This window comes from Bradyrhizobium ivorense (assembly GCF_900696085.1).
Lineage (GTDB): Bacteria > Pseudomonadota > Alphaproteobacteria > Rhizobiales > Xanthobacteraceae > Bradyrhizobium > Bradyrhizobium ivorense.
Map to the genome: position 1 here is coordinate 1 of NZ_CAADFC020000027.1, position 55,945 is coordinate 55,945.

The following is a 55,945-nucleotide window of genomic DNA, read 5'->3' on the forward strand; positions in this document are numbered from 1 at the left end:
CGGCTTGCGGGCCTTTATGGTCACGCGAAGCGTTACCTTGTCGACGGCGGGTTCAACAAGCACGAAGACATCGAATGGGCTGCTAGCCAGGGGATCAAGGTCTATGGCCCGCCGGCCAACAGCAAGCATGGGAGCGATCCCTATGCACCACGCCCCGAGGACGGCCCCGGCATGGCCGCCTGGCGCAGACGGATGAAAAGCCTGCACGGCAAGAGCGTCTACAAACGCCGGGCGCCGGGCGAATGCATCAACGCCCGCTTCCGCAACTGGGGCCTGCGCCAGTTCACGGTTCGGGGTCGCGAAAAAGTGCTCACCGTGCTGCGCTGGTTCGCCCTCGCCAACAACGTCCTCGCCGGACACAGGCTCCTGGCCCAAGCAGCATAACCAAACACCAGCGACCTTGAGGGTTGCGCCCTGATCGCCATCGCTCTACTGGGCCAAATGGCGCGGTCACCCCTGTTAGGGTCACAAGCTCTCAGGATGACGGAACAAGCAACGGTGCAACACAGCGTCGTCCCAGCGAACACCCGCCGCGGAGTATGGGTCCCGGCTCCCGTGCGCAATTGCGCACTAGGCCGGGACGACGAGTTGATGGAGTCTTTGCTAAATCGGCTTGCCCGTATACGGCATCGACGCCGTCAGGCCGCCGTCGACCGGGATCGCCTGGCCGTTGACGTAGGACGCCTCGTCGCTGGCCAAAAACAATCCCATCGCGGCGAGCTCGTGCGGCTGGCCGGCGCGCTTCAGCGGGTTGAGCTGGCCGATCTTGTCCGCCGTGCCGCGCTCCTTGGCGCGGTCGAACACCGGCTTGGTCATGCCGGTCTCGATCAGGCCGGGGCAGATTGCGTTGATGCGCACGCCGGTGCCGGAGAGCGAGTAGGCGGTGGTCTGCACCAGGCTGATGACGCCGGCCTTGCTGGCGCCGTAGGGATGGCCGCTGGCGCCGGACTTCAGGCCGGCGACGGAGGCGGTGCAGACGATCGAGCCAAAGCCCTGCTTGGTCATGTGCGGGATCGAATGCTTGATGGCGAGGAACGGACCGATCAGATTGACGCGCAGCACCTCCTGCCAGTGCTCGACGGTCTGGTCGGCGAGCGGCACCAGTCCGCCGCTGACGCCGGCATTGGCCCAGATCGCATCGAGCTTGCCGTATGTTGCAACCGCCTTGGCGATGAAGGCTTTCACGTCGCTCTCCGAGCCTGCATCCGCTACAACGGCTTCCACCGTGCCGCCGGCATCGCGCACGAGTTTTGCGGTTTCGTTGACGCCGTCGCTGCGATCGACTGCGATCAGCTTGGCGCCTTCCTTGGTGAACAACAGCGAGGCGGCGCGGCCGATGCCGCTTCCTGCGCCGGTGATGATGACGGATTTGCCTTCGAGGCGGCCCATGCGTTTCTCCCTGGTCACGAGCTCCGCTACGCCTGCCGCGCGACGGAATTCAAACAAAATTTCAAACGTCTGAAGGACTTGAGGCCATCAGCGCTCTGACGTACAGCGACTGACGACAGTATGGAAGGGCCCTTGCGATGTCCAACCCAGACCAACCCAAGGTGATCGTGACGCGCTGGTGGTGGGTGCGCCACGCACCGGTGCGCAGCGACGGCGGCAACATCTACGGGCAGGCCGATATCGAGTGCGACACCGGCGATACCGAAGTGTTCGAGGCGGTCGCCAAGATGCTGCCGCGCCGCGCCGTGTGGTACTCGAGCCATCTGAAACGCACGCATCAGACCGCGGCCGCGATCTGGGCCGCCGGATTCCCAAAGCCCGACGGCATGACGCAGGAACCAGCGTTCGCCGAGCAGCATCTCGGCGCGTGGCAGGGCATGAACCGCGCCACGTTTCTCGCCAGCCGTCCGGCCGGCAGCACCTGGTTCGCCGATGTCAACGAGCCGGCGCCGGGCGGCGAGAGCTATATGGACATGTACACCCGCGTCTGCCGTGCGATCGTGCGGATCAACACGGCGGAGGCGGGCAGGGATGTGATCGCGGTCGGCCATGGCGGCGTGATCAAATGTGCGGTGGGGCTCGCGCTCGGCGGCCAGCCGGATCGCGGCCTGGCCTTCGACATCGACAATGTCTCGGTGACGCGGCTCGATCATGTCGCGGGACCCGGCCTGTCGACCTGGCGCCTGCCGATGGTGAACCAGCAGCCCTGGATCGCCGATCCGCGACACGCCGCAATGCATCAGCAGGCCGGGCCCGAGGTGCGGCCGGCGACCAAGCTCGCGTAGAACGCTGCCAAGCTCAACGAGAATTCAAAGGGAGAGAACCATGACTTTGTTCGACATGAAGGGAAAAGTCGCCGTCATCACCGGCTCGACGCGCGGCATCGGGCTTGCCATCGCCGAGCGCATGGCCGAGCACGGCGCCAAGGTCGTGATCTCCTCGCGCAAGGCCGATGTTTGCGACCAGGTCGCCGCGGACATCAACGAGAAGTTCGGCAAGGGCACCGCGGTTGCGATCGCCGCCAACATCTCGTCGAAGGAAAATTTGCAGAACCTGGTCGACGAGAGCAACCGCGCCTTCGGCCGGATCGACGTCTTGGTCTGCAACGCCGCCTCAAATCCCTATTACGGTCCGCTCGCCGGCATCTCCGACGATCAGTTCAGAAAGATCCTCGACAACAACATCGTCGCCAACAACTGGCTGATCTCGATGGTGGTGCCGCAGATGATCGAGCGCAAGGACGGCTCGATCATCATCGTGTCCTCGATCGGCGGCTTGAAGGGCTCGACCATCCTCGGCGCCTACGCGATCTCGAAGGCCGCCGACATGCAGCTCGCGCGCAACCTCGCCTGCGAATACGGCAAGCACAATATCCGCGTGAACTGCATCGCGCCCGGCCTGATCAAGACCGATTTTGCCAAGGCGCTGTGGGACAATCCGGAAAATCTGAAGGCCTCGACCTCGCGCTCGCCGCTGCTGCGGATCGGCGTGCCCGACGAGATCGCGGGCGCCGCCGTGTTCCTCGGTTCGCGCGCCGGCGACTTCATGACCGGCCAGACCATGGTGATCGACGGCGGCGCGACGATCAGCTGACGCGAAGCGTCATCCCGGGGCGCGCGCAAGCGCGAACCCCCGATGCGCAATCGCGCATCGGGGATCTCGAGCCGCAAGGGCGCTACTCCACCGCCGCATACACCCCGTTGCGCACCAGCGAGCGGAAGTATTCGCGCTGGCCGGGGCCCTGCATCATGAAGACCGCGATCAGTTCTTCGCTCGGATCGATCCAGAAGAAGGTGCCGGCCATGCCGCTCCAGAAGAACTGGCCGACCGAGCCCGAGAACGACGCCATGCCCTGCTGGGTGCGCACCGCGAAGCCGAGGCCGAAGCTGTGGCCGGGCGGCACCAGGGTGCCCTGGATCTTGACGTCCGCGCCGAGGTGATCGGAGGCCATCAGCTGCAGCGTCTTGCGGCCGATGATCCTGACGCCATCGAGCGTGCCGCCGCCCAGCAGCATCTGCGCGAACCGCGCATAGTCCATCGTGGTCGAGACCAGCCCGCCGCCGCCGGACTCCATCGCCGGCTTCTCCAGCATGTTGAACAGCTGCACCTTCTCGCCCGTCCAGGGATCGTTGGCAAAGGCCTCGGCAAGCCGGCCGGCATTCTGCTCGCCGGTGTGGAAGGCGGTCTCGGTCATCTGCAGCGGCGCGAGGATGCGCTCGGTCAGGAATGTGCCGAGGGTCTGGCCGCTGACCACCTCGATGATGCGGCCGAGGATATCGGTGGAGCGGCTGTAGTTCCACTCGGCGCCGGGCTGGCAGATCAGCGGCATGCCGGCGAGTAGGGTGGCGTGCTCGGCATTGGTGATCTTGCGGCTGCGCAGCCGCGACTGCTGGTAGAGCTGCTGCACCAGGCCGTTGCCGGTGTGGTCGTAGGTCAGCCCCGAGGTGTGGCGGAGCAGGTCCTGGATCGTCATCGGACGCTTGGCGGGGACCAGCTCGAGCTTGCCGTTGTGCTCGACGCCGACCTTGGTCTCGGCGAACTCGGGAATGAACTTTGCAACGGGATCGTTGAGCAGGAAGTGGCCGTCCTCCAGCAGCATCATGATGCCGATCGAGACGATCGGCTTGGTCATCGAGAAGATGCGGAAGATCGTGTCATGGGCCATCGGCGCGCTGGCGGTCGGGCTCTGCCGGCCGATCGCGTCGAACCAGCCGATCTGGCCGCGCCGCGCCACCAGCACGGTCGCGCCGGGCAGGCTGCCCTTGTCGACCTCGCGCTTGAAGGTGTCGCTCATCGCCTGCAGCCGCCTGCTCGACAGCCCGATCGATTCGGGCTTGGCGAGGGGGAGGGACGGGGTGCCTTGGCCGGCAGCGTGTTTGGTGGCGGTTTGAGGGTTCATGGTCTCTCCCTGTGTTCTTGGTGTTGGCCCTTGCGGCGAGTGTGGCGCAGAGGCCGTGCCATGAACAGCCGTTCCGGCGCAATGCAGCTCCGGCGTCGCCGTGGATGCGGCGTCGTACCCGCCCGGTGCGTGGTGAAGAACTCGACAACTCTGACAAGCAGAGCCCGGCCGACAAGGTGATCGCGCGCTACCGCGAAACCTACCGGCTCTGGCTGCTCAACAACAAAGTCTAGCCGAGCGGGCGCCGCGTTCGCTTCGCCCTTGCATTCGGGGCATGGCTTATGCTTGAAACGGCGCGAACCGGCGGCGACGCCGGTTCCCTGCAGGAGTGTAGCTCAATTGGTAGAGCACCGGTCTCCAAAACCGGGGGTCGCAGGTTCGAGCCCTGCCACTCCTGCCAGCTAAATCAAATACTTAGCTGACGTTCCGGCTCCTCCGCAGCCATCCGCGTGAAGTCTATTTCTTTGCCTGGGCCTCGCGGGCCAACCGTTCGGCCCGCAGCCGCTTCATGTTGTCGTAGATGGCTTCCTGGGCAAGCTCGTGCTCGCGCATCGCGCGCACAGCATCCTGCCGACGCTCTGCGTCCCTGGCTTTACGTTGATCCCGGGTGAGTTTCTCGCGCTCGGCGACGGTTTCATTTGACATCCCATTCATAACGCGGAGCACCCGCGTAAGTTCCCGGGAAAGGGAATAACGGGAGCATCTCACATCCTGGACAGCGCCAGCGCGAAGCAGGAAATCAGCGTCGCGGTGCTGAGGATGATGACCACAAGCGCTTGCTCGGTGCGGGCCTGCAGGGTTTTCCGGCTCATCGCGACACCGCCCGCTGATCTTGATCAGCCAGAACGACGACGATCTCACCGCACTGTTCGCAGCGCGCCGTCAGGAAGCGCGTCGCGGTCTGGGTATCGACATAGGATCTCAGGTTTGCGATCTCGCGCCCACACTTGCAGCGGGCGATGGTTTCCTCTCTTTGGGGCATGGCATGATCTCCCGCGCGAAAATCATGCTGGTCCAACCAACGTATGATAAGTCCGTTCCCCGTTCGGCAAGGAACTCAATGTGTTCCGAACGCGGGAACCTCACCCGCCAACGCGGCAGCTTGCAGACGCTGCATGCCGAAGCGTCTCACGCCACGACCGGAGGCTCGCAGGCGCAAGCCCCGGCCTTGATCATGTCGCGCTACTTGAGCAGCGGGCAGCCGCCGTCCTTCAGCGGCCGGAACGCCTGCTCGCCGGGGACTTCGGCGAGCACCTTGTAGTAATCCCACGGCGCCTTCGATTCCTCGGGCTTCTTGACCTCGAACAGGAACATCGAGTGCACCATGCGGCCGTCCTCGCGGACAAAACCGTTGTCGGTGAAGGCGTCGCGGACCGGGGTCTCGCGCATCTTCGCCAGCACCGGCTTGGTCTCCTTGGTGCCCGCGGCCTTCACCGCGTTGAGGTAGTGCAGGGTGGCGCTGTACGTCGCGGCCTGGTTCATGGTCGGCATCCGCTTCATGCGCTCGAAGAAGCGCTTGCCGAAGGCGCGGGTGCGGTCGTTGAGATCCCAGTAATAGGCCTCGGTGATGATCAGGCCCTGCGCCAGGTTCAGCCCGAGGCTGTGGATGTCGGAGATGAACATCACGACGCCGGCGAGGTTCTGGCCGCCCGCGACGATGCCGAACTCGGCGGCCTGCTTGATGGTGTTGATGGTGTCGCCGCCGCCATTGGCCATGCCGATGATCTTGGCCTTCGAGGCCTGGGCCTGCAGCAGGAACGAGGAAAAATCCGGCGTGTTGAGCGGATGCCGCGCGCTGCCGACCACCTTGCCGCCGGCGGCACGGACCACGTCACCGGTGTCGCGCTCGATCGAATGGCCGAACAGATAGTCGGCGGTGATGAAGAACCAGGTGTCGCCGCCGTTCTTCACGATCGCGCTGCCGACGGTGTGGGCGTTGGCGTAGGTGTCGTAGGTCCAGTGCAGCGTGTAGGGCGAGCACGACTTTCCGGTGATGTCCGAGCTCGCCGCATCGGTCACGATCATGATCTTCTCGAACTGCTTCGACATCTCCATGCCGGCCAGCGCGGTTGCCGAGGTCGGCATGTCGATGATCATGTCGACGCCTTCGGCCTCGTACCATTTGCGGGTGATGGTGGCGGCGACGTCGGCCTTGCTCATCGGGTCGGCGGTGACAACCTCGATCGGCTTGCCGAACATGCTGCCGCCGAATTCCTCGATCGCCATCTTGGTGGCTTCGACATTCCCGGCGCCGCCGATGTCGGAATAGACCGACTGGAAATCGGTCAGCACGCCGATCTTGAGCGGCGTCTGCTGCGCGAGCGCGGGCCCTGCCAGCACTGCTGCGAGCAGCGCGGCGGCGGACAGAATGGTGACGGTGGACCTCATGACGTGCCTCCCCAGGGTCTTCTTATGAGTTTGTCCGACAAAGCTAGATTTGGCCGTTTGGGGAGTCAATTCGGCAGGGCCAGGCGCGGCATTTCGCCCTGGAATGGCTCGTTTGACGCTCTCCACGGTCTTGTTATACTTTGTCGGACAATCAACAATCGGGAGCCCGAGGTGGCCGCCACGCCGCTATTCCGCCGTATCGACGTCGCGCCGGCCTACCAGAAGGTCGCCGACGCGATCGAACGCGAAATCATCAACGGCCGGATCAAGCCGGGCGAGCCGATCGGCACCGAGCAGCAGCTCGTCGAGCAGTTCGGCGTCAACCGATCGACGGTGCGCGAAGGCATTCGCGTGCTCGAGGAAGGCGGGCTGATCCGCCGCGATTCCAGCCGCCGGCTGCAGGCCTGCCTGCCGCGCTACAACAAGCTCGCCACCCGGCTGTCGCGCGCGTTGATCCTGCACGAGGTGACGTTCCGCGAACTGTTCGAGGCGTCGATGACGCTGGAGGTCGCGAGCGTCGAGGGCGCGGTGGAGCGGGCGACCGACGAGAACATCAGGGAGCTTGCCGACAATCTGGCGCGCAGCGCCGAGGTGGTCGGCAATCCGGCTGTTCTCGCCGAGCTCGACGCGGAGTTTCACGTGCTGATGGCCAAGGCGTCGCAGAACCGTGTGCTCCAGCTCGCCCGCGAGCCGGCCGCGCAGCTGTTCTTTCCGACCACCGAGATGATCGTCGGCGGCGTGCCGGAAGGCGGCGCGCGCCTCGTCGAGGCGCATCGCCATCTGCTGGAGGCGATCAAGCGGCGCGACAAGGCGGCCGGCGTGTTGTGGACCCGTCGCCACCTGCAGGATTGGCGGCGCGGATTCGAAAAGATTGCCTCGCTCGATCGCTCGGTCGAGCACACCTACATGGAGCACGCCTACGCCGCCCGGCAATAGGCGGCGCGACGGCAGGCAAGACAACGACAACAAGCACATTCGGGAGGGACAGATGAGCGGAGATATCGCAGTCACCATTCAACGCGCGCGCGAGCACAGCATTGGCGATTTGTTGCGCCGGTCGGCGCGGCGCTATCCGAACAAGACCGCGCTGATCTGCGGCGAGGTGAGCTGGACCTTTGCGGAGATGGATGCGATCTGCAACCGCCTCGCGCGCGGCCTGCTCGGACTCGGCATCGCGAAGGGCGATCGCGTCGCAGTGCTGTCGCGCAATTCGCATGCCTTCGCAGCGCTCCGCTTCGCGGTGGCGCGGATCGGCGCGATCCTGGTGCCGATCAATTTCATGCTGAACCCGGACGAGATCAATTTCATCCTCGCCAACTCCGGCGCAAGGCTGCTCGCGGTCGGGCCCGATTTCGTGGAGACGGCGCGCGCTGCGGCGGCCAAGGGCTCGGCGGTCGAAACGCTGGTCTGGCTGCCGGGCGAAGATCCGGCAGCAGCGCCCGCGGGCATCAAGACGTTCGACGGTCTGCTGCACGGCGACGCGTCGGCGCCCGACGCGTCCGTCGACAGCAGCGATCCCGCGCAGATCATCTACACCAGCGGCACCGAGTCGCTGCCCAAGGGCGCGATCCTCACCCATGAGGCGGTGATGTGGCAGTATGTTAGCTGCATCATCGACGGCGGCATGGCGACCGACGACACGGTGCTGCACGCGCTGCCGCTCTATCATTGCGCGCAGCTCGACGTCTTTCTGGGACCCGCGATCTATCTCGGCGCCACCAGCCTGATCACCGGCAAGCCGGTCGCCGACAACATCCTGGCGCTGATCGCGGCCCACAAGATCAACGCGTTCTTCGCGCCGCCGACGATCTGGATCGCGATGCTGCGCGCGCCGGCGTTCGATCGCACCGACTTGTCGACGCTGCACAAGGGTTATTACGGCGCATCGATCATGCCGGTCGAGGTGTTGCTCGAGCTGCAGCGCCGGCTGCCGGACGTCAAATTCTGGAATTTCTACGGCCAGACCGAGATCGCGCCGCTCGCGACCGTGCTGGCGCCGGAGGACCAGCTGCCGAAGGCCGGCTCGGCCGGCAAGCCTGCGATCAACGTCGAGACGCGGGTGGTCAATCCCGATATGACCGACGTCAGGGGCGGCGAGGTCGGCGAGATCGTGCACCGCTCGCCGCATTTGTTGTCCGGCTACTACAATGATCCGGTGAAGACCGCTGCGGCCTTCGCGGGCGGCTGGTTTCACTCCGGCGATCTCGCGACCGTCGACGCCGACGGCTACATCACCGTGGTCGACCGCGTGAAGGACATGATCAAGAGCGGCGGGGAGAATGTCGCCAGCCGCGAGGTCGAGGAGATGATCTACCGGCTGCCGGCGGTGTCGGAGGTGGCGGTGGTCGGGCTGCCCGATCCGCGCTGGATCGAGGCGGTGACGGCGATCGTCGTGGTCAAGGCCGGGCAAAGCCTCGACGCCGACGCGGTGATCAAGCATTGCGCGGCATCGATGGCGCACTTCAAGGTGCCGAAGCAGGTCATCTTCGTCGACAGCCTGCCGAAGAACCCGAGCGGCAAGCTGCTCAAGCGCGAGCTGCGCCAGCGCTATGTCGGCGGCGCCACGCTCGACCAGGCGGTACAGAAGAGCTTTGCCGGATAGGCTACTGGCCCGTAGCCGACTTTTGCTTAAAGTGTCGCAATGTCCGCTGCCGGGAGGGAAGCCGACCAGGGGTAGGCAACGCGCCGTGGTCGGCTTGTGATCCAGACCGGTCATTTCTCTGGACAGAGTGCCTCTCCGGGAGAAAGATGGGGCCAGGCAAACTGGGGCGCCATAAATGGACCTCGGCGATTGGCTGCAGAGGCTTGGCCTGGGACAATATGCGGCGGCATTTCGTGATCACCAGATCGATGACGCCGTCCTACCTACCTTAACCTCTGAGGATTTGAGGGACCTTGGTGTCGGGCTGGTTGGGCATCGCCGAAAGCTGCTCGACGCCATCGCCGCTTTGCGCGTTAAAGCCGACATTTCTGACCCCTTATCCGACGCTCCCGAAGTGGCCGTCGAAGCCGCCGTCAACGCTGAACGTCGTCAGGTCACCGTGATGTTCTCGGACTTGGTCGGCTCAACGGCGCTTTCCGTGCGGATGGATCCAGAGGACTTGCGGGAGATCATTGCAGCGTACCAGCAGTGCGTAGCCAATACTGTCCGCCGCTTCGCTGGCTTCGTCGCAAAATACATGGGCGACGGGGTCCTGATTTATTTCGGCTACCCGACCGCACATGAGGATGACGCCGAGCGCGCGGTTCGCGCCGGCCTCGCACTGATCAATGCGGTTTCTACGCTCCCCACGCCTGAGACCTTACAAGTGCGAATTGGGGTCGCCACCGGTCTGGTGGTGGTCGGAGATCTCGTTGGGACCGGCGAAGCGCAGGAGCGCAGTATTGTCGGAGAGACGCCGAACCTTGCCGCACGCCTTCAGGCCATTGCCGAGCCAAACACGGTCGTTATTGCCGACGCCACCCGCAAGCTCCTCGGTAATCTCTACGAGCTTCGAGACATTGGAGCAAAAGAGCTCAAGGGGATCTCCGGTCCGGTGCGAGCCTTCGTGGCGCTGAGGGCCAGTTCTGTAGCGAGCCGCTTCGAGGCGATGCATCCCAGCGGCCTGACAGCACTAATCGGGCGAGAAGAAGAACTAGAACTACTGTTGCGCCGTTGGGCGAGAGCAAAGAGCGGCGATGGGCAGGTGGCGCTGGTGTCTGGCGAAGCCGGCATCGGCAAATCCAGGCTCACCGCAGGGTTGATGGAGGCGATTGCAGCCGAATCACATGTGCGCTTGCGCTATTTTTGCTCTCCACAGCACACGGACAGCGCGTTTTATCCAATTATTGGACAGTTTGAACGTGCCGCCGGATTTGCAGTGGGCGACACAGCGGCAGCAAGGCTAGAAAAGCTTGATAGGCTCCTTGCACGCACTCGGACGTCCCAGCAAGACGCAGCGCTCATTGCCGAGATGCTATCGCTTCGAAACGACGGCCGCTTCCCCGTTCTGGAACTTGGTCCCGAACAGCGGCGGCAGAAGACGTTGGAAGCGCTTGGCACTCAGTTGCAGACGTTAGCACGCTCAAACCCCTTGCTGATGATCGTTGAGGATGCGCATTGGGCTGATCCCACCAGCCTGGAAGCGTTCGGTCGCACGGTCGACTTGGTCCCAAGCGTTCCCATTCTCATGATCGTGACGTATCGGCCTGAGTTCGAGGCACCCTGGATCGGGCAGCCGCACGTTACGGTCCTCGCGCTCAATCGGCTGGGTCATCGCGAGGTCGGCAGCATGATCGACTGCGTCGTTGGCGACAAGGCGTTACCCGTAGACGTCAGAAAAGCCATCATCGAACGGACTGACGGCATCCCATTGTTTGTCGAAGAGATGACAAAAGCCGTGCTTGAGACCGGTGGCGAGCTGGAAGCAATGCAGATTGCGGCTGCAGTCCCCTCTCCAGCGCTCGCAGTGCCTCCGAGTTTGCATGCTTCTTTGATGGCGCGGCTCGATCGGCTCGGCCCCGCCAAGGAGCTTGCACAGATCGGCGCAGCAATAGGTCGAGTCTTTTCACACGCGCTGTTGAGTGCGGTAACCAGCAAGACCGATGCGGAGTTGGATTTGGCATTGGATCGTCTCATTGCGGCTGGCTTGCTATTCCGGCAGGGAATGTCACCAAATGTGAATTACCTGTTCAAGCATGCACTGGTCCAGGATGCCGCGTATGGCACGCTGTTACGAGGGCCGAGACGCGTTCTTCATGCCCGCATAGCCGACACTCTCGAGACCAAATTTGTGGAGGTGATAGCAACTCAACCGCAGTTACTGGCCCATCACTGCACCGAAGCGGGGCTGATCCAGAAGGCCGCGCGCCTCTGGGGCGATGCCGGACAACAGTCGCTTGCTCGGTCAGCTCTGATCGAAGCGGCGGCTCAGCTCACAAGGGCTCTCAACCAGATTACTGGCTTGCCGACGACGACCGCGCTGCGCCGTGAGCAAATCAAGTTCCAAGTGGCACTCGCCAACGTAATGATGCACACAAAAGGCTACGCCGCTCCTGAGACCAAAGCTGCTGTAGATCAAGCGCGCGTTTATATCGACCGAGCGGAGGCTCTTGGAGAACCTCCCGAAGATCCATTGCTACTGTTCTCCGTCCTCTACGGCTCTTGGGTTGCGAGTTTCGTGTCATTCAAAGGCGACATTTGCAGCCGTCTCGCCAGAGATTTCCTGTCGCTTGCAGAGAACAAGGATGAGAAAGCGATGCGCATGATTGGGCATCGCCTAACGGGTAGCGCTCTGCTGCTTACGGGGGAAATTGCGAAAGCTAGGATGCACTACGATCAGGCTATTGCGGTATATGATCCTGACGAGCACCGTACGCTAGCGATGCGGTTCGGCCAGGACACCGAAGTAGCGTGCTTGTCATTTCGATCCGTGGCTCAATGGTTGCTGGGTTATCCAGAGGCTGCTCTCGCAGACACAGAGCGTGCGCTCAGGACTGCTCGCTCGATTGGCCAGGCCACGACGCTGATGTTTGCGTTGAGGCACGTGTCCGTAACTTGCATTCAGTGTGGTGCCTACGAGGCGGCAAGCGCGCAAATCGATGAGCTTGTCGCTTTGGCCGATGAAAAAGGAGCCTCTCTCTGGAGGGCTCTGGCCACTGTCGATAAGGGCTATGTGTTCACCCTAACCGGCAGACCGCGGGACGCCGTACAAATGATCACTTCCGGCATCGGGGTTGCAAGATCGACGGGCTCAACAGTGTTTATGCAAGTAGATTTATCATATTTGGCGCTCGCATACGCTGCACTTGATCAGTTTGAAGAATCTTGGGACTGCCTTGACAAGGCGTTCACAGCGTCCGCGACGACAAAGGCGCACTGGTGGGAAGCAGAAACCAGTCGAATTGCTGGTGAAGTTGGACTTATGTCGCCGGTGCCGGATATAGCTAAGTCAGAGGCCTACTTCGATCGGGCGCTCGCCATCTCGCGTGCGCAACAGGCGAAATCCTGGGAGTTGCGTGCTGCGATGAGTATGGCGCGGCTGTGGCACGAGCAAGGGAAGCGGGATGAGGCTCGACAGCTCCTCGCTCCAGTCTACGGCTGGTTCACCGAGGGTTTCGACACCCCGGACCTGAAGCAGGCGAAAACCCTGCTCGAAGAGCTGGGCTAGGGTCATTTGCCGACCAGGGACGTCAGCGCCGTTGGCCCGAAGAAGACCGTGGAGCAGGGCGCCCCATAGGGTCGGCTATTGGCCGGTCGCCGCGGGCGCCTTGTCCGACCATTCCGGCGGCAGGCCGAGCTTGCCGGCGGCCATGCCGATCAGGCCGGGATTGCGCCCGAACGCCTCGCAGGCCGCATATTTCGGCTTGCCGCCGAGCGAGGCGCCGATCTTGTCGAACGACGGCAGCTCCGGCGCCTTGCCGAACGGCGTCGCGCCAGTGACGACGAGCTTGCTGAAGTCGTCGCTGAACGAGGAGGCGAGATCGTAGGCGTCAGCGGCGCTCGAGACCGTCGGCGAGTTGGTGAAGGAGTTGGCGCCGCGGGCCCAGACCATCGCCGCCTGCTGGCGGCTGGCGGGATCGCGCACCTCGGCTTCGACCGTCAGGCTGCCGAGCCCGACCGGCAGTCGCGGCACCGGTATCGGCACGCCGGCACCGAGCGCGGTCGGCAGGAAGCCGACCACCTTGGAGGCACCGGCAGCAACCTCGTCGGTCGGCGCCGCCTGGGTGACGAGCGCATGCGCGGTCAGGTCCGCGGGCTGATCGCGACCGACGACTTCAAGCCGCTCGCTCAGGCCCATGCACAGCGACCGATCGATCGCGTTGGCGACCAGATGTCGCTGCTCTTGCGACAGCGTCGGCGATGCGGCCTGGGAGAAGGTGGTCGGTACGATCCGTACCGTCTTCGCCGCAAGCACGTCGTCCTTGTTGACGCGCACCAGCGATTTCGCCAGCAGTCCGTCGGACTGCGTCAGGTTGTCGTAGGAAGCCAGCGATCCGCCCCTGGTCAACGGTGCGCTGGCGCAACCCGACAACAACGCCATCGCGACCGCAGCTCCGGCAAGCGACGCTGACCGGTTGTACTGGCCATCACGCCACGCCGGTCCCGTGCTCTGCGCATCCGCCGCAGCGCCCGGTCGAAATTCCAATTTCATGTCACCCCTCGACGACCGCTCACCCCACGAACGATCGCACGCCACGATAGAGCAGGGCCGCCGGGGCCGGGATTAAGAGATGTTAAGTCAGATATAGACCGCTGATACGCGCGACCTATTTGAGCCACATTTGGACGCGCAGGCTTAACAAAACGCTATATTTGCGCGCTGCGCATTGGCGGCCGACGCCTCTAAAATGCCGTGATGCAAATCCTGGAATACGACCTCGTGACTTTCCCCGTCACCAACGCGCGCATTCTCTGCGTCGAGGACGATGCCGACATCGCGCGGATGCTGGCCGAAGTGCTGCAGGACAGTGGCTTCAGGCCGGTGCTGGTCGGCTCGGCGGTGCAGATGGATGCACTGCTCAAGCGCGAGAGTTTCGATCTCATCGTGCTCGACGTGATGCTGCCGGGCGAGGATGGACTGAGCATCTGCCGGCGGCTGCGCGCCTCGTCGTCGATACCGATCATCATGGTGACGGCGCGCGGCGAGGACATCGACCGCATTCTCGGCCTCGAGCTCGGTGCCGACGACTATGTGACAAAACCGTTCAATTCGCGCGAGCTGGTGGCCCGCATCCGCGCGCTGCTGCGCCGGGTCGAGAGCGGCGCCGCCGCGCGGTCCCGGCCGCGTCCTCTGACCTTCGCCGGATGGCGCATCAACCCCACCACGCGCGAGCTGCATGACCCCGCCGGTGTCCGGATCACGCTGACCGGCGCCGAGTTCGACCTGCTGCTGGCGTTCTGCCGCAATCCGGGACAGGTGCTGTCACGCGAGCAGCTGATCGAGCAGGCGTTCGGCGGCCTGATCGCATCGGTCGAGCGCAGCATCGACGTCCATATCAGCCGCATCAGGCAGAAGATCGAGCCGGATCCGAAAGATCGCTCGATGATCAAGACGGTGCGGCTCGGCGGCTACGTGTTCACGCCTGCAGTCGAGCAGCTCTGATGCGATGGGCGCGGCGGCTGATCCCGCGCAGCATTGCCGCGCAGATCATGAGCCTCGTCGCGCTGTCCGAGCTGATCGGCATTGTGCTGGCGGCGGCGACGGTGATTTTTCTGTTCGATTCTCCCTCGATCAACGACACGCAGAAGTTTCTTGCGGGGAGGGTGACGGAGCTTGCGCAACTGCTGCGTTCGACGGCAACGCCGGCCGAAGCTGACGGGTTGCTGGCTGCGGCCAGGCGCGGCGGTCTCGACGTCAAGCGAGTCGCCTTGAGCGAACTGGTGCCGCGAACGGCCGGAGAGATGCGGCCGTTTTCCCTGCGATCGGTGTTTCGGCAGCTCACGGCCGAGCCGCGCATCGAGTTGCTGGAAGGGCTGCGCCATCCGGCGGGCTCATCGTCGCAGGTGGTCGTGAAGCTCGACGACGGTCACGCGCTGACGGCCGACGTCGCGACCGACGGCGGTTTCTGGTCCTTTCTGCTGCGTCCAGCCGCTGCGATGGTGATCGTCGTGCTGATCTCCATGCTGTTGCTCTCGATCTATGCGGTGCGGTGGGTGATCGCGCCGCTCGCCGAAGTCGCGAGCGCGGCGACCTCGTTCGGCCGCTCGCCGCGGGCGCCCGAGACGCTGCGCCGGCGCGGGCCGCTCGAAATCGCTCAAGTTGCCGATGCGCTGAACGACATGCGCACCCGGATCCGGGCGCTGCTCGATGACCGCACCCGCATGCTGGCTGCCATCAGCCACGACCTGCGGACGCCGCTGACCCGGCTCAGGCTGCGCTCCGAGCGGGTCCGCGAGGACACCCTGCGCACGGCGATGCTCGGCGACATCGCCAAGATGACCCGGATGATCAACGAGACGCTGGACTATTTGCGCGAGGATGCCCGCTCGGAGGCGCTCTCGTGCATCGACCTGCCGAGCTTTCTGCAGACCATCTGCTCGGACTTCGCCGACACCGGCCATGCGGTATCCTATGCCGGCCCGGCCCGGCTGCCCTATGTCTGCCGGCCCCGCGCGCTGTCGCGCGCCGTCACCAACATCGTGGAGAATGCGGTCAAGCACGGCAGCACGGTCACGGTCGCGCTGCGGCCCACGGCCACCGACCATATCGAGATCGAAGTGGCCGATGACGGCCCCGGCATCCCGCCGGCGCTGCGCGAAAAAGTGTTCGAGCCGTTCTTCAAGGCCGACAGCGCCCGGCAGGACAGCGGCGGCTTCGGGCTCGGGCTGTCGATCGCCCAGGACATCGCCAAGCGTCACGGCGGCAGCATCGCATTGAAGCCGCGGGAGCCGAGCGGCTTGCTTGTGTCGATGCTCCTGCCGCCGGAGCCCGTCCTGGCCTAGGAGGGGCGCTGGCCGGGCGGCGAGATAGCCTCAGGGGCCTGGACGCCCCCGGGAGCGGCGGCCGCCGGCTACTTTGCATGGGGTTGTTTTTCGGCATTTTTGGCAGGCCGGGACAAACCCGACCGTGACGACGTGGACTTGTCAGTTGCAGGAGGTCCGCAAGTGCCATATCCGGTAGCTCTGCCCTAGGACGTCCCGGATACTCCTCCGGCTAAGCCCTTGATTTGAGGTGGCCAATGCCCGCCCGCCCCGAGCCCGGCCGGAGCAGGGGCGGCCCCGGCGATCTTGACCTTTTGCCGTTCACGCAGTAGATACGCCGCACTCGCTGCCGGCCCGCTTAAATGACGGATATCCGGCGCGGCCGAAATCCCGAACAATCGAGCTCGTTTATTGGCTCAACCTTCACATGAGGGCTGGGCCCGCAAGATCGGCTGTTCGGATTCCTTAACTTTGCAACTAGTCCGGTGACGGACGCGGACCCAACGATGGCTTTCAGCCCGTTTAAATTCCTGCAGGAAGTGCGTTCGGAGACCGCGAAGGTCACCTGGCCGACGCGCCGCGAGACGATGATCACAACCATCATGGTGTTCGTGATGGTGGCGCTGGCCTCGGTCTTCTTTTTCGCTGCGGATCAGATCATCCGCTATCTGGTTACCCTGATCCTGGGCATCCACTGATGAGCACCGGAACTCTAGTGATGGACAAGCGCTGGTACATCGTCCACGCCTACTCGAACTTCGAGAAGAAGGTCGCGGAATCGATCCGCGAGCAGGCGAAGCAGCGCGGGCTGGAAGAGCTGTTCGAGCAGGTGCTGGTCCCGACCGAAAAGGTCACGGAGGTCCGCCGCGGCCGCAAGATCGACGCCGAGCGCAAGTTCTTCCCGGGCTATGTGCTGGTGAAGATGAAGCTGACCGACGAGGCGTTCCATCTGATCAAGAACACCCCGAAGGTGACCGGCTTCCTCGGCGCGGAAAACAAGCCGATGCCGATCTCGGAGGCCGAGGCGATGCGCATCCTGCACCAGGTGCAGGAGGGCGTGGAGCGGCCGAAGGCATCGGTGTCGTTCGAGATCGGCGAGAACGTCCGTGTGGCGGACGGTCCGTTCGCCTCGTTCTCGGGCGTGGTGGAAGAAATCGACGAGGCGCGCTCGCGCGTGAAGGTCGCGGTGTCGATCTTCGGCCGCGCCACCCCGGTCGAACTGGAATTCGGTCAGGTCGAAAAGGTGGTCTGACCGGGCGGCGTGAGGTATACGGCCTCACGTCAATAAGGCCGTGGGAGGGAGGAGGCGGTTTGCCAGCCCCTTCGACCGAACCACGGAACCTGAACCGCCGGCATCGTCCGGCATAACAGGAGTACAGAATGGCAAAGAAAGTGACCGGATACCTGAAGCTTCAGGTCCCGGCCGGTGCGGCGAATCCTTCGCCCCCGATCGGTCCCGCGCTTGGTCAGCGCGGTCTCAACATCATGGAATTCTGCAAGGCGTTCAACGCCCAGACCCAGAAGGAAGAGAAGAACACCCCGATTCCGGTGGTGATCACGATCTACGCCGATCGTTCGTTCACCTTCGAGATGAAGACCCCCCCGATGTCCTTCTTCCTCAAGCAGGCTGCCAAGATCCAGTCCGGCTCCAAGGCGCCGGGCCGCGACAAGGCCGGCAAGGTGACCAAGGCGCAGGTGCGCGAGATCGCCGAGAAGAAGATGAAGGATCTCAACTGCGATTCCATCGAGTCGGCCATGAAGATGGTCGAGGGCTCTGCCCGTTCGATGGGTCTGGAAGTTGCGGGGTAACGGGTCATGGCAATCGGAAAGCGTTTGAAGAAGGCCCGTGAGGGCGTCGACCGCGAACACCTCTATCCGCTCGCGGACGCCATCAAGATGGTCAAGGAGCGCGCCAAGTCGAAGTTCGACGAGACGATCGAGATCGCGATCAATCTCGGCGTCGACCCGCGCCACGCCGACCAGATGGTCCGCGGCGTCGTGATCCTGCCGAACGGCACCGGCCGCACGCTGCGCGTCGGCGTGTTCGCGCGCGGCGCCAAGGCCGAGGAAGCCAAGGCCGCCGGTGCCGACGTGGTCGGCGCTGAGGACCTGGTCGAGAAGGTGCAGGGCGGCACGATCGATTTCGACCGCTGCATCGCCACCCCCGACATGATGCCGCTGGTCGGCCGTCTCGGTAAGGTGCTCGGTCCGCGCGGCATGATGCCGAACCCGAAGATCGGCACCGTGACCATGGACGTCACCTCGGCCGTGAAGGGCGCCAAGGGCGGTTCGGTCGAGTTCCGCGTCGAGAAGGCCGGCATCGTGCAGGCCGGCATCGGCAAGGCCTCGTTCACCGAGGAGAAGCTGGTCGAGAACGTCAAGGCGCTCGCGGACGCGGTCGCCAAGGCGAAGCCGGCCGGTTCCAAGGGCACCTACATCCAGCGCGTGGCGGTTTCCTCCACCATGGGCCCGGGCGTGAAGGTCGAGCCGGGTACGATCCTCGGCTGAGGGCTTTTGCCGGAATGAGATAAAGAGGGGCGGGATCGGATTGCCGGTTCCGCCCCTTTGTTTTGGCGCGTGAAGGCTTTCGCAGGAAACAAGAACAATGCCCGACAAGGTCCTGGTCTATTCGCGCTTTCCCAAAGCTCAGCTGGTGCGCTTTGGCGAGCGCTACGAGATTCTCAACGCCGCCGGCCAGCGGCCGGACCAGGCGTTTGCGGCCAGCGAGATCGCCGACATCCGCGCGATGATCGCATCCGGCGGTGCGCCGCTTGGCGGCGATGTCATGGACACGCTGCCGAAGCTCGGTGCGATCGTCTGCTACGGCACCGGCTATGACGGCATCGATCTTGCGGCTGCGGCCCAGCGCGGAATCGTGGTCGGCCACAGCCCGGGCGCCAATGCGGCCTCGGTCGCCGACATCGCGGTGACCTTGATGCTGGCAGCGGTGCGGCGTCTGCCGGTGGCCGACAGTTATGTCCGCAGCGGCGACTGGGCCGGCCGCAAACCGTCGCCGATGATGCGGCCGCAGGCCGGGATGCGCGGCCGCAAGGTCGGCGTCTACGGCATGGGCGAGATCGGCCGCAAGATCGCGGCGCGGGTCGCCGCCTTCGAGACCGAAATCGGCTATTTCAGCCGCACCCGATACGACCTGCCGTATCAGTATTTGCCAAGCCTGGAGGCGCTCGCCGACTGGTGCAGCGTTTTGATGATCGCGGTCCGCGCCGGCGCCGACAACGTCAATGCGGTCGACGCCGATATTCTGCGCCGGCTCGGCAGCGACGGTTTTGTGGTCAACATCGCGCGCGGGTCGGTGATCGACCAGCCGGCGCTGGTCGCGGCGCTGACCGATGGAACCATCGCCGGCGCCGGCCTCGACGTCTTCGCCAGCGAGCCGCACGCGCCCGATGCGCTGACCGCGCTGCCGAACGTCGTGTTGTCGCCGCATCTCGGTGGCCACACTCTCGAATCCCATGTCGCGATGCAGGACTGCGTGCTGGCCAATCTCGACGCGTTCTTCGCCGGAAAGCCGTTGCCGTATGAGGTGCGGGGCGCCTGATCGAAACCGGTTCCGGCGCCGCGGCCGGCTTCCACAGGCTAAATGAAACTGGTCTGAATTTTGCTCTTGGCAAGTCCGGCGATACCGGCTAGATAACGCCTTCCGGGCGTGCTGGCACTTGCTGGCATGTCCGTGCTCGCATTCCGAAAACCTGAGATGATAGGAGATCATTCCTTTCCGCATGCCCGCAAGGATGCTCGAAAGGAAGGAGACCCGTCGGCTCAAGTGGAATGAGAGCAGGGTGTTCGGCTTCGGCCGATAGCCCGATCCTGTCCGAGACTGCAGGCGCCCGCGGGAACTTCGTGTTTTCAACGGCTTAATCGCATGGCCTGCATAGACGGGTGAAGACCGGATTTCGCACTCCAAGTCGCGCTTCGCGGCTGGAGGCTGATTTGGTTCGAACCTCGACAGCCCGGGGCCGCAAGGTCTTGGGAGGGCAGGCTTCTAGATGTCGTCTTGCCCGGCATGTCCGAAGGGCCCTGGCCCCGAGGAATCAGGTTTTGGGCAGGACGATGGGTGCAACCCGGCGGTCCTGCCTCGCGGAAAGGCCGCCAACCGGAGAGAGCTTGCTGTGGAACGAGCGGCAAAAAAAGAGGCGGTCGAACAGCTCAACGAGGTCTTCAAGACCACGGGCGTCGCGATCGTTGCTCACTATTCCGGCCTCACCGTGGCCCAGATGCAGAAGCTGCGTTCGCAGATGAAGCAGGCGGGCGCGTCGGTGAAGGTCTCGAAGAACCGTCTCGCCAAAATTGCTCTTGAAGGCACTGACGTCGCTGCCATCGGCTCCCTGCTGAAGGGGCCGACTGTGATCGCTACTTCGAACGATCCGGTCGCGGCGCCAAAGGTTGCCATCGAATTCGCCAAGGCGAACGAGAAGTTCGTCATCCTCGGCGGCTCGATGGGTAAAACCGTCCTGAATGTCGACAGCGTGAAGGCGCTTGCCTCACTGCCGTCGCTCGACGAACTGCGCGGCAAGATCGTGGGCCTCATCGTGGCGCCGGCGACCAAGCTCGCTCAGCTGTCCAACGCGCCCGCGGCCAAGCTCGCACGCGTCATTCAGGCTCATGCCTCAAAGGGCGAAGCGGCCTGACCCCTTCGCTAATCTCAAACCTGGTTCGAACCAAACGTTTAAGGAACTGATCAATGGCTGACTTGCAGAAAATCGTCGACGACCTCTCGAGCCTCACCGTGCTCGAAGCCGCCGAACTCGCGAAGCTCCTCGAAGAAAAGTGGGGCGTTTCCGCCGCTGCCGCCGTCGCGGTGGCCGGCCCGGCTGCTGGTGGCGGTGGCGCCGCTGCTCCGGCTGAAGAGAAGACCGACTTCACCGTCGTGCTGGCTGCCGCCGGCGACAAGAAGATCGAGGTCATCAAGGAAGTCCGCGCCATCACCGGCCTCGGTCTCAAGGAAGCCAAGGACCTCGTCGAAGGCGCTCCGAAGCCGGTCAAGGAAGGCGTCAACAAGGACGAAGCCGACAAGATCAAGGCCCAGCTCGAGAAGGCTGGCGCCAAGGTCGAGCTCAAGTAATGCGCGATCCGGGAGCGCCACACGGCGCTCCCGGGCCATGCAAACGGCGTGCGGCAGGTGGTCGCGTCGGGCGCCGGAACACAAGAAAGTGTGGGGATGCGTGGACTTAACCCTCGAATCTCCATTATTGCCTCCCCATATCGGGTTGGCAGCGGAAAAACACGGTCGGCGGCGGGAACGGCAGGGTTCCCGGCGTAAGCCGTTGGGAGACAGTCAGATTTCGGGCTTTTTCAGTCCGTGAAGCGGAACGATTTGACGAGCGGGTGCAGCAATGCGCCTCGCGCGTCGTTTTGCGTTTTGGAGACCGCGGGACCGGGTTGGGGATTTAATTCCTGAACTTTGGCTTCGTTCCTTCGAAACGATGCGAAATTCAACCCGGGGGCCGATGGCAGTCGTGTCCCGGAAGGTTCGCCCCTCAAAGGCGACGAAAATGAGAGGCCACGATGGCGCAGCAGACATTCACCGGTCGCAAACGCGTACGCAAGTTTTTCGGTCACATCAAGGAAGTCGCCGAGATGCCGAACCTCATCGAGGTTCAGAAGGCATCCTACGACCAGTTCCTGATGGTCGACGAGCCGACCGGCGGTCGGCCGGACGAGGGCCTGCAGGCGGTGTTCCGCTCGGTGTTCCCGATCTCGGACTTCTCCGGCACCTCGATGCTCGAATTCGTCCGCTACGAATTCGAGCCGCCGAAATATGACGTCGACGAGTGCCGCCAGCGCGGCATGACCTTCGCTGCGCCGCTCAAGGTGACGCTGCGCCTGATCGTGTTCGATATCGACGAGGAAACCGGGGCCAAGTCCGTCAAGGACATCAAGGAGCAGGACGTCTACATGGGCGACATCCCGCTCATGACGATGAACGGCACCTTCGTCGTCAACGGCACCGAGCGCGTCATCGTCTCGCAGATGCACCGTTCGCCCGGCGTGTTCTTCGACCACGACAAGGGCAAGACCCATTCGTCCGGCAAGCTCTTGTTTGCCGCGCGCGTGATTCCGTATCGCGGTTCCTGGCTCGACATCGAGTTCGACGCCAAGGACATCGTGTTCGCGCGCATCGACCGCCGCCGCAAGATCCCCGTGACCTCGCTGATGTATGCGCTCGGTCTCGACGGCGAGCAGATCCTGTCGACCTTCTACAAGAAGATCACCTACAAGCGGACCAAGGAAGGTTGGCGCGTGCCGTTCGACGCCAACCGCTTCCGCGGCTATTCGACCGTCAACGACCTGATCGACGCCGACACCGGCAAGGTGGTGCTCGAGGCCGGCAAGAAGCTGACGGTGCGCCAGGCCCGCCTGCTGCAGGAGAAGGGCCTCAAGGCGCTGCGCATGTCGGACGAGGAGTTGGTCGGCAACTACCTCGCCGAGGATCTCGTCAACCCGAAGACCGGCGAGATCTACGCCGAGGCCGGCGAGGAGATCACCGACAAGTCGATGAAGCTGCTCAACGAGCAGGGCTACAAGGAGCTGCCGCTGCTCGACATCGACCACGTCAATGTCGGCGCCTACATCCGCAACACGCTCTCGGCCGACAAGAACATGACGCGTGAGGACGCGCTGTTCGACATCTACCGCGTGATGCGTCCGGGCGAGCCGCCGACGCTCGACTCGGCGCAGGCCATGTTCCAGTCGCTGTTCTTCGACGCCGAGCGCTACGACCTGTCCGCGGTCGGCCGCGTCAAGATGAACATGCGCCTCGAGCTCGATGCGCCCGACACCCATCGCACGCTGCGCAAGGAAGACATCCTAGCGGTCATCAAGACGCTGGTCGACCTGCGCGACGGCAAGGGCGAGATCGACGACATCGACCACCTCGGCAACCGCCGGGTGCGCTCGGTCGGCGAGCTCATGGAGAACCAGTACCGGATCGGCCTGCTGCGCATGGAGCGCGCCATCAAGGAGCGCATGTCGAGCGTCGACATCGACACCGTGATGCCGCAGGACCTGATCAACGCCAAGCCCGCCGCGGCTGCGGTGCGTGAGTTCTTCGGCTCCTCGCAGCTGTCGCAGTTCATGGACCAGACCAACCCGCTGTCGGAGATCACCCACAAGCGGCGCCTGTCGGCGCTCGGTCCGGGCGGTCTGACCCGCGAGCGCGCCGGCTTCGAAGTTCGCGACGTGCATCCGACGCATTACGGCCGCATCTGCCCGATCGAGACGCCGGAAGGCCCGAACATCGGTCTGATCAACTCGCTGGCGACGTTCGCGCGCGTCAACAAGTACGGCTTCGTCGAGACGCCCTATCGCAAGATCAAGGACGGCCGCGTCACCGACGAGGTGGTCTACCTCTCGGCGATGGAGGAGGGGCGCTACCGCGTCGCGCAGGCCAACGTGCCGCTCGACCCGAAGGGCCGCTTCACCGAGGATCTCGTGGTCTGCCGTCACGCCGGCGAAGTGCTGCCGGTGACGCCGGACAAGGTCGACTACATGGACGTATCGCCGAAGCAGCTGGTTTCGGTCGCCGCGGCCCTGATCCCGTTCCTCGAGAACGACGACGCCAACCGCGCGCTGATGGGCTCGAACATGCAGCGCCAGGCGGTGCCGCTGGTTCGCGCCGAGGCGCCGTTCGTCGGCACCGGCATGGAAGGCGTGGTGGCCCGTGACTCCGGTGCCGCGATCGCGGCGCGCCGTTCCGGCGTGATCGACCAGATCGACGCCACCCGCGTCGTGATCCGCGCCACCGAGGATCTCGATCCGACCAAGTCGGGCGTCGATATCTACCGGCTGATGAAGTACCAGCGCTCCAACCAGTCGACCTGCATCAACCAGCGTCCGCTGGTGAAGGTCGGCGACATCGTCAAGAAGGGCGACATCATCGCCGACGGCCCGTCGACCGATCTCGGCGAGCTCGCGCTCGGCCGCAACGTGCTGGTCGCGTTCATGCCGTGGAACGGCTACAACTTCGAAGACTCGATCCTGCTCTCCGAGCGGATCGTGAAGGACGACGTCTTCACCTCGATCCACATCGAGGAGTTCGAAGTGATGGCCCGCGACACCAAGCTGGGCCCCGAGGAAATCACCCGCGACATTCCGAACGTCTCGGAAGAAGCGCTGAAGAACCTCGACGAAGCCGGCATCGTCTACATCGGTGCGGAAGTCCGCGCCGGCGACATTCTCGTCGGCAAGATCACGCCGAAGGGCGAGAGCCCGATGACGCCGGAAGAGAAGCTGCTGCGCGCCATCTTCGGCGAGAAGGCCTCCGACGTCCGCGATACCTCGCTGCGCGTGCCTCCGGGCGTGCAGGGCACCATCGTGGAAGTCCGCGTGTTCAACCGCCACGGCGTCGACAAGGACGAGCGTGCGCTGGCGATCGAGCGCGAGGAGATCGAGCGTCTGGCCAAGGACCGCGACGACGAGCAGGCGATCCTGGACCGCAACGTCTACAACCGCCTCGCCGAGCTCCTGGAGAACCGCCAGGGCATCGCCGGTCCGAAGGGCTTCAAGAAGGATACCAAGATCACCCGCGCGGTGCTCGACGAGTATCCGAAGTCGCAGTGGTGGCTGTTCGCCTCGCCGAACGACAAGCTGATGGCCGAGATCGAGGCCATGCGGAAGCAGTACGACGAGTCGAAGAAGGGCCTCGAGCAGCGCTTCCTCGACAAGGTCGAGAAGCTGCAGCGTGGTGACGAGCTGCCGCCCGGCGTGATGAAGATGGTCAAGGTCTTCGTCGCGGTGAAGCGCAAGATCCAGCCCGGCGACAAGATGGCCGGCCGTCACGGCAACAAGGGCGTGGTGTCGAAGATCGTGCCGATCGAGGACATGCCGTTCCTCGAGGACGGTACCCATGCCGACATCGTGCTCAACCCGCTCGGCGTGCCCTCGCGCATGAACGTCGGCCAAATTCTGGAGACGCATCTGGGCTGGGCCTGCGCCGGCCTCGGCAAGCGCATCGGCCAGACCATCGACGCCTACTATCAGAAGCAGGATCTCAAGCCGCTGCGCGAGACCCTGAAGAAGATCTACGGCGAGGATGAAACTATCCGCTCGCTGAACGACAACGAGCTGGTCGAGCTCGGCCGCAATCTGAGCCACGGCGTGCCGATCGCCACCCCGGTGTTCGACGGCGCCAAGGAGGCCGACATCGAGGAGATGCTGAAGCTCGCGGGCTTCGACGCCTCCGGTCAGTCGACCGTCTATGACGGCCGCACCGGCGATCCGTTCGATCGCAAGGTGACGATGGGCTACATCTACATGCTCAAGCTGCACCACCTGGTGGACGACAAGATCCACGCGCGTTCGATCGGTCCGTACTCGCTCGTCACCCAGCAGCCGCTGGGCGGCAAGGCGCAGTTCGGCGGCCAGCGCTTCGGCGAAATGGAGGTCTGGGCGCTGGAAGCCTACGGCGCCGCCTACACGCTGCAGGAGATGCTGACGGTGAAGTCGGACGACGTCGCCGGCCGTACGAAGGTGTACGAGGCGATCGTGCGCGGCGACGACACCTTCGAGGCCGGTATTCCGGAATCGTTCAACGTGCTGGTCAAGGAAATGCGCTCGCTCGGCCTCAACGTCGACCTGCACAATTCCAAGGTGGGACCGGCGCCGACGTCGGAAGCGGCCGAGTAACGCGTCACTTTCTGCCCGGCCGTTCCGCCGGGCCTACGCGCTCCGCTCGGACGTTGAGCGGGGCGCGGGCGAGACAAAATTTCGAATTTGCTGCCGGTGACGATCGGCACGCGAGGAGAAGACCATGAACCAAGAGATTATGAATCTTTTCAATCCGACGACGCCGGCCCAGGTCTTTGACCAGATCCGGATCTCGATCGCGTCTCCGGAGAAGATTCTGTCGTGGTCCTACGGCGAGATCAAGAAGCCGGAGACCATCAACTACCGCACCTTCAAGCCGGAGCGTGACGGCCTGTTCTGCGCGCGCATCTTCGGGCCGATCAAGGACTACGAGTGCCTGTGCGGCAAGTACAAGCGGATGAAGTACAAGGGCATCATCTGCGAAAAGTGCTCGGTCGAGGTGACGCTGTCGCGCGTCCGGCGCGAGCGCATGGGCCATATCGAGCTGGCCGCGCCGGTTGCCCACATCTGGTTCCTGAAGTCGCTGCCGTCGCGCATCGGCCTGTTGCTCGACATGACGCTGAAGGATCTCGAGCGGATCCTCTACTTTGAATACTACGTCGTGCTGGAGCCGGGCCTCACCGCGCTGAAGGACCGTCAGCTCTTGTCGGAAGACGAGTACCTGAAGGCGCAGGACGAGTACGGCCAGGATTCCTTCACCGCCATGATCGGTGCGGAGGCGATCCGCGAGCTGCTCAAGGGTCTCGAGCTCGAGAAGCTCGAGGCGCAGCTGCGCGCCGAGATGGCGGAGACCGACTCCGACATCAAGCACAAGAAGCTCGCCAAGCGGCTCAAGATCGTCGAGGCGTTCCGCGTCTCCGGCAACAAGCCGGAATGGATGATCATGACGGTCGTGCCGGTGATTCCGCCGGACCTGCGTCCGCTGGTGCCGCTCGACGGCGGCCGCTTTGCGACCTCCGACCTCAACGATCTCTACCGCCGCGTCATCAACCGCAACAACCGCTTGAAGCGGCTGATGGAGCTGCGCGCGCCTGACATCATCATCCGCAACGAAAAGCGCATGCTGCAGGAGGCCGTCGACGCGCTGTTCGACAACGGCCGCCGCGGCCGCGTCATCACCGGCGCCAACAAGCGTCCGCTGAAGTCGCTCGCCGACATGCTGAAGGGCAAGCAGGGTCGGTTCCGCCAGAACCTGCTCGGCAAGCGCGTCGACTATTCCGGCCGTTCGGTGATCGTGGTCGGTCCCGAGCTGCGCCTGCATCAGTGCGGCCTGCCGAAGAAGATGGCGCTCGAGCTGTTCAAGCCGTTCATCTATTCGCGGCTCGACGCCAAGGGCCTCTCCACCACGGTGAAGCAGGCCAAGAAGCTGGTCGAGAAGGAGCGTCCGGAGGTCTGGGATATCCTCGACGAGGTGATCCGCGAGCATCCGGTGCTGCTCAACCGCGCGCCGACGCTGCATCGCCTGGGCATCCAGGCGTTCGAGCCGGTGCTGATCGAGGGCAAGGCGATCCAGCTGCATCCGCTGGTCTGCGCCGCCTTCAACGCCGACTTCGACGGCGACCAGATGGCCGTGCACGTTCCGCTGTCGCTCGAAGCGCAGCTGGAAGCGCGCGTCCTGATGATGTCGACCAACAACATCCTGCACCCGGCGAACGGCCAGCCGATCATCGTGCCGTCGCAGGACATCGTGCTCGGCCTCTACTACGTCTCGATCATGCGCGAAGGGCTGCCCGGCGAGGGCAAGATCTTCGGCGACATGGCCGAGCTCGAGCACGCGCTGCACTCGAAGGTCATTCACCTCCACACCAAGATCAAGTACCGGTGGGAGGGCGCCGACGAGGACGGCAACAAGTCCAAGCGCTGGATCGAAACCACCGCGGGCCGCGTCATGCTCGGCAATCTGCTGCCGAAGAGCACCAAGATCTCGTACGACATCATCAACAAGCTGATGACCAAGCGCGAGATCTCCGGCGTCATCGACCAGGTCTACCGCCACTGCGGCCAGAAGGAGACCGTGATCTTCTGCGACCGCATCATGGCGCTCGGCTTCTACAACGCCTTCAAGGCCGGCATCTCGTTCGGCAAGGACGACATGGTCGTGCCGGCGTCGAAGTGGAAGATCGTCGATCAGACCCGTACGCTGGCGAAGGATTTCGAGCAGCAGTACAATGACGGCCTGATCACCCATGGCGAGAAGTACAACAAGGTCGTCGACGCCTGGTCGAAGGCCGGTGAAGAAGTCGCCAAGGCGATGATGAAGGAGATCTCGGCCACCAAGAAGACGGCGGCCGGGGCCGATGCCGACATCAACTCGATCTACATGATGGCGCACTCCGGTGCGCGTGGTTCGCCGGCGCAGATGCGCCAGCTCGCCGGCATGCGCGGCCTGATGGCCAAGCCGTCGGGCGAGATCATCGAGACGCCGATCATCTCCAACTTCAAGGAGGGTCTGTCGGTGCTCGAATACTTCAACTCGACCCACGGCGCCCGCAAGGGCCTCGCGGACACCGCGTTGAAGACCGCGAACTCCGGCTACCTGACCCGCCGTCTGGTCGACGTCGCGCAGGACTGCATCATCACGCAGACCGACTGCGGCACCACGCTCGGCATCAAGATGCGCGCCATCGTCGATGCCGGCACGGTCGTCGCCTCGCTCGGCTCGCGCATCCTGGGCCGCGTGGCCTGCGATGACGTGCGCGATCCCGCCACCAACAACGTCGTCGTCAAGCGCGACACGCTGATGGAGGAGAGCCACGTCGATGCGATCCAGCAGGCCGGCATCCAGGAGGTGAAGATCCGCTCGGCACTGACCTGCGAGTTGATCAACGGCATCTGCGCCAAGTGCTACGGCCGCGATCTGGCCCGCGGCACCCCGGTCAACCACGGTGAGGCGGTCGGCGTCATCGCGGCGCAGTCGATCGGCGAGCCCGGCACCCAGCTGACGATGCGCACGTTCCACATCGGCGGCGCGGCGCAGCTCAACGAGCAGTCGTTCGTCGAATCGAACTTCGACGGCAAGATCGTGATCAAGAACAAGGCGATCGCCCGCAACAGCGAAGGCCATTTGATCGCGATGGTGCGCAACATGGTCGTTGCGATCGTCGATGCCGACGGCGCCGAGCGTGCAACTCACCGTATCCAGTACGGTTCGCGGATGCACATCGACGAGGGCGACATGGTCAAGCGCGGCCAGCGCATCGCCGAGTGGGATCCCTATACCCGCCCGGTGCTGAGCGAGGTCGAGGGCACGATCGGGTTCGAGGATCTGGTCGAGGGCCAGTCGATCTCGGAAACGCTCGACGAATCGACCGGTATCGCCAAGCGCGTGGTCATCGACTGGCGCTCGACCCGCGGCGGCTCGGACCTGCGTCCGGCCATCGTGGTCAAGGGCAAGGACGGCAAGATCATGAAGCTCGCGCGTGGCGGCGATGCCCGCTACATGCTGTCGGTCGACGCCATTCTGTCGGTCGACATCAACGCGAAGGTGATGCCCGGCGACATCCTGGCGCGTATCTCGACCGAGAGCGCCAAGACGCGTGACATCACCGGCGGTCTGCCGCGGGTGGCGGAACTGTTCGAGGCTCGCAAGCCGAAGGATGCGGCGATCATCGCGGAGACCGCGGGAACGATCCGCTTCGGCCGCGACTACAAGAACAAGCGCCGCATCTCGATCGAGCCGATGGACAAGACCGAGGAGCCGCGCGAGTACCTGATCCCGAAGGGCAAGCACATCCATCTGCAGGACGGCGACATCGTCGAAAAGGGCGATTTCATCGTCGAAGGCAACCCGGCGCCGCACGACATTCTGGCGATCAAGGGCATCGAGGAACTCGCGGCCTATCTGGTCAACGAGATCCAGGAGGTCTACCGGCTGCAGGGCGTGCTCATCAACGACAAGCACATCGAGGTGATTGTCCGTCAGATGCTGCAGAAGGTCGAGGTCACCGATCAGGGCGACACCGACATGATCGCGGGCGAGCAGGTCGACAAGATCGAGTTCGACGCGCTCAACACCAAGGCCAAGGAAGAGGGCAAGAAGGTCGCCACGGGAACGCCGGTTCTGCTCGGCATCACCAAGGCGAGCCTGCAGACCCGCTCGTTCTTCTCGGCGGCGTCGTTCCAGGAGACCACGCGCGTGCTCACCGAAGCTGCCGTCAACGGCAAGGTGGACCCGCTCGAAGGCCTCAAGGAGAACGTCATCGTCGGCCGCCTGATCCCGGCCGGCACCGGCGCCTCGATGGCGCGGATCCGCGAGGTCGCGGTCAAGCGCGACAAGCTGATCCTCGACGAGCGCGAGAAGCAGGCGGCGATCGTGCCGACGGCCCCGGAAGCGGAGCCGCTGGCGCTGCCGCCGGCGGAATAGGCATCCGCAAGACTACGGTACTGAGCGAGAAGGCCGGCATTGTGCCGGCCTTTTTGCTGCTTTCTTTGCTTGCTGCGGTGCAGGGACGCGCTTTGTTCATCTTTCCTTCAGCCGCAAAAGTGCTTTTGCTACGCTGAATTAGACCGGCCGCGCGGCAGCGCCGGAGACGACGGAATCCACTATGCTTGATCTGGCAATCGTTGGCGGCGGCCCCGGGGGGCTGATGAGCGCCTGGTATCTGAAGCGCAAACTCGGCGACCTCTGCCGCGTGACGATCTTCGAGGCCTCCGACCGGCTCGGCGGCAAGGTCCTGACGCGCAAGTTCGAGACCGCGCCCGCGATGTACGAGGCGGGCGTTGCCGAGATCTATGACTACTCGATGACCGGGCCGGATCCGCTGCGCGAGCTGATCCAGCATTTCGGTCTGCAGACCATCCCGATGGACGCCGAGCAGGTGCAACTCGACGGCGAGCTGCTCGCCGACGTTCCGGGCATGCGCCGCAAATACGGCGCGAAGACCGCCGCCGCGATCGAGGCGTTCCGCGAGCGCTGCGCCAGGCTGGTGTCGCCGATCGAATATTATGAAGGCATCGGCGCCCACGACAACGAGCATCCCTGGGCCTACAAGACCGCCGAGCAGATCCTCGACGAGGAGGTCGAGGACCCCGTCGCCAAGCGCTTCTTCAAGGTGATGGCGCGCTCCGACATCGCGACCGAGAGCCACAACACCAACGGCCTCAACGCGCTGAAGAACTACGTGATGGACGTCGACGGCTATATCGGCCTGTACTCGATCCAGAACGGCAACGAGCAGCTGATCGACTGCCTGCGCGCCGAGGTCAACGCCGACATCCAGCTCAACCATCGCGTCCTCAAGGTCGGCAAGACCGAGAGCGGCCGCTATCAGCTCAACATGATGAACGGCAAGGGCCCGGAGACGCGCGACTTCGACCTCGTGCTGGTCTGCCTGCCGCATTCCTGGCTCGCCACCATGCGCTGGGACGGCGAGCAGCTGCGCCAGTCGATGGTCAAGCACGTCGCCTATTTCGACCGGCCCGCGCACTATCTGCGTGTCTCTATCCTGTTCGACGAGCCGTTCTGGGGCGAGAAGATCCCGGGCGCCTGGTTCATGTCGGAAGCCTTCGGCGGCTGCTGCGTCTACAACGAGGGCGCGCGCCACGACGTCGGCAAACTCGGCGTGCTGAACTGGCTGATCGCGGGCTCCGACGCGCTGGCCTTCGCCAATCTCTCCGACCAGGAACTGATCGACGCCGCGCTGAAGTCACTGCCGGCCTCGCTCGGCGATGCGCGTGCGCATTTCCTCGAAGGCAAGATCCATCGCTGGCTGTCGTCGGTCAACGCGCTGCCGGGCGGCCTGCCGGTGCGCGACGTCATGACCAACCACCGCCCAGAGCCGAAGCAGCATCCCGGCATCGTGGTGGTCGGCGACTATCTGTTCGATTCGACCCTGAACGGGCTGCTCGACTCCTCGGACGCTGCGACCGACATCATCGTCACCGAGATGATGCGGCTGCGCCGCGCCCGCGCGCAGGGCGCCGCCAGCCTGTCCGACAAGATCGACCGCGGCTATTTCGAGAACTACCGCGGCGTCGGTCCCTACAGTGAAGTCTGGCACAATTTCGCCGATCCGGCCTATCTGATGGACCTGATCAAGACGGTCTGGGGCAGGGCGAAGGGCTACAAGCTCTTGGTCGCGGGCTCCGCCAGCGGCGAGCTGGTCGGCGCGCTGCGCGAACGCGGTGTCGATGCCTGGGGCATCGAGAACAACCGCTACATCCACGGCAAGACGCCGAAGGCGCTCCGGAAATACAACAAGCTCGGCTCGATCACCGATCTGCCGTTCAAGGCCGAAGAATTCGATTTCGTGTTCGAGACCTCGCTGTGCCATCTCGGCGAAAAGCAGGTGGTGCGCGGCGTGCGCGAGCTCAACCGCGTGGTCAAGACCGGCCTGGTGTTCGGCTCGATCACCTCGGACATGCCGCCGGCGCTGATCGATCGCTACGACCTGTTGCGCGGGGTGAAGAAGCTCGGCACCTGGTGGGAATGGTCGGAGCTGTTCTTCGGCAACGGCTTTGACCTGTCGATGCACCGCCGCGACGTCACCGATGCGGTGTGGGCGCTGACCCTTGCCGCGGGCAAGGGGCCGGGGCAGTGGTACGCCGACTCCGAAAGCCTGCGCTATTCCTTCTTCGACAAGGTCGAGGACGAGGACGACGACTAGCGAGGTGACGCGGGGCGGGCCGTCGCGCGTCAAAGAACAGTCAAGCGGCCGCGCCAAGACTTTGGAGCGCACCGCAACCGGCCGGTCCAAACGCTTTGCCGAATTCATCCTGATCGCATAGGATCGCGGCCGCGGCGTTCGCCGCTTGCGATTTCGATTTGCGGTCATGCCGGCCGTGGAGCATCGGTTGGTTCATGGCGCCAAAGCCTCCCGCATCTGACAACCCGGATCCGGCCAATGCCGACGATCTCGAGCTGAAGAAGAAGCTCGCGACACCGCCCGGGCCGGCCGCCTCCGCCAAGCCGTCCGCCGCGCCCGCGGATGACGACGAGGACGATGACGACGACGAGCTTGAGCTCGACGACGATGATGATGACGAGGATCTCGTCGTTTTCACCGCCAAGGAAGCCGCCGGCGCGCTCTCGACGCTGTACGCCTTCGTCCGGCCGATCCTGGCGAACTACAAGAAGCCGTTCACCTTTGTCGCCTTCGGCGTGATGGTCGAGACGTTGTTCAACGTCATCATGCCGCTGAGCCTGAAGTTCCTGATCGACGACGCGCTCGGCGAGGAGGATTTCCAGGCCCTCTACAAGATCCTTGGCGTGCTGGCGGTCGCCGGCATCGTCACCTCGATCATCGCGGTCTGGTACGAGCGCTGGGATGCGCGGCTTGCCGCCGGCATCATCGCCGACGTCCGGACCCGCATCTTCGAGCATGTTCAGAACCTGCCGTCGGCCTATTTCGCGCGCACCAAGCGCGGCGAGATCCTGTCGCGCTTCTCGATCGATCTCTCGGCGTTCGAGGGCTCGGTCAAGACTTTTGCCAACAGCGCGGCGCTGCCGTTCCTGGAACTGATCGCCGGCATCATCCTGATGCTGTTCCTGAACTGGCAGCTCGCCGCGGTCGCGCTGCTGGTCTTCCCGATCACGCTGATCGGGCCGCGCATCCTCACCCCCAAGGCGGTGCAGGCCAATTACGAGCAGAAGCAGAACGAGGCGGCGCTGCTCGCCACGGTGCAGGAGAACGTCGCCGCGCAGGCGGTGGTGAAGGCGTTCAACCTGCAGCGCCGGGCGCTCGGCTGGTTCACCATGCGCAACCGCGACGTCCGGACCAAGGCGGCCTCCGCGATGTTCCTGTCGACCATGGTGGAGCGCACCGTCACCATCGCGGTGCTGTTGCTGCACCTCGTGGTGCTGGCGATCGGCGCCTATCTCGCCACCAAGGGCCAGATCACGGTCGGCACCTTCGTCACCTTCGAGAGCGCGTTCTGGGAGGTGTCCTACAACATCGCCCACCTGATGCACTTCATTCCGGTGTCGATCCAGTCGGCGGCGGCCGTGCAGCACATCCAGGAACTGCTCGACGAGCCGACCCGCGGCGCCGACCGGCCCGGCGCGCCCGACCTGCCGCGCATCACCAACAACATCAGCTTCGACCGCGTTACCTTCAGCTATGAGGGGGCTCAGGCGCCGGTACTGGACAATCTCAGCCTCAAGCTCAATGCCGGCAGAAGCATCGCGATCGTCGGTCCCAGCGGCTCCGGCAAGAGCACGCTGATCAACCTGATCCTGCGGCTCTACGTGCCGGACGAGGGCCGCGTCGCCATCGACGGCGTCGACATCCGCCGGGTGACGCGGGAATCGCTGCGCGCGAGCATGGCGGTCGTGTTCCAGGAGAACATGCTGTTCAACATGTCGATCCGCGAGAACATCCGGCTCGGCAAGGAAGGCGCTGATGACGCGGAGGTCGAGGACGCCGCCAAAAAGGCCGAGATCCACGGCTTCATCATGAGCCTTCCGGAAGGCTACGACACGCCGGTCGGCGAGCGCGGCGATACGCTGTCGGGCGGCCAGCGCCAGCGCATCGCGATCGCGCGCGCGATCATCCGCAATCCCTCCGTGCTGCTGCTCGACGAGGCGACCTCGGCGCTCGACCAGACCACGGAGGCCGCGATCAACCGCACGCTGCTCAACGTCGCCAAGGGCCGCACCATGATCTGGTCGACGCATCGCCTGACCTCGGTGGTCGAGATGGACGAGATCATCGTGATCTCCGGCGGCCGGGCCATCGAGCGCGGCTCGCACGCCGAACTGCTGGCGAAAGACGGCGTCTACCGCAGGCTATGGGACGACCAGGGCCACCTGCACCACGGCGACGACGATGAGGATGACGACGCGGAGGATGAAGAGGACGAGGACGAAGACGACGAGGAGTGATCGGCGGCGCAGTGCTGCCGCCACCGCTACCGCGCCGGTCGTGCCCCTGCCGTCCGCCGTCGTTCCGGCGCCTCCGCGACGGACAGATCCTGCCGGATCTGGCTGACCGTTCGCGCGGCCGACGGGCCGCGCAGCCGGCGCAGCGTGCCGCGGCCGAGATAGCCGAAAAACCGCGCCCAGCGCTGGGCCTGCCAATACGGCCCGCGGCCGATCGACACCTGGCGGAAGTTGAAGGCCTTGGCATTCGACCAGGCGTCGCATTCGGTCTTGACCGGGTCGTCATAGAACGCCGCGATCTTCTCCAGGCCCATGCCGTCGCTCGCAAGCCAGGCCGGGATGTGGACGTTGCAAAGCTGCGCCACGTCGGTGAACACCTTGTCGGTTCCGGTGCCGGTGACCGGGCAGGTGCTGGCGAAGGCATCGCCGACCAGCACCACGCCCGGCTGCCGATAGCCGGTCGAGACGTAGATATCGGCAGGCCGGATCTTGACGTCGCCCGCGATGTCGAACTCGCCGGTGAGCCGCCGCAGCCGTGGTAGCGCGGCGTTCAGCGTCTCGACCGGATTGTGCCGCATCGCGCGCAGCCAGAGGTCGTCAGCCGGGCGGTAGGTGAACAGATTGGCGCGCATCCGGTTCTCGACCGGGAACAGCGTGATGTAGGGAATCAGGTCGCTCGGCCGCTCCGAGAAATAGGTCATGGCCGCGAAGGGGAAGGTGGGTCGGCCCACCGGCACGAAATCGAAGCCGAGCGAGATCGAGTGGCAGTGGCTGGTGACCTGCCGCTCGATCCCGAGCATCCGGCGCAGCCCGACATTGAGGCCGTTGGCGAGCACCGCCAGCCGCGCCGAGATCTCCTCGCCGCTGGCCAGCACCAGCCGCTGCCGCTCGAAGCTGGTCGCGACATTGACGACCTTGCCGCAGATGAATTCCGCGGGCGCCGCGATCTCGGCCCTGATCGCGCGGATCAGTGCGTCATACATGATGCCGTGCTGCCGGCTCGGCTGCCGGTCGAGCAGATGGCCGAATCGCGCGATCCAGTTCTCGCCGTCCACCGTCGCCGAACGCAGCACGGACTCGGCAATCCCGGTCCGCCCGAATCGCGCCAGCTGGAGATCTCCGCCGATCTTCTCGACCCGGAAATCGAACGGATAGACCTGGTGCGGGTCGATCAGCAGGCTCGGAATCCCGGCGCGGCCGAGCATTGCGGCGGCGGTCGAGCCCGCGAGACCTCCGCCAATGATTGCGATGTCGGTGTACCGCATGAGAGGTTTCCGCGCCGAAGACCCCCAGATTTGCCCTGCGAATGGCAAATAAAGGCTTAGTTTCGGGGGTTGCTTTGGCGTCTAAGTTGGGGAGAGTTGTTTCTGTTCATGTTTTGCCCGGGTAAAATGGCCTCCCGGGCGGGAGCCGGGGAGGGCTCCGGCGAGTCGCGGCGGCAGCGGCATTGTCATAATCCGGCGGAGATCGAAGCATCGACGAAATGCGAAATCCGCAAGCGCCAGAGGCGTTTCTTGCTTGTCGTTTTGCTTGACTTCACTATCTCTCGATTATACAAGGCGCGCACTTAACGACAGGCGGTGAGCTACGCCAGCGTCGGAACGGAGCACCCGGAAGGCCTTTTTGGCCGGATCGGGCACCAACCTCGACGAATGCCGCTCAAACGCTGTCGATGATAGCTAGGCAATGCCAGGACGATACTAGTTCTCTTGAGCAAGTCCTCTTGAGAGTGAATTCGGATGCATGACCTCGGTGGCGGACTGAACAGCGAACGCTGAGCAGTTCGGGATCGCGGTCCTCTGTGGCGTCGAAGCGCTTTCCGCTCAGCGATGGGTGGTTGGCGCGATTTCGTTTTGCGTGGGTGTTTGTTCCCGCGCCGGACGGACCGTACGGGACGGTTGTTCCCGCGAAGAATTGGCGGAGCCGTTCGGGGTTTCGCGCGAACTAAGAGGGTGAAGGCTGCATGCCGACGATCAACCAGCTGATCGCAAAACCACGTGAAGTGCAGAAGTCGCGCAAGAAGGTGCCGGCGCTGCAGCAGTCGCCGCAGAAGCGCGGCGTGTGCACGCGCGTCTACACCACGACCCCGAAGAAGCCGAACTCGGCGCTTCGTAAGGTCGCCAAGGTGCGCCTGACCAACGGCTTCGAGGTGATCGGCTACATTCCGGGTGAGGGCCACAACCTGCAGGAGCACTCGGTGGTCATGATCCGCGGCGGCCGCGTCAAGGACTTGCCCGGCGTGCGCTACCACATCCTCCGCGGCGTGCTGGATACCCAGGGCGTCAAGAACCGTAAGCAGCGTCGTTCGAAGTACGGCGCGAAGCGTCCGAAGTAAGCGGGAAACGATCAGATGTCGCGTCGCCATTCTGCTGAGAAGCGTGAAGTTCTTCCGGACCCGAAGTTCGGGAACATCATCATTACGAAGTTCATGAACTCGGTGATGTATGCCGGGAAGAAGTCGGTTGCCGAAGGCATCGTCTACGGTGCGCTCGGCATGATCGAGAGCAAGACCAAGCAGAACCCGCTCGGCGTGTTCGAGCAGGCGCTGGAGAACGTGATGCCGACCATCGAGGTCCGTTCCCGCCGCGTCGGCGGCGCGACCTACCAGGTTCCGGTCGAGGTCCGTTCGGTGCGCCGTCAGGCGCTCGGCATCCGCTGGCTGATCGCGGCCGCCCGCGAGCGCAACGAGAAGACCATGACGGAGCGGCTCTCGGCGGAGCTGCTCGACGCGTCGAACAACCGTGGCAACGCCGTCAAGAAGCGTGAAGACGTGCACCGGATGGCGGAAGCCAACCGCGCCTTCTCGCACTACCGCTGGTAAGGCGAACAACGGAATTTAAGGAACAGTCTCATGCCCCGCCAACATGCCATCGAGGACTACCGCAACTTCGGTATCATGGCGCATATCGACGCCGGCAAGACCACGACCACCGAGCGTATCCTGTATTACACCGGCAAGAGCCACAAGATCGGCGAAGTGCACGAAGGTGCCGCGACGATGGACTGGATGGAGCAGGAGCAGGAGCGTGGCATCACGATCACCTCGGCTGCCACCACCGCGTTCTGGAACGGCAAGCGTCTGAACATCATCGACACCCCCGGCCACGTCGACTTCACCATTGAAGTCGAGCGTTCGCTGCGCGTGCTCGACGGCGCCGTTTGCGTGCTCGACTCCAACCAGGGCGTCGAGCCGCAGACCGAGACCGTGTGGCGCCAGGGCGACAAGTACAAGGTGCCGCGCATCGTCTTCGCCAACAAGATGGACAAGACTGGCGCCGACTTCTTCAAGTGCCTGTCCGACATCGTCGACCGCCTCGGCGCCAAGCCGATCGCGATCCAGCTGCCGATCGGCGCCGAGAACAACTTCAAGGGTCTCGTCGACCTCGTGAAGATGAAGGGCATCATCTGGAACGATGAATCGCTCGGCGCCAAGTTCGACTACGTCGACATCCCGGAAGATCTGGTCGAGCAGGCCAAGGAATATCGCGAGAAGATGGTGGAAGCCGCCGTCGAGCTCGACGACGACGCCATGGCGGCCTACCTCGACGGCAAGGAGCCGGACGAGGCCACGCTGAAGCGTCTGCTCCGCAAGGCGGTGCTGACCGGCGCCTTCTATCCCGTGCTGTGCGGCTCGGCCTTCAAGAACAAGGGCGTGCAGCCGCTGCTCGACGCCGTCGTCGACTATCTGCCGTCGCCGATTGACGTGCCTGCGATCAAGGGCACCGACGAGGACGGCAACGAAGTCGTGCGCAAGGCGGACGACAAGGAGCCGCTGGCGCTGCTCGCGTTCAAGATCATGGACGACCCGTTCGTCGGCACCATCACCTTCTGCCGCATCTACTCCGGCATCCTGCAGTCGGGCACCGGCGTCATCAACTCGACTCGCGAGAAGAAGGAGCGGATCGGGCGGATGCTCTTGATGCATGCGAACAACCGCGAAGACATCAAGGAAGCCTATGCGGGCGACATCGTCGCGCTGGCCGGCCTGAAGGAAGCGCGCACCGGTGACACGCTGTGCGATGCCAACAAGCCGGTGATCCTCGAGAAGATGGAATTCCCGGAGCCGGTGATCGAGATCGCGATCGAGCCGAAGTCGAAGGCCGACCAGGAAAAGCTGGGCGTGGCGCTGGCCAAGCTCGCCGCGGAGGATCCGTCGTTCCGCGTCTCGACCGACCACGAGTCCGGCCAGACCATCCTCAAGGGCATGGGCGAACTGCATCTCGACATCAAGGTCGACATCCTCAAGCGCACCTACAAGGTCGACGCCAACATCGGCGCGCCGCAGGTGGCGTTCCGTGAGCGTGTCACCAAGCGCGTCGAGCACAGCTACACCCACAAGAAGCAGACCGGCGGTACCGGCCAGTTCGCGGCCGTCACCCTGATCGTCGAGCCGAACGAAGCCGGCAAGGGCTACGAGTTCGAATCGAAGATCGTCGGCGGCGCAGTGCCGAAGGAATACATCCCCGGCGTCGAAAAGGGTCTCGAGAGCGTGCTGTCCTCCGGCGTGGTCGCGGGCTTCCCGATCGTCGACGTCAAGGTGCAGCTGATCGACGGCAAGTTCCACGACGTCGACTCGTCGGCGCTGGCCTTCGAAATCGCCACGCGCGCCTGCTTCCGCGAGGCGCTGCAGATGGGCAAGTCCGTTCTGCTCGAGCCGATCATGAAGGTCGAGGTGGTGACCCCGGAAGACTACACCGGTTCGGTCATCGGCGACCTGAATTCCCGGCGCGGCCAGATCCAGGGCCAAGACATGCGCGGCAACGCCAACGTCATCAACGCGATGGTGCCGCTCATGAACATGTTCGGTTACGTGAACAACCTGCGCTCGATGAGCCAGGGTCGCGCGACCTTCACCATGCAGTTCGATCACTACGCCGAAGCTCCGGCGAACGTGTCGGCTGAAGTCCAGAAGAAGTTTGCCTGATTGTCGTTGATGGCAGTCAACGATTGAACGGAGAGTCAAATGGCCAAAGCTAAATTCGAACGTAACAAGCCCCACTGCAACATCGGCACCATCGGTCACGTCGACCATGGCAAGACCTCGCTGACCGCAGCGATCACCAAGGTGCTCGCAGAAACCGGCGGCGCGACGTTCACCGCCTACGACCAGATCGACAAGGCGCCGGAAGAGAAGGCGCGCGGCATCACCATCTCGACCGCGCACGTCGAGTACGAGACCACCAACCGTCACTACGCCCACGTCGACTGCCCCGGCCACGCCGACTACGTGAAGAACATGATCACCGGCGCTGCCCAGATGGACGGCGCGATCCTGGTCGTGTCGGCCGCGGACGGCCCGATGCCGCAGACCCGCGAGCACATCCTGCTCGCCCGCCAGGTCGGCGTGCCCGCGCTCGTCGTGTTCCTCAACAAGTGCGACATGGTCGACGATCCGGAGCTGCTCGAGCTCGTCGAGCTTGAAGTCCGCGAGCTGCTCTCGAAGTACGAATTCCCGGGCGACAAGATCCCGATCATCAAGGGCTCGGCGCTCGCCGCCCTCGAAGACAAGGACAAGAAGCTCGGCCACGACGCCATCCTCGAGCTGATGCGCAATGTCGACGAGTACATCCCGCAGCCGGAGCGTCCGATCGACCAGCCGTTCCTGATGCCGGTGGAAGACGTGTTCTCGATCTCGGGCCGCGGCACCGTGGTCACCGGTCGTGTCGAGCGCGGCGTGATCAAGGTCGGCGAGGAAATCGAGATCGTCGGTATCCGCGACACCCAGAAGACCATCGTCACCGGCGTCGAAATGTTCCGCAAGCTGCTCGATCAGGGCCAGGCCGGCGACAACATTGGTGCGCTGCTCCGCGGCACCAAGCGCGAGGAAGTCGAGCGCGGCCAGGTGCTGTGCAAGCCCGGCTCGGTCAAGCCGCACACCAAGTTCAAGGCTGAGGCCTACATCCTCACCAAGGAAGAGGGCGGCCGTCACACTCCGTTCTTCACCAACTACCGTCCGCAGTTCTACTTCCGCACCACCGACGTGACCGGCGTCGTGCATCTGCCGGAAGGCACCGAGATGGTGATGCCGGGCGACAACATCGCGATGGAAGTGCACCTGATCGTGCCGATCGCGATGGAAGAGAAGCTGCGCTTCGCGATCCGCGAAGGCGGCCGCACCGTCGGCGCCGGCGTCGTCGCCGCCATCATCGAGTAACGGTGGATCAATCAAGTTTGCGGCGGGAGGGTTCGCCCACTCGCCGCTCACCACCCGCTATTCGCAGGTAAGCGACGAAGAAAGAGATACGGCAATGAACGGCCAAAACATTCGCATCCGTCTCAAGGCGTTCGACCATCGGATCCTCGATACGTCGACCCGTGAGATCGTGAACACGGCGAAGCGCACCGGTGCGCAGGTTCGCGGACCCATTCCGCTGCCGACCCGCATCGAGAAGTTCACCGTCAACCGTTCGCCGCACGTTGACAAGAAGAGCCGCGAGCAGTTCGAGATGCGCACCCACAAGCGCCTCCTCGATATCGTCGACCCGACCCCGCAGACCGTCGATGCGCTGATGAAGCTCGACCTGGCCGCCGGTGTCGACGTCGAGATCAAGCTCTAAGGATTTTGGATTTTTACGTCCGCCGCTTGCGGACAGAAAGACAGGAAGCACGCCGATGCGCTCCGGAGTGATCGCACAGAAGGTCGGGATGACGCGGGTCTTTACGGAGACCGGCGAGCATATCCCTGTGACCGTGCTGAAGCTGGGCAACTGCCAGGTGCTGGGCCACCGCACCACCGAGAAGAACGGCTATGTCGCGCTTCAGCTCGGCGCCGGCACCCGCAAGACCGTCTACATGCCCAAGGCCGAACGCGGCCAGTTCGCGGTCGCCAAGGTCGAGCCCAAGCGCAAGGTCGCCGAGTTCCGCGTGTCCGAGGACGCGCTGATCCCGGTCGGCGCGGAAATCCAGGCGGACCATTTCGTGGTCGGCCAGTTTGTCGACGTTACCGGCACCTCGATCGGTAAGGGCTTTGCCGGCGGCATGAAGCGCTGGAATTTCGGCGGTCTGCGCGCCACCCACGGTGTGTCGATCTCGCACCGCTCGATCGGTTCGACCGGTGGTCGTCAGGACCCCGGCAAGACCTGGAAGAACAAGAAGATGCCCGGTCACATGGGCGTCGACCGCATCACCACGCTGAATCTGCGCGTGGTCTCGACCGATGTCGAGCGCGGCCTGATCCTCGTCGAAGGCGCCGTTCCCGGCTCCAAGGGCGGCTGGATCTCGGTGCGCGACGCGGTGAAGAAGCCGCTGCCGAAAGAAGCTCCGAAGCCGGGCAAGTTCAAGGTTGCCGGCGGCGAGGCCGAGGCTGTGGCCGAGAAGGAGGGTGCGTGAGATGGAACTGAAAGTCACGACCCTTGAAGGCAAGGACGCCGGTTCGGTTGAGCTCTCCGATGCGATCTTCGGGCTCGAGCCGCGCGCGGACATCATTCAGCGCTGCGTGCAGTGGCAGCTGAACAAGCGGCAGGCCGGCACCCACAAGACCCAGGGCCGCGCCGACGTCTGGCGCACCGGCAAGAAGATGTACAAACAGAAGGGCACCGGCGGCGCCCGTCACGGCTCGGCCCGCGTGCCGCAGTTCCGCGGCGGTGGCCGTGCGTTCGGTCCGGTGGTCCGCTCGCACGCGACCGACCTGCCGAAGAAGGTGCGCGCGCTGGCGCTGAAGCATGCGCTGTCGGCCAAGGCCAAGGACGGCGGGCTCGTCGTGATCGACTCGGCCGCCGTCAAGGAAGCCAAGACCAAGGCGCTGCTCGGTCACTTCTCCGGCCTCGGGCTCACCAACGCGCTGATCATCGACGGCGCCGAGCTCAACGCCGGTTTCGCGACCGCGGCCCGCAACATTCCGAACATCGACGTGCTGCCGATCCAGGGCATCAACGTCTACGACATTCTCCGCCGCCACAAGCTGGTGCTGACCAAGGCTGCGGTTGATGCGCTGGAGGCGCGCTTCAAATGAAGACTATCGACCCGCGCCATTACGACGTGATCGTCGCTCCTGTCGTGACCGAAAAGGCGACGCTTGCCTCGGAGCACAACAAGGTGCTGTTCAAGGTCGCCAGCAAGGCGACCAAGCCGCAGATCAAGGAAGCGGTCGAGAAGCTGTTCGACGTCAAGGTGAAGAGCGTCAACACTCTCGTTCGCAAGGGCAAGACCAAGGTGTTCCGCGGCAATCTCGGCTCGCAGTCGGACACCAAGCGCGCGATCGTGACCCTTGAAGAGGGTCACCGCATCGACGTGACTACCGGACTATAAGGCGCAACGACGATGGCATTGAAAACCTACAATCCCACGACGCCGGGCCAGCGCCAGCTGGTGATGGTCGATCGTTCGGCGCTCTACAAGGGCAAGCCGGTGAAGGCGCTGACCGAGGGCAAGCTCGGCAATGGCGGCCGCAACAACACCGGCCGCATCACCGTGCGCTTCCGCGGCGGCGGCCACAAGAAGGCCTATCGCACCGTCGACTTCCGCCGCGACAAGGTGGACGTGCCGGCGATCGTGGAGCGGCTGGAGTATGATCCGAACCGCACCGCCTTCATCGCGCTGATCAAGTATCAGGACGGTGAACTGGCCTACATCCTGGCGCCGCAGCGCTTGGCCGCGGGCGACACCGTCGTCGCCGGCAACTATGTCGACGTGAAGCCGGGCAACGTCATGCCGCTCGGCAACATGCCGGTCGGCACCATCGTGCACAACATCGAGCTGAAGATCGGCAAGGGCGGCCAGCTGGCGCGCTCCGCCGGCACCTACGCCCAGATCGTCGGCCGCGACCAGGACTACGTGATCATCCGCCTGAACTCGGGCGAGCAGCGTCTCGTGCACGGCCGTTGCCGCGGCACGATCGGCGCGGTGTCGAACCCGGATCACATGAACATCTCGATCGGCAAGGCCGGTCGTACCCGCTGGCTCGGCTGGCGTCCGCACAACCGCGGCGTCGTCATGAACCCGATCGACCATCCGCACGGCGGTGGTGAAGGTCGTACCTCGGGCGGTCGCCACCCGGTCACTCCGTGGGGCAAGCCGACCAAGGGCAAGAAGACCCGCACCAACAAGTCGACCAACAAATTCATTCTCCTCAGCCGCCACAAGCGGAAGAAGTAAGGAACGCCGGACATGGTTCGTTCAGTCTGGAAAGGCCCGTTCGTCGAGGGTTCTCTGCTCAAGAAGGCAGATGCCGCGCGCGCGTCCGGCCGTCACGACGTCATCAAGATCTGGAGCCGCCGCTCCACCATCCTGCCGCAGTTCGTCGGGCTCACCTTCGGCGTCTACAACGGCCAGAAGCATGTGCCGGTGGCGATCAACGAGGAAATGGTCGGTCACAAGTTCGGCGAGTTCTCGCCGACCCGGACCTTCCACGGCCACTCGGGCGACAAGAAAGCCAAGAAGGCTTGAGGAATAGACGATGAGCAAACCAAAGCGCGAACGTAGCCTCGCGGACAATGAGGCCAAGGCCGTCGCCCGCATGCTGCGCGTCAGCCCGCAGAAGCTCAACCTGGTGGCGCAGCTGATCCGCGGCCGCAAGGCGTCGGCGGCGCTCGCCGACCTGCAGTTCTCGCGCAAGCGGATCGCGGTCGACGTCAAGAAGTGCCTGGAATCGGCGATCGCCAATGCCGAGAACAACCATGACCTCGAGGTCGACGATCTCGTCGTCGCCGAGGCGCATGTCGGCAACGGCATCGTGATGAAGCGTTTTGCTCCGCGCGGCCGTGGCCGTTCGGGCCGTGTGTACAAACCGTTCTCGCACCTGACCATCGTGGTTCGTCAGGTCGAGGCCGAGGCAAGCGCTTAAGAAGGGCGCAGGAGAAGACGATGGGTCAAAAGATCAATCCAATCGGGCTGCGTCTCGGCATCAACCGGACCTGGGACTCCCGTTGGTTCGCCGGCAAGCAGGAATACGGCAAGCTGCTGCATGAGGACGTCAAGATCCGCGAGATCCTGCACAAGGAGCTCAAGCAGGCGGCTGTCGCCCGCATCGTGATCGAGCGGCCGCACAAGAAGTGCCGCGTGACGATCCACTCGGCGCGTCCGGGCGTCGTGATCGGCAAGAAGGGCGCCGACATCGACAAGCTGCGCAAGAAGGTCGCCGACATCACCTCGTCGGACGTCGTGATCAACATCGTCGAAATCCGCAAGCCGGAGCTCGATGCCACGCTGGTCGCCGAATCGATCGCCCAGCAGCTCGAGCGCCGCGTCGCGTTCCGCCGCGCCATGAAGCGCGCCGTGCAGTCGGCGATGCGCCTCGGTGCCGAGGGCATCCGCATCAACTGCTCGGGCCGTCTCGGCGGCGCCGAGATCGCGCGCATGGAGTGGTACCGCGAAGGTCGCGTGCCGCTGCACACGCTGCGCGCCGACGTCGACTACGGCGTCGCCACCGCGTTCACGACCTTCGGCACCTGCGGCGTCAAGGTCTGGATCTTCAAGGGCGAGATCCTCGAGCACGATCCGATGGCCCAGGACAAGAAGATGGCCGAGGGCGACAGCACGCCGCGTTCGCGCCGCGACGCCGCTTGAGGCAGATTGGGAATTTGAGGGCCTAAAGCCATGATGCAACCTAAGAAAACGAAGTTCCGGAAGGCGCATAAGGGCCGTATCCACGGCGTTGCGACCTCTGGCGCGACGTTGGCGTTCGGCCAGTTCGGCCTCAAGGCGATGGAGCCTGATCGCGTCACCGCCCGCCAGATCGAAGCCGCCCGCCGCGCGCTGACCCGTCACATGAAGCGCGCCGGCCGCGTCTGGATCCGCGTGTTCCCGGACGTGCCGGTGTCGAAGAAGCCTGCCGAAGTCCGCATGGGCTCGGGCAAGGGCGCGCCGGAATTGTGGGTGGCGCGGGTCAAGCCGGGCCGCGTGATGTTCGAGATCGACGGCGTCAACGTGCAGACCGCCAAGGAAGCGCTGTCGCTCGCCGCCGCCAAGCTGCCGATCAAGACGCGCTTCGTTGCGCGCATTGCGGAGTAATCGCCATGGCCGAGATGAAAGTTGAAGACATTCGCGCGATGAGCGACGACCAGCGGGAAGACGCGATCGTCAACCTGAAGAAGGAGCGCTTCAACCTGCGCTTCCAGCGCGCCACCGGGCAGCTGGAGAACACCTCGCGGATGCGGGAAGCCCGCCGCGACATCGCTCGTATCAAGACCATCGCCGCGCAGCTGCGCGCGAAGAAGAAGTAAGGGGCCAGCTATGCCGAAACGTACTCTGCAGGGCGTGGTCGTCAGCGACAAGCAAGCCAAGACGGTCGTGGTGCGGGTCGATCGCCGCTTCACCCACCCGATCTACAAGAAGACGATCCGCCGTTCCAAGAACTACCACGCGCACGACGAGGACAACCAGTTCAAGCCGGGCGACATGGTCTGGATCGAGGAATCGAAGCCGATCTCGAAGCTGAAGCGCTGGACCGTGGTCCGGGGCGAACACAAGAAAACGGCCTGATTACTTCGGCTTGACCGAGGGTTTTCAGGGAAATTTTGAGCGCGCTAAAGCGCAGAAAGAGGACGAGGTGCATCAATGATTCAGATGCAGACCAACCTCGACGTGGCCGATAATTCTGGCGCACGCCGTGTCATGTGCATCAAGGTGCTTGGAGGCTCCAAGCGCCGCTATGCCACCGTGGGCGACGTTATCGTTGTGTCGATCAAGGAAGCCATTCCGCGTGGCAAGGTGAAGAAGGGCGACGTGATGAAGGCCGTCGTGGTCCGGGTCCGCAAGGACATCCGCCGCGCCGACGGTTCGGTCATCCGCTTCGACCGCAACGCCGCCGTGCTGATCAACAACCAGTCGGAGCCGGTCGGCACCCGTATCTTCGGGCCGGTGCCGCGCGAGCTTCGCGCCAAGAACCACATGAAGATCATTTCGCTCGCGCCGGAGGTGCTGTGATGGCTGCCAAGATCCGCAAGGGCGACAAGGTCGTCGTGCTGACCGGCCGCGACAAGGGCCGCACCGGCGAGGTGTTCGAGGTGCGTCCGGACGAGAACAAGGCTCTCGTCCGCGGCATCAACATGGTGAAGCGTCACCAGAAGCAGACCCAGAACCAGGAAGGCGGCATCATCTCCAAGGAGGCGCCGATCGACCTGTCCAACGTTGCGTATGTCGGCAAGGACGGCAAGCCGACCCGCATCGGGTTCAAGATTCTAGCCGATGGCAAGAAGGTTCGTGTTGCCAAGAGCTCGGGAGCAGAGATCGATGGCTGAGACCGTTTACGTGCCGCGCCTGCGCGCGGAGTATGACAAGAAGATCCGCGGCATGATGACCGAGAAGTTCGGCTATGCCAACGTGATGCAGGTTCCGCGCCTGGACAAGGTCGTGCTCAACATGGGCGTCGGCGATTCCGTCAACGACCGCAAGAAGGCCGAGACTGCCGCTGCGGAGCTGAGTCAGATCGCCGGCCAGAAGGCGATCGTGACCTATTCGCGGATCGCGATCGCGACCTTCAAGCTGCGTGAGAACCAGCCGATCGGCTGCAAGGTCACGCTGCGCAAGGCCCATATGTACGAGTTCATCGACCGCCTGGTGAACGTGGCGCTGCCCCGCGTCCGCGACTTCCGCGGCCTGAACCCGAAGAGCTTCGACGGCCGCGGCAACTATTCGCTCGGCATCAAGGAGCACATCATTTTCCCCGAGATCGACTTCGACAAGGTCTCGGAAGCGCGTGGCATGGACATCACGGTGTGCACCACCGCCAAGACCGACGACGAGGCGCGTGCCTTGTTGACCGCTTTCAATTTCCCGTTCCGGCAGTGAGTAGCTGACAAAAAGCCACTCAAACGCGGATACCCAGGAGCCAAGCATGGCAAAGAAGAGTTCAGTCGAGAAGAACAACCGGCGCAAGCGGATGGCGAAGAACGCCGGCCCGCGCCGCGAGAAGCTGAAGGCGATCATCGCCGACAAGACCAAGCCGATGGAAGAGCGCTTCGCGGCGACGCTGAAGCTCGCCGAGATGCCGCGCAACTCATCGCCGACGCGCATCCGCAACCGTTGCGAGCTGACCGGGCGTCCGCGCTCGAACTATCGCAAGAACAAGCTCTCGCGCATCGCGCTGCGTGAACTCGGCTCCAAGGGCCTGGTTCCCGGGCTCGTGAAGTCGAGCTGGTAAGGAGGGCGGACCATGTCTACGCACGATCCGATCTCCGATCTCATCACCCGCATCCGCAACGCGCAGATGCGCTCGAAGTCCAAGGTCTCGAGCCCCGGCTCGAAGATGCGCGCCAACGTGCTCGAGGTGCTGAAGTCCGAGGGCTACATCCGCGGCTACGCCAGCGTCGAGCATGCCTCGGGCCGCAGCGAGCTCGAGATCGAGCTGAAGTATTTCGACGGCGAGCCCGTCATCCGCGAGATCGAGCGGGTGTCGAAGCCCGGCCGCCGGGTTTACGCCTCGGTGAAGAACCTGCCGCGCGTGAACAACGGTCTCGGCATTTCGGTGTTGTCGACGCCGAAGGGAATCATGGCTGACCACGAGGCGCGCGAGGCGAACGTGGGCGGCGAAGTTCTCTTCACGGTGTTCTGAGGAAGGAATTTGCGATGTCACGTATCGGCAAGCGGCCGGTGACGATCCCGTCGGGTGTGACGGCGACCGTGGAAGGCCAGACGGTGAAGATGAAGGGGCCGAAGGGCCAGCTTCAGTTCGTCGTGCATAACGACGTCGAGGTGAAGTTCGAGAACGGTCAGGTCAAGGTCGCCCCGCGCGTCAAGACCAACCGCGCGCAGGCGCTGTACGGCACCGCGCGCGCCCAGGTCGCCAACCTGGTCGAAGGCGTCACCAAGGGTTTTGAGAAGAAGCTCGAGATCACCGGCGTCGGCTACCGCGCCGCGATGCAGGGCAAGAACCTGCAGCTCGCGCTCGGCTACAGCCACGACGTGATCTACGCGATCCCGGAAGGCATCACCATCGCGGTGCCGAAGCCGACCGAGATCACGATCACCGGCAACGACCCGCAGCGCGTCGGCCAGGTCGCGGCCGAGATCCGCGCCTACCGTCCGCCGGAGCCCTACAAGGGCAAGGGCGTGAAGTACGCCAACGAATTCATCTTCCGCAAGGAAGGCAAGAAGAAGTAACGGAGCCGGTCATGTCACTCAAGGTTACGAATGCCCGGCGCAAGCAGCGCGTGCGCCTTGCGCTTCGCCGCTCGGCAGGCGGCCGTCCGCGGCTGTCGGTGTTCCGCTCGTCCAAGCACATCTACGCCCAGGTCATCGACGACCAGAAGGGCGAGACGTTGGCTTCGGCCTCGTCGCTGGAGAAGTCGATGCGCGAGGCCGGCAAGACCGGCGCCGACATCGATGCGGCCAAGGCGGTCGGCAAGCTGCTCGCCGAGCGCGCGGCGCAGAAGGGCGTCAAGGAAGTCGTGTTCGATCGCGGCGCCTACATCTATCACGGGCGCGTCAAGGCGCTGGCGGATGCGGCGCGCGAAGGCGGGCTCAGCTTCTAAACCGAATTGAACGATTACGAGGAAAGAGGCATCGGCCTCCTAGAGATTGGAAAACACCATGGCAGGTGAACGCGAACGCGGCGGACGCGAACGGAGCAGGGAGCGCGAGGAGCGCGACAGCGAGTTCGTCGACAAGCTCGTCCACATCAATCGCGTGGCGAAGGTCGTCAAGGGCGGCAAGCGCTTCGGCTTTGCGGCGCTGGTCGTGATCGGCGATCAGAAGGGCCGGGTCGGGTTCGGCCACGGCAAGGCGCGCGAAGTGCCGGAGGCGATCCGCAAGGCGACCGAGTCGGCGAAGCGAAATCTGACCCGCGTCGCGCTGCGCGAAGGCCGCACGCTGCATCACGACATCGCCGGCCGTCACGGCGCCGGCCGCGTCTATCTGCGCGCCGCTCCGGCCGGTACCGGCATCATCGCCGGCGGCCCGATGCGCGCGGTGTTCGAGACGCTCGGCATCCAGGACGTGGTGGCGAAGTCGATCGGCTCGTCGAACCCCTACAACATGGTTCGCGCCACCTTCGACGCGCTGAAGCATCAGGACTCGCCGCGCTCAGTGGCGGCGCGCCGCAACATCAAGGTCTCCACCCTGCAGTCGCGCCGCGTCGGCGGCGACGCCGAAGCGGTGGCGGAATAACCCGCGCGATATTTGGAGTCATAAGTCATGGCCAAGGCCAGCAAGACGATCAAGGTCGAGCAGACCGGCAGCGCAATCCGCCGCCATCACTCGCAGCGTTCGACGCTGATCGGCCTCAAGCTCAACAAGATCGGCCGGGTTGCCGAGCTGCAGGACACCCCTGAAGTTCGCGGCATGATCAGCAAGGTCCAGCATCTCGTCCGCGTCGTCGGCGAGTAAGCAAGAGATAAGGAGAAGGGCGATGAAGCTCAGCGATATCGCCGACAACGCCGGCTCGCGCAAGAAGCGCATGCGGGTCGGCCGTGGCATCGGTTCCGGCAAGGGCAAGACCTCGGGCCGCGGCGGCAAGGGCCAGACCGCGCGTTCCGGCGTCCGCATCAAGGGTTTCGAAGGCGGCCAGATGCCGATGCATCGCCGCCTGCCGAAGCGCGGCTTCAACAACATCTTCCGGCTCGACTTCGCCGAGATCAATCTCGACCGGCTGCAGGACGCGATCGACAACAAGCTGGTCGACGTCTCGGAGACCGTGAACGCGGAATCGCTGGTCAAGGCCGGCGTGCTGCGCCGCGCCAAGGACGGCGTGCGGCTGCTCGGCCGTGGCGAGATCAAGGCCAAGCTGACCATCGAGGTGCACGGCGCCTCCAAGTCGGCCATTGCCGCGGTCGAAAAGGCCGGCGGCTCGGTCAAGATCCTGGCCCCCGCCAAGACCGAAGGCGAGGCGGCGTAACATCTGCGTCATTGCCTACGTACCTCGTAGGCAATCCGCAGCTCGAATGATGGACTTATCGAGGCCAAACACCAGATAATGTCCGGTGTCTGCCGGTCGCCCCTGGGATGGGGGAGCGCCGGCGAGGGGGCTCCGGGAGAAAGCCGAACATGGTCTCAGCAGCCGAACAACTTGCCGCAAATCTCAATTTCGGAGCGCTGGCCAAGGCCGACGAGCTGAAGAAGCGCATCTGGTTCACCCTGGGTGCGCTGCTTGTTTATCGGCTCGGCACCTACATCCCGCTGCCCGGTATCGATCCCAACATCTGGGAGCAGGTGTTCCGCAGCCAGTCCGGCGGCATCCTCGGCATGTTCAACATGTTCGCCGGCGGTGGCATCCACCGCATGGCGATCTTCGCGCTGAACATCATGCCGTACATCTCGGCGTCGATCATCGTTCAGCTGCTCACCACCGTGTCGCCGCAGCTCGAGGCGCTGAAGAAGGAAGGCGAGGCGGGCCGCAAGACGCTGAACCAGTACACGCGCTATCTGACAGTGATCCTGGCCGCGTTCCAGTCCTACGGCATCGCGATCGGCCTCGAAGGCGCCGGCAACGTCGTCAGCGACCCCGGCATGTTCTTCCGCCTGTCGACCACGATCACGCTGACCGGCGGCACCATGTTCCTGATGTGGCTCGGCGAGCAGATCACCTCGCGCGGCATCGGCAACGGCATTTCGCTGATCATCCTGTCCGGCATCGTCGCCGAGCTGCCGGCGGCGCTCGCCAACATGCTGGAACTCGGCCGCCAGGGTGCGATGTCGACCGGCCTGATCCTGATCGTCATCGTGATGGCGGTCGCCGTGATCGCCTTCATCGTGTTCATGGAGCGCGCCCAGCGCCGGCTCTTGATCCAGTATCCGAAGCGCCAGGTCGGCAACAAGATGTTCGAGGGCCAGTCCTCGCATCTGCCGCTCAAGCTCAACACCTCGGGCGTGATCCCGCCGATCTTCGCCTCGTCGCTGCTGCTGCTGCCGACCACGGTCGCGAACTTCAACGCCGGCAAGGGCCCGGAGTGGTTCCAGTGGATCACCACCCAGCTCAGCCACGGCCGGCCGCTGTTCCTGTTCATGTACCTCGCGCTGATCGTGTTCTTCGCGTTCTTCTACACCGCGATCGTGTTCAACCCGACCGAGACCGCGGACAATCTGAAGAAGCACGGCGGCTTCATTCCGGGCATCCGGCCCGGCGAGCGCACCGCCGAATATATCGATTACGTGCTGTCGCGCATCACGGTGGTCGGCGCGATCTATCTGGCGATCGTCTGTCTGATTCCCGAAATCCTGATCTCCTACGCCTCGGTGCCGTTCTACTTCGGCGGCACCTCGCTCTTGATCGTCGTCAGCGTGACGATGGATACGGTGGCGCAGGTCCAGGGCTATCTCCTGGCCCATCAATATGAGGGCCTGATCCGCAAGTCTAAACTGCGCGGACGCCGCCGCTGATGGGCACTGCCGGCAAATGAGCGAACTGGCGCGCCGCATCGCAATCACGATCGGCGCGCTGCTCATTTACAGGCTCGGCTGCTTCATCCCCATCGCGGGTCTGTCGCCGCAGGCTGGTCTGCTTCAGCCGAATGCGGCTGCTCGCCTCTCGATCTTCTCGCTTGTCATCTTCCCCTACCTCAGCGCAGCGATCATCATTCAGCTCTTCTCGGTGGTGTGGGGCAGGTTGAGCGCGCTCGAACGATCCGGCGAGGCAGGCCGTCGCAGAATCGCACGCTATACGTTGAGCCTGACGCTGCTGTTTGCCGCATTCCAGGCCTTCGGCATCGCGTCCACCTTGCAGAGCATGCGCGGCCTCGTTGCCGAACCCTCCGCCTGGTTTCTGGTCTCCACCACCGCGACACTGGTTGGTGGTGTGTTCTTCCTGGTGTGGCTCAGTGAGCTGATCACCCGTCACGGGATCGGCAATGGCCTCGCGCTCATTTTGAGCGTGGGCATCGTCGCTGCGTTCCCCGCCGAGGTTGCCACGACCATCGAGCTTCTGAGGCAGGGTGCCGTCTCCGGCAATCTCGTGCTGTTCAATGCCATCCTCTCGGTTGCGGTCGTGGCGATGATCGTCCTCGTCGAATCGGCGCGGCGGAACGTGCCGGTGCAGTACGTCGCGCGCCAGGTCGGAAAGCGGGTGTTTGCCCCACGCGCCTCTGTGCTGCCGATCAAGCTCAACAGCGCCGGCTTCCTGATCCCGGTGACTGTGGCGCCTTGGATATTCAATCTGCCGCTGGCGCTCGCGACCTTGGTGTTCGGACAGACGCCGTGGCTGGCCGCGGCTTACGCGCACCTGACGTACGGAAAACCGCTCAACATCGTCCTCATATCCATCGCGGTCTTTCTGCTCGCCTTCATCTATGCGGCTCGCGTGCTGGATCCCGAGCACGCCGCCGCAGCCCTGCAGAAGCTGGGCGGCACGATACCGGACGTCGCGCCGGGCGATGCGACCGCCGACCATCTCGACCGCATCGCGTCGTTGACGACCGTCGTCGGAGCCGTCTACCTCGTCGCGGTGTTGCTGATTCCGGCGGCCCTGTTGGCAAGCGGGACGGTGCTACCCTATAACTTCGCTGGTGGTTCGGTGCTGATTGTGGTTTGCACTAATCTTGATCTGAAAAAGCAGGTGCGCGAGCTATCGCGCATCAATCGTGGGGGCGAACGCATATGAGACTTATCCTGCTCGGTCCGCCGGGCTCGGGCAAGGGGACCCAGGCGCAGCGGCTGGTCCATAAGCATGGCATCGTGCAGCTTTCGACCGGCGAGATGCTGCGTGCGGCGGTTGCCGCCGGCACGCCGGTTGGGCTGCAGGCCAAGGAGATCATGGCCAATGGCGGCCTGGTTCCCGACGAGGTTGTGGTGGGGATCATCGCCGACCGCATCGAGCAGCCCGATGCCAAGAAGGGCTTCATTCTCGACGGCTTCCCGCGCACTGTCCCGCAGGCCGAAGCCCTCGACGATCTGCTCAAGAGGAAGCACCTCAAGCTCGACGCGGTGGTCGAACTGCGCGTCAACGAGAGCGCGTTGCTCGAGCGGGTCGAGAAGCGCGCCGAGGAGACCCGGGCGCGGGGCGAGGAGGTCCGCCTCGACGACACGCCGGAAGTGCTGACCAAGCGCCTGGCGCAGTACCGCTCGATGACCGAGCCGCTGATTCACTATTATTCGGAGCGGCGGAAGCTTTTGACCGTCGATGGCATGATGACCATCGAGCACGTCACCCGCGAGATCAACCGGATCCTGGCCGCGATCGGGGCGCTGGAACCGAAGGGGCACGAGGAACCCGCCAAGGCGGCTAACAAGGCGGCCAAGAGGCCCGCCAAAAAGACTGCCAAGGCCGCGAAGAAGGCAGCCAAAGGCGCCAAAAAGGCTGCCAAGGGCGCCAAAAAGGCCACCAAACCGGCTCCGAAGGCCGCCAAGGGGGCTGGCAGGGGCGCTTCCAAGGCCAGGACCGCCAGGAGCACCGCCCGCGGCGTCAGTGCCCGGAAGGGGGCAAAGGCCGCCAAAAAGCCTGCAAAAAAGGTCACAAAAAAGCGCGCTAAGCGCTAGGAGCGGTTGACGAAACCGACATGAATCCTTTAATAAGCCCCGCATCCAAGTCGGATAGTTTTATGACGATGCCGGGCCCCGAAGGACATGAGGGGAAGGGCGTCGTGTTCGCGTTTGTGGACACACTGCCCGCAACAGCAAGAACTTGAGAAGCCCGTATCCGTGATGGATCGGCGACAGGAGAGAAGTCCGTGGCCCGTATTGCCGGCGTCAACATTCCTACCAACAAGCGCGTCCTGATCGCGCTTCAGTACATCCATGGCATCGGCCAGAAGAACGCGGCCGACATCATGGAGAAGGTCAAGATCCCGGTGGATCGTCGCGTCAGCCAGCTGACCGACCAGGAGGTCCTGCAGATCCGCGAAGTCATCGACCGCGACTATCTGGTCGAGGGCGACCTCCGTCGCGAGGTCGGCATCAACATCAAGCGGCTGATGGACCTCGGCTGCTATCGCGGCCTGCGTCATCGCCGCGGTCTGCCGGTGCGCGGCCAGCGCACCCACACCAATGCGCGCACGCGCAAGGGGCCGGCCAAGGCGATCGCCGGCAAGAAGAAGTAAGTTTTGCGAATTGCAGGTGGGGGGTAGCGAAGCAATCTTCGCTACTCGCCATTTGCGTTTTGAGGTGTAGCCGCTGGCACTACGGCGGCGTTGAGATCACAGGAAAGGTTTGAAATGGGCAAGGAAGCCACCCGCGTACGCCGCCGCGAACGCAAGAACATCGCCTCCGGCATCGCGCACGTGAATTCGTCGTTCAACAACACGACCATCACCATCACCGACGCGCAGGGCAACACCATCGCCTGGTCGTCGGCCGGCACGATGGGCTTCAAGGGCTCGCGCAAGTCGACCCCCTATGCCGCGCAGGTTGCGGCTGAAGACGTCTCCAAGAAGGCGCAGGAGCACGGCATGCGCACGCTGGAGGTCGAAGTGGCCGGCCCCGGTTCGGGCCGTGAGTCGGCGCTCCGTGCGCTGCAGGCTGCGGGCTTCACCGTCACCTCGATCCGCGACGTGACCACCATCCCGCACAATGGTTGCCGTCCGCGCAAGCGCCGGCGCGTCTGATCTCTCGTCGCGGGCGGCCCGGCCGCTCGCGATTCGTTTTTGGAATTACCGCGCGGACTGTTCCGCGATCTCCAACGCCAGGTACGGCCATTCGATTGGGCCGATCGACCGGCACATGGGTGAAAACAGTGACGATCCAGAAAAATTGGCAAGAGCTCATTCGACCGAACAAGCTGCAGGTGACGCCCGGCTCGGACGCGACCCGCTTCGCCACCGTCGTCGCCGAGCCGCTCGAGCGTGGTTTCGGCCAGACGCTCGGCAACGCGCTGCGCCGCATCCTTTTGTCTTCGCTGCAGGGTGCCGCGGTGCAGTCGGTGCACATCGACGGCGTGCTGCACGAGTTCTCCTCGATTGCCGGCGTTCGTGAGGACGTCACCGACATCGTCCTCAACATCAAGGACATCTCGATCAAGATGCAGGGCGAAGGCCCGAAGCGCATGGTCGTGAAGAAGCAGGGCCCGGGCGCCGTCACCGCCGGCGACATCCAGACCGTCGGCGACATCACCGTGCTCAATCCTGACCTGCAGCTCTGCACGCTGGACGACGGCGCCGAGATCCGCATGGAGTTCACGGTCACCACCGGCAAGGGCTACGTCGCCGCCGAGCGCAACCGTCCCGAGGACGCGCCGATCGGCCTGATCCCGGTCGACAGCCTGTTCTCGCCGGTCCGCAAGGTCTCCTACAAGGTCGAGAACACCCGCGAGGGCCAGATCCTCGACTACGACAAGCTGACCATGACGATCGAGACCAACGGCGCGATCACGCCGGATGACGCGGTGGCCTATGCCGCGCGCATCCTGCAGGATCAGCTCAACGTGTTCGTCAACTTCGAAGAGCCGCGCAAGGAAGTCACCCAGGAGATCATCCCCGATCTCGCGTTCAACCCGGCCTTCCTCAAGAAGGTCGACGAGCTCGAGCTGTCGGTGCGTTCGGCAAACTGTCTGAAGAACGACAACATCGTCTACATCGGCGACCTC

The 55,945-nt window shown here is 64.1% G+C and carries 58 protein-coding genes, 1 tRNA gene and 1 pseudogene (1 of these 60 cut by a window edge); 52 read left to right on the forward strand and 8 right to left on the reverse strand.

Annotation, left to right across the window (positions count from 1 at the left end; all coding sequences use genetic code 11):
- Positions 1–384: pseudogene (locus CI41S_RS30785) on the forward strand (IS5/IS1182 family transposase); the annotation flags it as partial.
- Between the two features lie 219 nt (positions 385–603).
- Here the strand turns inward: CI41S_RS30785 and CI41S_RS30790 are convergent.
- The gene (locus CI41S_RS30790; RefSeq protein ID WP_139862932.1) at positions 604–1,389 is read right to left on the reverse strand and encodes an SDR family NAD(P)-dependent oxidoreductase; all 786 of its coding nucleotides are present in this window, start codon (positions 1,387–1,389) and stop codon (positions 604–606) included.
- Between the two features lie 137 nt (positions 1,390–1,526).
- On the opposite strand from CI41S_RS30790, the gene CI41S_RS30795 reads away from it, so the two are divergent.
- Both CI41S_RS30795 and CI41S_RS30800 read left to right on the forward strand, forming a co-directional pair.
- Positions 1,527–2,234 carry a histidine phosphatase family protein gene (locus tag CI41S_RS30795; protein WP_139862933.1) on the forward strand — a complete coding sequence of 236 codons (708 nt, stop codon included), beginning with the start codon at positions 1,527–1,529 and terminating at the stop codon, positions 2,232–2,234.
- A gap of 40 nt (positions 2,235–2,274) precedes the next feature.
- The gene (locus CI41S_RS30800) at positions 2,275–3,042 is read left to right on the forward strand and encodes an SDR family NAD(P)-dependent oxidoreductase (protein WP_139484327.1); all 768 of its coding nucleotides are present in this window, start codon (positions 2,275–2,277) and stop codon (positions 3,040–3,042) included.
- Between the two features lie 82 nt (positions 3,043–3,124).
- Here the strand turns inward: CI41S_RS30800 and CI41S_RS30805 are convergent, their stop codons facing one another.
- Positions 3,125–4,348, reverse strand: coding sequence for a serine hydrolase domain-containing protein (locus CI41S_RS30805; RefSeq protein WP_139862934.1), 1,224 nt, complete (start codon positions 4,346–4,348; stop codon positions 3,125–3,127).
- Positions 4,349–4,452: 104 nt separating this feature from the next.
- Between CI41S_RS30805 and CI41S_RS45075 the strand changes: the two genes are divergently transcribed.
- The gene (locus tag CI41S_RS45075) at positions 4,453–4,581 is read left to right on the forward strand and encodes a hypothetical protein (RefSeq protein WP_283813145.1); all 129 of its coding nucleotides are present in this window, start codon (positions 4,453–4,455) and stop codon (positions 4,579–4,581) included.
- Between the two features lie 91 nt (positions 4,582–4,672).
- Positions 4,673–4,748, forward strand: a tRNA-Trp gene (locus CI41S_RS30810).
- A 56-nt stretch (positions 4,749–4,804) separates the two neighbouring features.
- Here CI41S_RS30810 and CI41S_RS30815 read toward each other — a convergent pair.
- The 3 genes from CI41S_RS30815 to CI41S_RS30820 all read right to left on the reverse strand — a co-directional run bounded on the left by CI41S_RS30815 (position 4,805) and on the right by CI41S_RS30820 (position 6,736).
- Positions 4,805–4,993 carry a hypothetical protein gene (locus CI41S_RS30815; protein WP_139484329.1) on the reverse strand — a complete coding sequence of 63 codons (189 nt, stop codon included), beginning with the start codon at positions 4,991–4,993 and terminating at the stop codon, positions 4,805–4,807.
- A gap of 163 nt (positions 4,994–5,156) precedes the next feature.
- Positions 5,157–5,330, reverse strand: a complete 174-nt coding sequence (locus CI41S_RS43785; RefSeq protein WP_172628254.1) for a hypothetical protein — start codon at positions 5,328–5,330, stop codon at positions 5,157–5,159.
- Between the two features lie 200 nt (positions 5,331–5,530).
- A complete protein-coding gene (locus CI41S_RS30820) occupies positions 5,531–6,736 on the reverse strand; it encodes an ABC transporter substrate-binding protein (protein WP_139862935.1) in 1,206 nt (401 codons plus the stop codon).
- A 171-nt stretch (positions 6,737–6,907) separates the two neighbouring features.
- On the opposite strand from CI41S_RS30820, the gene CI41S_RS30825 reads away from it, so the two are divergent.
- The 3 genes from CI41S_RS30825 (at position 6,908) to CI41S_RS30835 (ending at position 12,885) form a co-directional block, all read left to right on the forward strand.
- Positions 6,908–7,672, forward strand: coding sequence for a FadR/GntR family transcriptional regulator (locus CI41S_RS30825; protein WP_139862936.1), 765 nt, complete (start codon positions 6,908–6,910; stop codon positions 7,670–7,672).
- Between the two features lie 52 nt (positions 7,673–7,724).
- The gene (locus tag CI41S_RS30830) at positions 7,725–9,338 is read left to right on the forward strand and encodes an acyl-CoA synthetase (protein ID WP_139862937.1); all 1,614 of its coding nucleotides are present in this window, start codon (positions 7,725–7,727) and stop codon (positions 9,336–9,338) included.
- Positions 9,339–9,513: 175 nt separating this feature from the next.
- Positions 9,514–12,885 carry an ATP-binding protein gene (locus CI41S_RS30835; protein ID WP_139862938.1) on the forward strand — a complete coding sequence of 1,124 codons (3,372 nt, stop codon included), beginning with the start codon at positions 9,514–9,516 and terminating at the stop codon, positions 12,883–12,885.
- Positions 12,886–12,960: 75 nt separating this feature from the next.
- Here the strand turns inward: CI41S_RS30835 and CI41S_RS30840 are convergent, their stop codons facing one another.
- Complete coding sequence (locus CI41S_RS30840; protein WP_139862939.1) at positions 12,961–13,869, reverse strand: DUF3313 domain-containing protein; 909 nt, start codon at positions 13,867–13,869, stop codon at positions 12,961–12,963.
- Between the two features lie 204 nt (positions 13,870–14,073).
- On the opposite strand from CI41S_RS30840, the gene CI41S_RS30845 reads away from it, so the two are divergent.
- The 12 genes from CI41S_RS30845 (at position 14,074) to CI41S_RS30900 (ending at position 32,350) form a co-directional block, all read left to right on the forward strand.
- Entirely contained in the window at positions 14,074–14,820 is a 747-nt protein-coding gene (locus CI41S_RS30845; protein ID WP_139862940.1) for a response regulator, read from the forward strand.
- The gene (locus tag CI41S_RS30850; protein WP_139862941.1) at positions 14,820–16,160 is read left to right on the forward strand and encodes an ATP-binding protein; all 1,341 of its coding nucleotides are present in this window, start codon (positions 14,820–14,822) and stop codon (positions 16,158–16,160) included. Before CI41S_RS30845 ends, CI41S_RS30850 begins: the two co-directional genes overlap by 1 nt.
- 485 nt (positions 16,161–16,645) lie before the next feature.
- Complete coding sequence (secE, locus tag CI41S_RS30855) at positions 16,646–16,837, forward strand: preprotein translocase subunit SecE (RefSeq protein WP_139484336.1); 192 nt, start codon at positions 16,646–16,648, stop codon at positions 16,835–16,837.
- 20 nt (positions 16,838–16,857) lie between these two features.
- The gene (gene nusG / locus CI41S_RS30860; RefSeq protein WP_016840553.1) at positions 16,858–17,391 is read left to right on the forward strand and encodes a transcription termination/antitermination protein NusG; all 534 of its coding nucleotides are present in this window, start codon (positions 16,858–16,860) and stop codon (positions 17,389–17,391) included.
- Between the two features lie 128 nt (positions 17,392–17,519).
- Entirely contained in the window at positions 17,520–17,948 is a 429-nt protein-coding gene (gene rplK / locus CI41S_RS30865) for a 50S ribosomal protein L11 (RefSeq protein WP_006611824.1), read from the forward strand.
- A 6-nt stretch (positions 17,949–17,954) separates the two neighbouring features.
- Complete coding sequence (gene rplA, locus CI41S_RS30870; RefSeq protein ID WP_139484337.1) at positions 17,955–18,647, forward strand: 50S ribosomal protein L1; 693 nt, start codon at positions 17,955–17,957, stop codon at positions 18,645–18,647.
- A gap of 97 nt (positions 18,648–18,744) precedes the next feature.
- Positions 18,745–19,698, forward strand: a complete 954-nt coding sequence (locus CI41S_RS30875; RefSeq protein ID WP_139862942.1) for a 2-hydroxyacid dehydrogenase — start codon at positions 18,745–18,747, stop codon at positions 19,696–19,698.
- 571 nt (positions 19,699–20,269) lie between these two features.
- Positions 20,270–20,788 carry a 50S ribosomal protein L10 gene (rplJ, locus tag CI41S_RS30880; RefSeq protein ID WP_139484339.1) on the forward strand — a complete coding sequence of 173 codons (519 nt, stop codon included), beginning with the start codon at positions 20,270–20,272 and terminating at the stop codon, positions 20,786–20,788.
- 53 nt (positions 20,789–20,841) lie between these two features.
- Entirely contained in the window at positions 20,842–21,222 is a 381-nt protein-coding gene (gene rplL, locus CI41S_RS30885) for a 50S ribosomal protein L7/L12 (RefSeq protein WP_139484340.1), read from the forward strand.
- A gap of 443 nt (positions 21,223–21,665) precedes the next feature.
- On the forward strand, positions 21,666–25,784 hold the full coding sequence (rpoB, locus tag CI41S_RS30890; protein WP_139484341.1) for a DNA-directed RNA polymerase subunit beta: 4,119 nt from the start codon (positions 21,666–21,668) through the stop codon (positions 25,782–25,784).
- Between the two features lie 124 nt (positions 25,785–25,908).
- Positions 25,909–30,108, forward strand: coding sequence for a DNA-directed RNA polymerase subunit beta' (gene rpoC / locus CI41S_RS30895; RefSeq protein ID WP_139862943.1), 4,200 nt, complete (start codon positions 25,909–25,911; stop codon positions 30,106–30,108).
- Between the two features lie 181 nt (positions 30,109–30,289).
- Positions 30,290–32,350, forward strand: coding sequence for an FAD-dependent oxidoreductase (locus CI41S_RS30900; RefSeq protein WP_139862944.1), 2,061 nt, complete (start codon positions 30,290–30,292; stop codon positions 32,348–32,350).
- 40 nt (positions 32,351–32,390) lie between these two features.
- Here the strand turns inward: CI41S_RS30900 and CI41S_RS43790 are convergent, their stop codons facing one another.
- A complete protein-coding gene (locus CI41S_RS43790; RefSeq protein WP_172628255.1) occupies positions 32,391–32,546 on the reverse strand; it encodes a hypothetical protein in 156 nt (51 codons plus the stop codon).
- On the opposite strand from CI41S_RS43790, the gene CI41S_RS30905 reads away from it, so the two are divergent.
- The gene (locus CI41S_RS30905; protein ID WP_139484344.1) at positions 32,545–34,566 is read left to right on the forward strand and encodes an ABC transporter ATP-binding protein; all 2,022 of its coding nucleotides are present in this window, start codon (positions 32,545–32,547) and stop codon (positions 34,564–34,566) included. The genes CI41S_RS43790 and CI41S_RS30905 overlap by 2 nt on opposite strands.
- A 26-nt stretch (positions 34,567–34,592) precedes the next feature.
- Here CI41S_RS30905 and CI41S_RS30910 read toward each other — a convergent pair whose 3' ends face one another.
- Entirely contained in the window at positions 34,593–35,828 is a 1,236-nt protein-coding gene (locus tag CI41S_RS30910) for an FAD-dependent oxidoreductase (RefSeq protein ID WP_139862945.1), read from the reverse strand.
- 698 nt (positions 35,829–36,526) lie between these two features.
- Between CI41S_RS30910 and rpsL the strand changes: the two genes are divergently transcribed.
- The 31 genes from rpsL to CI41S_RS31065 form a co-directional block, all read left to right on the forward strand.
- Entirely contained in the window at positions 36,527–36,898 is a 372-nt protein-coding gene (gene rpsL / locus CI41S_RS30915; RefSeq protein WP_028168167.1) for a 30S ribosomal protein S12, read from the forward strand.
- 15 nt (positions 36,899–36,913) lie between these two features.
- The gene (gene rpsG, locus CI41S_RS30920; RefSeq protein WP_139484346.1) at positions 36,914–37,384 is read left to right on the forward strand and encodes a 30S ribosomal protein S7; all 471 of its coding nucleotides are present in this window, start codon (positions 36,914–36,916) and stop codon (positions 37,382–37,384) included.
- A gap of 30 nt (positions 37,385–37,414) precedes the next feature.
- Positions 37,415–39,487 (forward strand): elongation factor G, encoded by a 2,073-nt coding sequence (fusA, locus tag CI41S_RS30925; protein WP_139484347.1) that lies wholly within the window; start codon positions 37,415–37,417, stop codon positions 39,485–39,487.
- Positions 39,488–39,526: 39 nt separating this feature from the next.
- Positions 39,527–40,717, forward strand: a complete 1,191-nt coding sequence (gene tuf / locus CI41S_RS30930) for an elongation factor Tu (RefSeq protein WP_018272140.1) — start codon at positions 39,527–39,529, stop codon at positions 40,715–40,717.
- Between the two features lie 94 nt (positions 40,718–40,811).
- Entirely contained in the window at positions 40,812–41,120 is a 309-nt protein-coding gene (gene rpsJ, locus CI41S_RS30935; RefSeq protein WP_002712302.1) for a 30S ribosomal protein S10, read from the forward strand.
- Between the two features lie 55 nt (positions 41,121–41,175).
- Positions 41,176–41,892 (forward strand): 50S ribosomal protein L3, encoded by a 717-nt coding sequence (rplC, locus tag CI41S_RS30940; protein ID WP_139484348.1) that lies wholly within the window; start codon positions 41,176–41,178, stop codon positions 41,890–41,892.
- Position 41,893: 1 nt separating this feature from the next.
- Positions 41,894–42,514, forward strand: a complete 621-nt coding sequence (gene rplD / locus CI41S_RS30945) for a 50S ribosomal protein L4 (protein WP_139484349.1) — start codon at positions 41,894–41,896, stop codon at positions 42,512–42,514.
- Positions 42,511–42,810 (forward strand): 50S ribosomal protein L23, encoded by a 300-nt coding sequence (locus tag CI41S_RS30950; RefSeq protein WP_139484350.1) that lies wholly within the window; start codon positions 42,511–42,513, stop codon positions 42,808–42,810. Before rplD ends, CI41S_RS30950 begins: the two co-directional genes overlap by 4 nt.
- 12 nt (positions 42,811–42,822) lie before the next feature.
- Positions 42,823–43,656, forward strand: coding sequence for a 50S ribosomal protein L2 (rplB, locus tag CI41S_RS30955; RefSeq protein ID WP_139484351.1), 834 nt, complete (start codon positions 42,823–42,825; stop codon positions 43,654–43,656).
- 12 nt (positions 43,657–43,668) lie between these two features.
- Positions 43,669–43,947: a 30S ribosomal protein S19 gene (gene rpsS / locus CI41S_RS30960; protein ID WP_018272137.1), complete on the forward strand. Its 279-nt coding sequence runs from the start codon at positions 43,669–43,671 to the stop codon at positions 43,945–43,947.
- 10 nt (positions 43,948–43,957) lie between these two features.
- Entirely contained in the window at positions 43,958–44,344 is a 387-nt protein-coding gene (gene rplV, locus CI41S_RS30965) for a 50S ribosomal protein L22 (RefSeq protein WP_066499414.1), read from the forward strand.
- A gap of 20 nt (positions 44,345–44,364) precedes the next feature.
- Positions 44,365–45,066: a 30S ribosomal protein S3 gene (rpsC, locus tag CI41S_RS30970; RefSeq protein WP_097675076.1), complete on the forward strand. Its 702-nt coding sequence runs from the start codon at positions 44,365–44,367 to the stop codon at positions 45,064–45,066.
- Positions 45,067–45,096: 30 nt separating this feature from the next.
- Positions 45,097–45,510, forward strand: coding sequence for a 50S ribosomal protein L16 (gene rplP, locus CI41S_RS30975; protein WP_139862946.1), 414 nt, complete (start codon positions 45,097–45,099; stop codon positions 45,508–45,510).
- Between the two features lie 5 nt (positions 45,511–45,515).
- Entirely contained in the window at positions 45,516–45,722 is a 207-nt protein-coding gene (rpmC, locus tag CI41S_RS30980; RefSeq protein ID WP_139484354.1) for a 50S ribosomal protein L29, read from the forward strand.
- 10 nt (positions 45,723–45,732) lie between these two features.
- Positions 45,733–45,981, forward strand: a complete 249-nt coding sequence (gene rpsQ / locus CI41S_RS30985; RefSeq protein ID WP_092114991.1) for a 30S ribosomal protein S17 — start codon at positions 45,733–45,735, stop codon at positions 45,979–45,981.
- Positions 45,982–46,056: 75 nt separating this feature from the next.
- Positions 46,057–46,425: a 50S ribosomal protein L14 gene (gene rplN, locus CI41S_RS30990; protein ID WP_011473865.1), complete on the forward strand. Its 369-nt coding sequence runs from the start codon at positions 46,057–46,059 to the stop codon at positions 46,423–46,425.
- The gene (rplX, locus tag CI41S_RS30995; protein ID WP_139862947.1) at positions 46,425–46,739 is read left to right on the forward strand and encodes a 50S ribosomal protein L24; all 315 of its coding nucleotides are present in this window, start codon (positions 46,425–46,427) and stop codon (positions 46,737–46,739) included. The genes rplN and rplX overlap by 1 nt, the downstream gene beginning before the upstream one ends.
- Positions 46,732–47,289 (forward strand): 50S ribosomal protein L5, encoded by a 558-nt coding sequence (gene rplE / locus CI41S_RS31000; protein WP_139862948.1) that lies wholly within the window; start codon positions 46,732–46,734, stop codon positions 47,287–47,289. The genes rplX and rplE overlap by 8 nt, the downstream gene beginning before the upstream one ends.
- A gap of 46 nt (positions 47,290–47,335) precedes the next feature.
- On the forward strand, positions 47,336–47,641 hold the full coding sequence (gene rpsN, locus CI41S_RS31005) for a 30S ribosomal protein S14 (protein WP_016843757.1): 306 nt from the start codon (positions 47,336–47,338) through the stop codon (positions 47,639–47,641).
- A 12-nt stretch (positions 47,642–47,653) separates the two neighbouring features.
- Positions 47,654–48,052, forward strand: coding sequence for a 30S ribosomal protein S8 (gene rpsH, locus CI41S_RS31010; RefSeq protein WP_139484357.1), 399 nt, complete (start codon positions 47,654–47,656; stop codon positions 48,050–48,052).
- Positions 48,053–48,066: 14 nt separating this feature from the next.
- On the forward strand, positions 48,067–48,600 hold the full coding sequence (gene rplF / locus CI41S_RS31015) for a 50S ribosomal protein L6 (protein WP_139484358.1): 534 nt from the start codon (positions 48,067–48,069) through the stop codon (positions 48,598–48,600).
- 11 nt (positions 48,601–48,611) lie between these two features.
- A complete protein-coding gene (gene rplR / locus CI41S_RS31020; RefSeq protein WP_139484359.1) occupies positions 48,612–48,971 on the forward strand; it encodes a 50S ribosomal protein L18 in 360 nt (119 codons plus the stop codon).
- Positions 48,972–49,029: 58 nt separating this feature from the next.
- Positions 49,030–49,605: a 30S ribosomal protein S5 gene (gene rpsE / locus CI41S_RS31025; protein WP_139862949.1), complete on the forward strand. Its 576-nt coding sequence runs from the start codon at positions 49,030–49,032 to the stop codon at positions 49,603–49,605.
- Positions 49,606–49,632: 27 nt separating this feature from the next.
- Positions 49,633–49,824, forward strand: coding sequence for a 50S ribosomal protein L30 (gene rpmD, locus CI41S_RS31030; protein WP_024578582.1), 192 nt, complete (start codon positions 49,633–49,635; stop codon positions 49,822–49,824).
- 22 nt (positions 49,825–49,846) lie between these two features.
- A complete protein-coding gene (rplO, locus tag CI41S_RS31035) occupies positions 49,847–50,332 on the forward strand; it encodes a 50S ribosomal protein L15 (RefSeq protein WP_139484360.1) in 486 nt (161 codons plus the stop codon).
- A 149-nt stretch (positions 50,333–50,481) separates the two neighbouring features.
- Entirely contained in the window at positions 50,482–51,813 is a 1,332-nt protein-coding gene (secY, locus tag CI41S_RS31040; RefSeq protein ID WP_139484361.1) for a preprotein translocase subunit SecY, read from the forward strand.
- A 16-nt stretch (positions 51,814–51,829) separates the two neighbouring features.
- Entirely contained in the window at positions 51,830–53,029 is a 1,200-nt protein-coding gene (locus CI41S_RS31045; RefSeq protein WP_139862950.1) for a preprotein translocase subunit SecY, read from the forward strand.
- On the forward strand, positions 53,026–53,904 hold the full coding sequence (locus tag CI41S_RS31050) for an adenylate kinase (RefSeq protein WP_139862951.1): 879 nt from the start codon (positions 53,026–53,028) through the stop codon (positions 53,902–53,904). Before CI41S_RS31045 ends, CI41S_RS31050 begins: the two co-directional genes overlap by 4 nt.
- Positions 53,905–54,095: 191 nt before the next feature.
- Entirely contained in the window at positions 54,096–54,464 is a 369-nt protein-coding gene (gene rpsM, locus CI41S_RS31055; RefSeq protein WP_139862952.1) for a 30S ribosomal protein S13, read from the forward strand.
- A 114-nt stretch (positions 54,465–54,578) separates the two neighbouring features.
- Positions 54,579–54,968, forward strand: coding sequence for a 30S ribosomal protein S11 (gene rpsK, locus CI41S_RS31060; RefSeq protein ID WP_006021048.1), 390 nt, complete (start codon positions 54,579–54,581; stop codon positions 54,966–54,968).
- A gap of 119 nt (positions 54,969–55,087) precedes the next feature.
- Positions 55,088–55,945, forward strand: partial view of a DNA-directed RNA polymerase subunit alpha gene (locus CI41S_RS31065; protein WP_172626979.1) — the 5' portion only. It continues 171 nt past the right edge of the window; 858 of the gene's 1,029 nt are visible here — the first part of the coding sequence; its start codon is at positions 55,088–55,090; its stop codon lies beyond the right edge, outside the window.

Coding starts and splice junctions, on each gene's coding strand:
- rpsJ (WP_002712302.1), top strand. CDS start 40,812: ATGAACGGCCAAAACATTCGCATCCGTCTCAAGGCGTTCGACCATCGG.
- CI41S_RS30845 (WP_139862940.1), top strand. CDS start 14,074: ATGCAAATCCTGGAATACGACCTCGTGACTTTCCCCGTCACCAACGCG.
- rplE (WP_139862948.1), top strand. CDS start 46,732: ATGGCTGAGACCGTTTACGTGCCGCGCCTGCGCGCGGAGTATGACAAG.
- secY (WP_139484361.1), top strand. CDS start 50,482: ATGGTCTCAGCAGCCGAACAACTTGCCGCAAATCTCAATTTCGGAGCG.
- rpoC (WP_139862943.1), top strand. CDS start 25,909: ATGAACCAAGAGATTATGAATCTTTTCAATCCGACGACGCCGGCCCAG.
- rplA (WP_139484337.1), top strand. CDS start 17,955: ATGGCAATCGGAAAGCGTTTGAAGAAGGCCCGTGAGGGCGTCGACCGC.
- CI41S_RS30815 (WP_139484329.1), bottom strand. CDS start 4,993: ATGTCAAATGAAACCGTCGCCGAGCGCGAGAAACTCACCCGGGATCAA.
- CI41S_RS30850 (WP_139862941.1), top strand. CDS start 14,820: ATGCGATGGGCGCGGCGGCTGATCCCGCGCAGCATTGCCGCGCAGATC.
- nusG (WP_016840553.1), top strand. CDS start 16,858: ATGGACAAGCGCTGGTACATCGTCCACGCCTACTCGAACTTCGAGAAG.
- rplB (WP_139484351.1), top strand. CDS start 42,823: ATGGCATTGAAAACCTACAATCCCACGACGCCGGGCCAGCGCCAGCTG.
- CI41S_RS30950 (WP_139484350.1), top strand. CDS start 42,511: ATGAAGACTATCGACCCGCGCCATTACGACGTGATCGTCGCTCCTGTC.
- rplK (WP_006611824.1), top strand. CDS start 17,520: ATGGCAAAGAAAGTGACCGGATACCTGAAGCTTCAGGTCCCGGCCGGT.
- rpmD (WP_024578582.1), top strand. CDS start 49,633: ATGGCCAAGGCCAGCAAGACGATCAAGGTCGAGCAGACCGGCAGCGCA.
- rpsH (WP_139484357.1), top strand. CDS start 47,654: ATGTCTACGCACGATCCGATCTCCGATCTCATCACCCGCATCCGCAAC.
- CI41S_RS30840 (WP_139862939.1), bottom strand. CDS start 13,869: ATGAAATTGGAATTTCGACCGGGCGCTGCGGCGGATGCGCAGAGCACG.
- rpsE (WP_139862949.1), top strand. CDS start 49,030: ATGGCAGGTGAACGCGAACGCGGCGGACGCGAACGGAGCAGGGAGCGC.
- CI41S_RS30795 (WP_139862933.1), top strand. CDS start 1,527: ATGTCCAACCCAGACCAACCCAAGGTGATCGTGACGCGCTGGTGGTGG.
- tuf (WP_018272140.1), top strand. CDS start 39,527: ATGGCCAAAGCTAAATTCGAACGTAACAAGCCCCACTGCAACATCGGC.
- CI41S_RS30900 (WP_139862944.1), top strand. CDS start 30,290: ATGCTTGATCTGGCAATCGTTGGCGGCGGCCCCGGGGGGCTGATGAGC.
- rpsG (WP_139484346.1), top strand. CDS start 36,914: ATGTCGCGTCGCCATTCTGCTGAGAAGCGTGAAGTTCTTCCGGACCCG.
- CI41S_RS45075 (WP_283813145.1), top strand. CDS start 4,453: ATGCGGCGTCGTACCCGCCCGGTGCGTGGTGAAGAACTCGACAACTCT.
- secE (WP_139484336.1), top strand. CDS start 16,646: ATGGCTTTCAGCCCGTTTAAATTCCTGCAGGAAGTGCGTTCGGAGACC.
- rplL (WP_139484340.1), top strand. CDS start 20,842: ATGGCTGACTTGCAGAAAATCGTCGACGACCTCTCGAGCCTCACCGTG.
- CI41S_RS43785 (WP_172628254.1), bottom strand. CDS start 5,330: ATGCCCCAAAGAGAGGAAACCATCGCCCGCTGCAAGTGTGGGCGCGAG.
- rpsL (WP_028168167.1), top strand. CDS start 36,527: ATGCCGACGATCAACCAGCTGATCGCAAAACCACGTGAAGTGCAGAAG.
- CI41S_RS43790 (WP_172628255.1), bottom strand. CDS start 32,546: ATGAACCAACCGATGCTCCACGGCCGGCATGACCGCAAATCGAAATCG.
- rplX (WP_139862947.1), top strand. CDS start 46,425: ATGGCTGCCAAGATCCGCAAGGGCGACAAGGTCGTCGTGCTGACCGGC.
- CI41S_RS30800 (WP_139484327.1), top strand. CDS start 2,275: ATGACTTTGTTCGACATGAAGGGAAAAGTCGCCGTCATCACCGGCTCG.
- fusA (WP_139484347.1), top strand. CDS start 37,415: ATGCCCCGCCAACATGCCATCGAGGACTACCGCAACTTCGGTATCATG.
- rplD (WP_139484349.1), top strand. CDS start 41,894: ATGGAACTGAAAGTCACGACCCTTGAAGGCAAGGACGCCGGTTCGGTT.
- rplV (WP_066499414.1), top strand. CDS start 43,958: ATGAGCAAACCAAAGCGCGAACGTAGCCTCGCGGACAATGAGGCCAAG.
- CI41S_RS30835 (WP_139862938.1), top strand. CDS start 9,514: ATGGACCTCGGCGATTGGCTGCAGAGGCTTGGCCTGGGACAATATGCG.
- rpsQ (WP_092114991.1), top strand. CDS start 45,733: ATGCCGAAACGTACTCTGCAGGGCGTGGTCGTCAGCGACAAGCAAGCC.
- rpoB (WP_139484341.1), top strand. CDS start 21,666: ATGGCGCAGCAGACATTCACCGGTCGCAAACGCGTACGCAAGTTTTTC.
- rpsK (WP_006021048.1), top strand. CDS start 54,579: ATGGGCAAGGAAGCCACCCGCGTACGCCGCCGCGAACGCAAGAACATC.
- CI41S_RS30830 (WP_139862937.1), top strand. CDS start 7,725: ATGAGCGGAGATATCGCAGTCACCATTCAACGCGCGCGCGAGCACAGC.
- CI41S_RS30875 (WP_139862942.1), top strand. CDS start 18,745: ATGCCCGACAAGGTCCTGGTCTATTCGCGCTTTCCCAAAGCTCAGCTG.
- rplF (WP_139484358.1), top strand. CDS start 48,067: ATGTCACGTATCGGCAAGCGGCCGGTGACGATCCCGTCGGGTGTGACG.
- CI41S_RS31050 (WP_139862951.1), top strand. CDS start 53,026: ATGAGACTTATCCTGCTCGGTCCGCCGGGCTCGGGCAAGGGGACCCAG.
- rplR (WP_139484359.1), top strand. CDS start 48,612: ATGTCACTCAAGGTTACGAATGCCCGGCGCAAGCAGCGCGTGCGCCTT.
- rplO (WP_139484360.1), top strand. CDS start 49,847: ATGAAGCTCAGCGATATCGCCGACAACGCCGGCTCGCGCAAGAAGCGC.
- CI41S_RS30790 (WP_139862932.1), bottom strand. CDS start 1,389: ATGGGCCGCCTCGAAGGCAAATCCGTCATCATCACCGGCGCAGGAAGC.
- CI41S_RS30910 (WP_139862945.1), bottom strand. CDS start 35,828: ATGCGGTACACCGACATCGCAATCATTGGCGGAGGTCTCGCGGGCTCG.
- rplC (WP_139484348.1), top strand. CDS start 41,176: ATGCGCTCCGGAGTGATCGCACAGAAGGTCGGGATGACGCGGGTCTTT.
- rplN (WP_011473865.1), top strand. CDS start 46,057: ATGATTCAGATGCAGACCAACCTCGACGTGGCCGATAATTCTGGCGCA.
- CI41S_RS30905 (WP_139484344.1), top strand. CDS start 32,545: ATGGCGCCAAAGCCTCCCGCATCTGACAACCCGGATCCGGCCAATGCC.
- CI41S_RS31045 (WP_139862950.1), top strand. CDS start 51,830: ATGAGCGAACTGGCGCGCCGCATCGCAATCACGATCGGCGCGCTGCTC.
- rpsS (WP_018272137.1), top strand. CDS start 43,669: ATGGTTCGTTCAGTCTGGAAAGGCCCGTTCGTCGAGGGTTCTCTGCTC.
- rpsN (WP_016843757.1), top strand. CDS start 47,336: ATGGCAAAGAAGAGTTCAGTCGAGAAGAACAACCGGCGCAAGCGGATG.
- rpmC (WP_139484354.1), top strand. CDS start 45,516: ATGGCCGAGATGAAAGTTGAAGACATTCGCGCGATGAGCGACGACCAG.
- rplP (WP_139862946.1), top strand. CDS start 45,097: ATGATGCAACCTAAGAAAACGAAGTTCCGGAAGGCGCATAAGGGCCGT.
- CI41S_RS30820 (WP_139862935.1), bottom strand. CDS start 6,736: ATGAGGTCCACCGTCACCATTCTGTCCGCCGCCGCGCTGCTCGCAGCA.
- rpsC (WP_097675076.1), top strand. CDS start 44,365: ATGGGTCAAAAGATCAATCCAATCGGGCTGCGTCTCGGCATCAACCGG.
- CI41S_RS30805 (WP_139862934.1), bottom strand. CDS start 4,348: ATGAACCCTCAAACCGCCACCAAACACGCTGCCGGCCAAGGCACCCCG.